General features: G+C 60.5%; 48 protein-coding genes and 1 other annotated feature (2 of these 49 only partly in view). Of the genes, 33 read left to right on the top strand and 15 right to left on the bottom strand.

The features are described from left to right. Positions 1 to 217, bottom strand: partial view of an ATP phosphoribosyltransferase gene (gene hisG / locus OKB87_RS01245; RefSeq protein WP_017408376.1) — the 5' portion only. Its footprint begins 680 nt before the window's first position; 217 of the gene's 897 nt are visible here — the first part of the coding sequence; its start codon is at positions 215 to 217; its stop codon lies off the left edge, out of view. Between the two features lie 24 nt (positions 218 to 241). After that, positions 242 to 370, bottom strand: a sequence feature (His leader region). A 186-nt stretch (positions 371 to 556) separates the two neighbouring features. Between hisG and OKB87_RS01240 the strand changes: the two genes are divergently transcribed. The 7 genes from OKB87_RS01240 to rnd all read left to right on the top strand — a co-directional run bounded on the left by OKB87_RS01240 (position 557) and on the right by rnd (position 8,175). Continuing rightward, positions 557 to 799 (top strand): hypothetical protein, encoded by a 243-nt coding sequence (locus OKB87_RS01240; RefSeq protein ID WP_011706055.1) that lies wholly within the window; start codon positions 557 to 559, stop codon positions 797 to 799. A gap of 67 nt (positions 800 to 866) precedes the next feature. Next, positions 867 to 2,789 carry an ATP-dependent DNA helicase gene (locus OKB87_RS01235; RefSeq protein ID WP_024945368.1) on the top strand — a complete coding sequence of 641 codons (1,923 nt, stop codon included), beginning with the start codon at positions 867 to 869 and terminating at the stop codon, positions 2,787 to 2,789. Positions 2,790 to 2,904: 115 nt separating this feature from the next. Beyond that, on the top strand, positions 2,905 to 3,606 hold the full coding sequence (gene tsaB / locus OKB87_RS01230; RefSeq protein ID WP_270826177.1) for a tRNA (adenosine(37)-N6)-threonylcarbamoyltransferase complex dimerization subunit type 1 TsaB: 702 nt from the start codon (positions 2,905 to 2,907) through the stop codon (positions 3,604 to 3,606). A gap of 94 nt (positions 3,607 to 3,700) precedes the next feature. Next, the gene (locus OKB87_RS01225; protein WP_016350775.1) at positions 3,701 to 4,216 is read left to right on the top strand and encodes a Slp family lipoprotein; all 516 of its coding nucleotides are present in this window, start codon (positions 3,701 to 3,703) and stop codon (positions 4,214 to 4,216) included. A gap of 8 nt (positions 4,217 to 4,224) precedes the next feature. After that, on the top strand, positions 4,225 to 5,091 hold the full coding sequence (locus OKB87_RS01220) for an alpha/beta fold hydrolase (RefSeq protein ID WP_270826176.1): 867 nt from the start codon (positions 4,225 to 4,227) through the stop codon (positions 5,089 to 5,091). 198 nt (positions 5,092 to 5,289) lie between these two features. Then, complete coding sequence (gene fadD / locus OKB87_RS01215) at positions 5,290 to 6,966, top strand: long-chain-fatty-acid--CoA ligase FadD (RefSeq protein ID WP_270826363.1); 1,677 nt, start codon at positions 5,290 to 5,292, stop codon at positions 6,964 to 6,966. A 96-nt stretch (positions 6,967 to 7,062) separates the two neighbouring features. Then, the gene (gene rnd / locus OKB87_RS01210; protein WP_270826175.1) at positions 7,063 to 8,175 is read left to right on the top strand and encodes a ribonuclease D; all 1,113 of its coding nucleotides are present in this window, start codon (positions 7,063 to 7,065) and stop codon (positions 8,173 to 8,175) included. A 47-nt stretch (positions 8,176 to 8,222) separates the two neighbouring features. Here the strand turns inward: rnd and OKB87_RS01205 are convergent, their stop codons facing one another. From OKB87_RS01205 to dusC, 3 genes are all read right to left on the bottom strand, one after another. Continuing rightward, on the bottom strand, positions 8,223 to 8,981 hold the full coding sequence (locus tag OKB87_RS01205; RefSeq protein WP_017408381.1) for a substrate-binding periplasmic protein: 759 nt from the start codon (positions 8,979 to 8,981) through the stop codon (positions 8,223 to 8,225). 94 nt (positions 8,982 to 9,075) lie between these two features. Next, positions 9,076 to 9,444, bottom strand: a complete 369-nt coding sequence (locus tag OKB87_RS01200; protein ID WP_011706064.1) for a TraR/DksA family transcriptional regulator — start codon at positions 9,442 to 9,444, stop codon at positions 9,076 to 9,078. 97 nt (positions 9,445 to 9,541) lie between these two features. Beyond that, positions 9,542 to 10,486 (bottom strand): tRNA dihydrouridine(16) synthase DusC, encoded by a 945-nt coding sequence (dusC, locus tag OKB87_RS01195; RefSeq protein WP_118881204.1) that lies wholly within the window; start codon positions 10,484 to 10,486, stop codon positions 9,542 to 9,544. A 178-nt stretch (positions 10,487 to 10,664) separates the two neighbouring features. Here dusC and OKB87_RS01190 point away from each other — a divergent pair, with 178 nt between their 5' ends. The 4 genes from OKB87_RS01190 (at position 10,665) to OKB87_RS01175 (ending at position 14,893) form a co-directional block, all read left to right on the top strand. Next, positions 10,665 to 11,042: a YbaN family protein gene (locus OKB87_RS01190; RefSeq protein ID WP_011706066.1), complete on the top strand. Its 378-nt coding sequence runs from the start codon at positions 10,665 to 10,667 to the stop codon at positions 11,040 to 11,042. 131 nt (positions 11,043 to 11,173) lie between these two features. Beyond that, positions 11,174 to 11,719: an adenine phosphoribosyltransferase gene (gene apt, locus OKB87_RS01185; protein ID WP_016350746.1), complete on the top strand. Its 546-nt coding sequence runs from the start codon at positions 11,174 to 11,176 to the stop codon at positions 11,717 to 11,719. A gap of 182 nt (positions 11,720 to 11,901) precedes the next feature. After that, the gene (gene dnaX, locus OKB87_RS01180; protein WP_270826174.1) at positions 11,902 to 14,448 is read left to right on the top strand and encodes a DNA polymerase III subunit gamma/tau; all 2,547 of its coding nucleotides are present in this window, start codon (positions 11,902 to 11,904) and stop codon (positions 14,446 to 14,448) included. A 115-nt stretch (positions 14,449 to 14,563) separates the two neighbouring features. Continuing rightward, positions 14,564 to 14,893 (top strand): YbaB/EbfC family nucleoid-associated protein, encoded by a 330-nt coding sequence (locus tag OKB87_RS01175; protein WP_011706069.1) that lies wholly within the window; start codon positions 14,564 to 14,566, stop codon positions 14,891 to 14,893. A 187-nt stretch (positions 14,894 to 15,080) separates the two neighbouring features. Here OKB87_RS01175 and OKB87_RS01170 read toward each other — a convergent pair whose 3' ends face one another. After that, entirely contained in the window at positions 15,081 to 16,766 is a 1,686-nt protein-coding gene (locus OKB87_RS01170) for an ArnT family glycosyltransferase (RefSeq protein ID WP_270826173.1), read from the bottom strand. Between the two features lie 1,040 nt (positions 16,767 to 17,806). Here OKB87_RS01170 and OKB87_RS01165 point away from each other — a divergent pair. The 7 genes from OKB87_RS01165 (at position 17,807) to OKB87_RS01135 (ending at position 29,204) form a co-directional block, all read left to right on the top strand. Further along, positions 17,807 to 18,877, top strand: a complete 1,071-nt coding sequence (locus OKB87_RS01165; protein WP_270826172.1) for a helix-turn-helix transcriptional regulator — start codon at positions 17,807 to 17,809, stop codon at positions 18,875 to 18,877. An 84-nt stretch (positions 18,878 to 18,961) separates the two neighbouring features. Beyond that, the gene (locus OKB87_RS01160) at positions 18,962 to 19,384 is read left to right on the top strand and encodes a CBS domain-containing protein (protein WP_252452151.1); all 423 of its coding nucleotides are present in this window, start codon (positions 18,962 to 18,964) and stop codon (positions 19,382 to 19,384) included. A gap of 219 nt (positions 19,385 to 19,603) precedes the next feature. Further along, positions 19,604 to 23,503, top strand: a complete 3,900-nt coding sequence (gene hrpA / locus OKB87_RS01155; RefSeq protein WP_270826171.1) for an ATP-dependent RNA helicase HrpA — start codon at positions 19,604 to 19,606, stop codon at positions 23,501 to 23,503. A 66-nt stretch (positions 23,504 to 23,569) separates the two neighbouring features. Further along, entirely contained in the window at positions 23,570 to 24,436 is an 867-nt protein-coding gene (locus OKB87_RS01150; protein WP_270826170.1) for a hypothetical protein, read from the top strand. A gap of 106 nt (positions 24,437 to 24,542) precedes the next feature. Further along, positions 24,543 to 24,830: a 50S ribosomal protein L25 gene (rplY, locus tag OKB87_RS01145; protein ID WP_024945378.1), complete on the top strand. Its 288-nt coding sequence runs from the start codon at positions 24,543 to 24,545 to the stop codon at positions 24,828 to 24,830. 205 nt (positions 24,831 to 25,035) lie between these two features. Further along, a complete protein-coding gene (locus tag OKB87_RS01140; protein WP_270826169.1) occupies positions 25,036 to 28,206 on the top strand; it encodes a hybrid sensor histidine kinase/response regulator in 3,171 nt (1,056 codons plus the stop codon). Then, entirely contained in the window at positions 28,203 to 29,204 is a 1,002-nt protein-coding gene (locus OKB87_RS01135) for a response regulator (RefSeq protein WP_270826168.1), read from the top strand. The genes OKB87_RS01140 and OKB87_RS01135 overlap by 4 nt, the downstream gene beginning before the upstream one ends. On the opposite strand, the gene OKB87_RS01130 is transcribed toward OKB87_RS01135, so the two are convergent. From OKB87_RS01130 to OKB87_RS01115, 4 genes are all read right to left on the bottom strand, one after another. Then, positions 29,194 to 29,838: an MBL fold metallo-hydrolase gene (locus tag OKB87_RS01130; protein ID WP_045526601.1), complete on the bottom strand. Its 645-nt coding sequence runs from the start codon at positions 29,836 to 29,838 to the stop codon at positions 29,194 to 29,196. The genes OKB87_RS01135 and OKB87_RS01130 overlap by 11 nt on opposite strands. A 27-nt stretch (positions 29,839 to 29,865) precedes the next feature. Continuing rightward, positions 29,866 to 30,966 carry a tRNA 2-selenouridine(34) synthase MnmH gene (mnmH, locus tag OKB87_RS01125; RefSeq protein WP_270826167.1) on the bottom strand — a complete coding sequence of 367 codons (1,101 nt, stop codon included), beginning with the start codon at positions 30,964 to 30,966 and terminating at the stop codon, positions 29,866 to 29,868. Further along, the gene (selD, locus tag OKB87_RS01120) at positions 30,963 to 32,000 is read right to left on the bottom strand and encodes a selenide, water dikinase SelD (protein WP_017408394.1); all 1,038 of its coding nucleotides are present in this window, start codon (positions 31,998 to 32,000) and stop codon (positions 30,963 to 30,965) included. Before selD ends, mnmH begins: the two co-directional genes overlap by 4 nt. A gap of 383 nt (positions 32,001 to 32,383) precedes the next feature. Continuing rightward, positions 32,384 to 33,568 carry an acyltransferase family protein gene (locus OKB87_RS01115; RefSeq protein WP_270826166.1) on the bottom strand — a complete coding sequence of 395 codons (1,185 nt, stop codon included), beginning with the start codon at positions 33,566 to 33,568 and terminating at the stop codon, positions 32,384 to 32,386. A gap of 260 nt (positions 33,569 to 33,828) precedes the next feature. Here OKB87_RS01115 and OKB87_RS01110 point away from each other — a divergent pair, with 260 nt between their 5' ends. Beyond that, positions 33,829 to 34,473, top strand: a complete 645-nt coding sequence (locus OKB87_RS01110) for a glutathione S-transferase family protein (RefSeq protein WP_270826165.1) — start codon at positions 33,829 to 33,831, stop codon at positions 34,471 to 34,473. Positions 34,474 to 34,956: 483 nt separating this feature from the next. On the opposite strand, the gene OKB87_RS01105 is transcribed toward OKB87_RS01110, so the two are convergent. Next, positions 34,957 to 36,150, bottom strand: coding sequence for a class I SAM-dependent methyltransferase (locus OKB87_RS01105; protein WP_029300865.1), 1,194 nt, complete (start codon positions 36,148 to 36,150; stop codon positions 34,957 to 34,959). Positions 36,151 to 36,255: 105 nt separating this feature from the next. Then, positions 36,256 to 37,686, bottom strand: coding sequence for a methyl-accepting chemotaxis protein (locus OKB87_RS01100; protein ID WP_270826164.1), 1,431 nt, complete (start codon positions 37,684 to 37,686; stop codon positions 36,256 to 36,258). Between the two features lie 85 nt (positions 37,687 to 37,771). Between OKB87_RS01100 and OKB87_RS01095 the strand changes: the two genes are divergently transcribed. Then, positions 37,772 to 38,044, top strand: a complete 273-nt coding sequence (locus OKB87_RS01095) for an acylphosphatase (RefSeq protein WP_016350729.1) — start codon at positions 37,772 to 37,774, stop codon at positions 38,042 to 38,044. Between the two features lie 84 nt (positions 38,045 to 38,128). Here the strand turns inward: OKB87_RS01095 and OKB87_RS01090 are convergent, their stop codons facing one another. Both OKB87_RS01090 and metG read right to left on the bottom strand, forming a co-directional pair. Continuing rightward, entirely contained in the window at positions 38,129 to 38,764 is a 636-nt protein-coding gene (locus OKB87_RS01090) for a glutathione S-transferase family protein (RefSeq protein ID WP_029303002.1), read from the bottom strand. A 205-nt stretch (positions 38,765 to 38,969) separates the two neighbouring features. Further along, a complete protein-coding gene (gene metG, locus OKB87_RS01085) occupies positions 38,970 to 41,003 on the bottom strand; it encodes a methionine--tRNA ligase (RefSeq protein ID WP_049049572.1) in 2,034 nt (677 codons plus the stop codon). A gap of 232 nt (positions 41,004 to 41,235) precedes the next feature. On the opposite strand from metG, the gene apbC reads away from it, so the two are divergent. From apbC to OKB87_RS01065, 4 genes are all read left to right on the top strand, one after another. Then, complete coding sequence (gene apbC, locus OKB87_RS01080) at positions 41,236 to 42,318, top strand: iron-sulfur cluster carrier protein ApbC (RefSeq protein WP_270826163.1); 1,083 nt, start codon at positions 41,236 to 41,238, stop codon at positions 42,316 to 42,318. Positions 42,319 to 42,427: 109 nt separating this feature from the next. Continuing rightward, a complete protein-coding gene (udk, locus tag OKB87_RS01075; protein WP_011706091.1) occupies positions 42,428 to 43,072 on the top strand; it encodes a uridine kinase in 645 nt (214 codons plus the stop codon). Positions 43,073 to 43,135: 63 nt separating this feature from the next. Further along, complete coding sequence (gene dcd / locus OKB87_RS01070) at positions 43,136 to 43,717, top strand: dCTP deaminase (RefSeq protein WP_270826162.1); 582 nt, start codon at positions 43,136 to 43,138, stop codon at positions 43,715 to 43,717. 407 nt (positions 43,718 to 44,124) lie between these two features. Continuing rightward, positions 44,125 to 45,594, top strand: a complete 1,470-nt coding sequence (locus tag OKB87_RS01065) for an inorganic phosphate transporter (protein WP_011706094.1) — start codon at positions 44,125 to 44,127, stop codon at positions 45,592 to 45,594. Between the two features lie 804 nt (positions 45,595 to 46,398). On the opposite strand, the gene rne is transcribed toward OKB87_RS01065, so the two are convergent. Next, positions 46,399 to 49,530 (bottom strand): ribonuclease E, encoded by a 3,132-nt coding sequence (gene rne, locus OKB87_RS01060; RefSeq protein ID WP_270826161.1) that lies wholly within the window; start codon positions 49,528 to 49,530, stop codon positions 46,399 to 46,401. A 411-nt stretch (positions 49,531 to 49,941) separates the two neighbouring features. Between rne and rluC the strand changes: the two genes are divergently transcribed. Next, a complete protein-coding gene (gene rluC / locus OKB87_RS01055) occupies positions 49,942 to 50,886 on the top strand; it encodes a 23S rRNA pseudouridine(955/2504/2580) synthase RluC (protein ID WP_201356046.1) in 945 nt (314 codons plus the stop codon). Next, a complete protein-coding gene (locus OKB87_RS01050; protein WP_270826160.1) occupies positions 50,886 to 51,533 on the top strand; it encodes an HAD family hydrolase in 648 nt (215 codons plus the stop codon). The genes rluC and OKB87_RS01050 overlap by 1 nt, the downstream gene beginning before the upstream one ends. A 77-nt stretch (positions 51,534 to 51,610) precedes the next feature. Here the strand turns inward: OKB87_RS01050 and OKB87_RS01045 are convergent, their stop codons facing one another. Continuing rightward, a complete protein-coding gene (locus OKB87_RS01045; RefSeq protein WP_270826159.1) occupies positions 51,611 to 52,192 on the bottom strand; it encodes a Maf family protein in 582 nt (193 codons plus the stop codon). Positions 52,193 to 52,377: 185 nt separating this feature from the next. Between OKB87_RS01045 and OKB87_RS01040 the strand changes: the two genes are divergently transcribed. The 7 genes from OKB87_RS01040 to OKB87_RS01010 all read left to right on the top strand — a co-directional run. Continuing rightward, positions 52,378 to 53,571: an MFS transporter gene (locus tag OKB87_RS01040; RefSeq protein ID WP_270826158.1), complete on the top strand. Its 1,194-nt coding sequence runs from the start codon at positions 52,378 to 52,380 to the stop codon at positions 53,569 to 53,571. 2 nt (positions 53,572 to 53,573) lie between these two features. Beyond that, on the top strand, positions 53,574 to 54,548 hold the full coding sequence (gene yidZ / locus OKB87_RS01035; protein WP_270826157.1) for an HTH-type transcriptional regulator YidZ: 975 nt from the start codon (positions 53,574 to 53,576) through the stop codon (positions 54,546 to 54,548). Between the two features lie 69 nt (positions 54,549 to 54,617). Next, the gene (locus OKB87_RS01030; protein ID WP_270826156.1) at positions 54,618 to 55,283 is read left to right on the top strand and encodes an START domain-containing protein; all 666 of its coding nucleotides are present in this window, start codon (positions 54,618 to 54,620) and stop codon (positions 55,281 to 55,283) included. Positions 55,284 to 55,531: 248 nt separating this feature from the next. Continuing rightward, a complete protein-coding gene (gene yceD, locus OKB87_RS01025; RefSeq protein ID WP_011706102.1) occupies positions 55,532 to 56,053 on the top strand; it encodes a 23S rRNA accumulation protein YceD in 522 nt (173 codons plus the stop codon). Between the two features lie 19 nt (positions 56,054 to 56,072). Beyond that, the gene (rpmF, locus tag OKB87_RS01020; protein WP_005300935.1) at positions 56,073 to 56,240 is read left to right on the top strand and encodes a 50S ribosomal protein L32; all 168 of its coding nucleotides are present in this window, start codon (positions 56,073 to 56,075) and stop codon (positions 56,238 to 56,240) included. A gap of 9 nt (positions 56,241 to 56,249) precedes the next feature. After that, on the top strand, positions 56,250 to 57,269 hold the full coding sequence (gene plsX, locus OKB87_RS01015; RefSeq protein ID WP_043119023.1) for a phosphate acyltransferase PlsX: 1,020 nt from the start codon (positions 56,250 to 56,252) through the stop codon (positions 57,267 to 57,269). Positions 57,270 to 57,276: 7 nt separating this feature from the next. After that, positions 57,277 to 57,671 carry the 5' end (the start) of a beta-ketoacyl-ACP synthase III gene (locus tag OKB87_RS01010; RefSeq protein ID WP_201886118.1) on the top strand. Its footprint extends 565 nt past the window's final position, so 395 of the gene's 960 nt are visible here — the first part of the coding sequence; its start codon is at positions 57,277 to 57,279; its stop codon lies off the right edge, out of view.

Genomic DNA, 57,671 nt, shown 5'->3' with positions numbered 1-57,671 from the left:
CACCGATGATGCCAAGGTCGACCACCCCTTCCATCACCAGCCCCGGGATGTCGTCATCGCGTACCCGCAGGATGTCGATGGGCATGTTCTCGACATGGGCGATGAGGCGCTGTTCGCGCAGGTTGATCTTGAGGCCGCAGCTCTTGAACAGGGCCTGGGAGTCCTGGCTCAGGCGACCGGATTTTTGCATGGCGATGCGCAGACGTTGTGTTTCCATTGCTCGATTTCCTTCTAGTCAAAAACGAAAAAGCCCTCGGAAGTCAGTGCTTCCGAGGGCTTATGAATCTTGCGGTCCTTTTGGAAGTCACCAGTTAAGTGTCTTCCAGCAGTCAACCTCCTGAAAGACTATTCGGGATGATGATGGTGGTGATGAGTCTTCAGGCTGATGAACTGCATGTAATTAATCCTTTACAAATAAGATGTCGTAGTTGACGCCCGATTTAAACTACCTGCCTTGACGGAAAAAGCAACCTGAAAATGTGATTTGGTCGATTAAAGTTGAGAAAACGGTTTTCTGGTCGATAACTAGACAAGGTGAGCCAGAGGAGGCGACATCATGCCCAGTCAGGACCTGTTATTCCCCATTCTGCCCCGGGCACCAGCCGCCCCGAGCAGTGACGACATCAAGCGGGAAGTGACCCAGATCAGCCAGAAGCATCAGCTGCGCAAGACCAGCACCGACAATGGTGACTCCCAGCAGCGCCAGCAGCCTTATCCATCGGCCAAGCGTGATCAGCCGGCACCTGAAGAGGACGATCACAAGCCGGATCCCGATCACCAGATCGATCTCTTCGTCTAGGCGCAGAATCAGTCCCGCTTTTGCCACACTTTTGGCATAATGCCCCCTTTTGCTGCGGGACGCCCTTTTGACCATCCAGACCCTGTTCAAGCCAGACGGCCCTCTGGCCAGCCATATCGACGGCTTCAAAGCCCGTGCCCCGCAACTGGAGATGGCCGAGGCGGTGGCGCGTGCCATCAAGGAGCATGGTCGCTTGCTGGTGGAGGCGGGCACCGGTACCGGCAAGACCTACGCCTACCTGGTGCCGGCGCTGGAATCCGGCAAACGGGTGGTGATCAGCACCGGCTCGAAGAACTTGCAGGAGCAACTTTTCTACCGGGATCTCCCCACCATCACGGGGGCGCTCTCCTATACCCCGCCGGTGGCCCTGCTCAAGGGGCGCAGCAACTATCTCTGCATCGAGCGGATGAACCGGCTGTTAAGCGAATCCCACCTGCAAAAACCGGAAGTACTCAATGATCTGGTCAAGGTGAAGTCCTGGTCCACCGCCACCGACAACGGCGATGTGGGGGATATTCCGGGGCTGCAGGAGAACGCCGAGATCCTCGCGCACGTCACCAGCACCAATGAAAACTGCCTCGGTCGCGACTGTCCCTATTACGACGACTGCCATCTGGTGGTGGCTCGCCGCCGTGCCATGGATGCCCAGGTGGTGGTGATCAACCACCACCTCTTCTTCGCCGACATGGCGGTCAAAGACACCGGATTTGGCGAGCTGGTGCCCGAAGCGCAGGTCTATGTGTTTGACGAAGCGCACCAGCTGCCCGAGATTGCCACCAACTACTTCGGCAAATCGGTGGGCAGCCGCACCATCCTGGATTTGGCGCAGGATATCCAGCTCGCCTATCGGGCCGAGGCCCACGACATGGCCCAGCTCGGCAAGGCGGCCGACCGGCTCGCCATCGCCAGCCAGGATCTGCGGCTCGCCTTCGGGGTGGACGGTGGGCGCGGCAATACCCGTGACATGCTGCGCCAGCCGCTCTGGGGCCAGGCGCTGGCCCGCCTCAACGATGCCCTCGGGCTCTGTTACGAGGTGCTGAAACTGGCGCTGGGGCGCGGCGAGCAGCTTGACCACTGTTTCGAGCGGATCAGTGAGCTGCGCACCCGCTTGGGAGAGGTGCTGGCCATCAACCAGACCGGTTTCTCCTACTGGTACGACTGCTCGCGGCTGCACTTTACCCTCAACCTGACCCCGCTGTCGGTGGCCGAGCGCTTTGGCGCCGAGGTGCTGCGCCCCGAGGTCGCCTGGGTGTTTACCTCGGCCACCCTGACGGTGGACATGCGCTTTGATCACTTCAAAGCCGAGCTGGGGCTGGCCGGCAGCGCCGAGCTTATTCTCGACAGCCCGTTCGACTATGGTGAGCAGGCGCGGCTGTGCGTGCCGCGCTTTCTGCCCGAGCCCAATGCCTTTGGCCGCGGCGAGCAGCTGGCCAATCTGATGATCCCGCTCATCAACAAGACGCCGGGGGGCTGTTTCTTTCTCTGTACCAGCCATCAGGTGATGCGCCAGGTGGCCGAGGTGCTGCGTCGGGAGATCGGCCGTACCGTGCTGCTGCAGGGGGAGGACAACAAGCAGCGACTGCTCAAGGAGTTCGTCGAGAATGGCCGCGCCGTGCTGGTGGCGACCAGCAGCTTCTGGGAGGGGATCGACGTGCGAGGGGCCGCGCTCTCCTGTGTTATCATCGACAAGCTGCCGTTCGCCAGTCCCGATGATCCGCAGCTTAAAGCGCGAGTGGATGACTGCAAGCTCAGGGGCGGCGATCCCTTCGCCGATATCCAGCTGCCCAAGGCGGTGATCGCCTTGAAACAGGGGGTGGGGCGGCTCATCCGTGATCGCGGTGATCATGGAGTACTGGTCATCTGTGATCCCCGCATGGTCAACAAGCCCTACGGCGCCACCTTCATCAAGAGTCTGCCCGCCATTCCACGAACCCGGGAGCTGGCGATGCTGGGGAATTTCTTCGAGCAGCAGGCGCTCGCCGGGCGGTGATCGTGTTTGGGCTGGCGCTGGCGCGACCGGGCAAACCTTGCAACATTTTGAAAAACTGCTGGCACTGTCTGCTTGCAGATTATGTAATTGACTGATTTTATAGAGATTGGAAAGCATGAACGAGTTGAAGATCCTGGCCGTTGATACCGCCACCGAAGCCTGCTCCGCCGCCTTGCTGGTGGGGGAGCAGGTGTTCTCCCGCTGGGAGGAGGCGCCGCGGGATCACACCCGCAAGATCCTGCCCATGGTTCAGGCTGTGTTGGACGACGCCGGGATAATCTTGGATGAGCTCGATGCCATCGCCTTTGGTCGTGGTCCCGGCTCCTTTACCGGGGTGCGCATTGGCATCGGTGTGGCGCAGGGCCTGGCCTTTGGGGCCGGCGTGCCGCTGATCGGCATCTCCACCCTGGCCGCCATGGCGCAAGGTGCCCATCGTCTGGATGGCGCCGAGCAGGTGCTGACCGCCATCGATGCGCGGATGAACGAGGTCTATTTCGGTCGCTATGAGCTGATCGATGGCCGCATGCAGCTGGTGGGCGACGAGGTGGTGAGCGATCCCGCGGCACTGGTTGACGTCCGTGGCAAGCTGGCGGGTCGAGTGACCTGCGTCGGCACCGGTTTCGAGACCTATGGTGAGACCCTCAAGGCCCTTGCCGACGAGCTGGTGGTCAGCCAGGTGCGTTTCCCGGCCGCAGAAGACATGCTGCCGCTGGCCCGCACCGCCTGGCTGGCGGGTGAAGCGGTAGCGGTCGAGCAGGCGACCCCGGTATATTTGCGTGACAAGGTGACCTGGAAAAAGCTGCCGGGTCGCGAATAAGGGCGGGAGTGGCAGGCATGTCGCTCACGCCGCTGGGAAAATGCCCCATTGCGGGTGGTTGACAGCCGGTTTCAGCCGGCCAGAGGAGCGTGACATGTTGAAGCGTGCAATGGTGATGGGGGCCGCAGGGCTCTTGCTCGGTGCCTGCAGCTCGGTTCCGAAAGAGCTGGCCTATGAGCCCGCCAACCAGCTGGTGGCCTACCAGCCGGCCCTTGCCGGCCTGGAGGGTAAACCGGCCCGCTGGAGCGGGGTCATCTCGGCGGTACACAACAAGGCGGATCAGAGCGTCATCGAGGTGGTCTATCTGCCGCTCAAGTCCAACGGGGTGCCGGAGCAGACCGAACAGAGCCCGGGCCGTTTTCTGGCCATCATGCAGGGCTTTGTCGACCCGACCCTCTATGCCAAGGGGCGCAGCCTGACGGTGCTCGGCACCATCGACAAGCCGCTCGACAGCCAGATAGGCGAGCACAAATACCGCTTCTCGGTGCTCAAGGTGACGGGCAGCAAGCTGTGGCCGCCGGTCAAGGAGGTAGAGGTTCGCTATGTGGATCCCTACTTCTACGACCCCTTCTATGATCCCTACTGGCCGAGACGGCCGCTGCGCCGCTAGGACCGGGAGTGAACAACGTGCTGCAGGAGCGCTTCCTGACCCTGGCCGATGGCCGCCGGGTGGCCTTGCTTGAGAGCCAGCCCGCGTCGGGTGAGCAGACCAGCAAACCCTTGCTGGTTGCGCTGCACGGTTGGCTCGACAACAGTGCGAGCTTTGTGCCCCTTGCCCCCTATCTGACCCACTTTCAGCTGGTCTGCATCGATCTGCCGGGGCACGGTCACTCGGATCACAAGAGCACGCCCTATGTCTTCGTCGACTGGCTGGACGATCTCTACCAGATCGCCCAGGCGGCGGGCTGGACGGCATTCACGCTGCTTGGCCACTCCCTCGGGGCCTTGATCGCCTCCGCCTATGCCGGGGTCTTCCCCGAGCAGGTGGAGCGACTCATCCTGCTGGAGGGGCTCGGGCCTCTCAGCCAGCCGGATGAAGCGGTGCCGGAGCAGCTGCGCCGCGCCATCCTGAATCGCAGTCGTACCCGCGAGCGAGCCTCCCAGGGCTTTGCGTCCATCGATGAAGCGGTGGCGGCGCGCTGCAAGGTGGCCGACATTGGCCCGAATTCGGCCCGCCTCATCTGCGAGCGACAGCTGGAAGGGCGGGCAGGGCGCTGGCACTGGCGCAGCGATCCTCGTTTGCGGGATCTCTCCCCCATGCGCATGAGCGAAGGGCAGGCCCAGGCGCTGATCCGGGCCATCCGCTGCCCGGTGCTGTTTATCGCCGGCGCAGAGGGTTTTGCTAGCCTGCAGGAACAGTGGCAACAGCGTCATGCCGCGTTTGCCCGCATAGAGCGGGTCGTTTTGGTGGGAAACCACCATTTTCATATGGAAAATTCGGCAGAGACCGCGGTTTGTATCGAAAAATTTTGTCAAATTCGGTAGAATCGACGGCTTTCAATAATTCCAGGTTTGTCTTCTCCCTCACATTTTTCCGTTGTTAATTTGCTGTTAATTGATGTTGCCCTATGTAAATATGGGCGGCATTAGAGTATGAGCTTAAAACAACTGCTTGAAATGGATGTGAACAGGGACGGAGGCAACACAGTGAGCGCACAGGTGCTAGTTATGCAGGAGAAGTTCGTGGAAAAAGTCTGGCTGAAGCGTTATCCAGAAGGGGTGCCCGCCGAGATCAATCCAGACCAATACAGCTCCCTGGTCGAAATGTTTGAAGAGTCGGTGAACGAATTCGCCGACCAGCCTGCCTTCGTCAACATGGGGCAGACCATTACCTACCGTCGCCTCGAAGAGCAGTCCCGCGCCTTTGCCGCCTACCTGCAAAACGAGCTCAATCTCAGTCAGGGTGACAGGGTCGCCGTGATGATGCCCAACCTGCTGCAGTACCCCATCGCGGTGTTCGGCATCCTGCGTGCCGGCATGATAGTGGTCAACGTCAACCCGCTCTACACCCCGCGCGAGCTGGAACATCAGCTCAAGGACTCCGGCGCCAAGGCCATCGTCATCGTCTCCAACTTTGCCCATACCCTGGAAAAAGTGGTCTACGACACCCCGGTCAAGCACGTGATCCTGACCCGCATGGGCGACAACCTGGGCCTGGCCAAGGGCACCCTGGTCAACTTTGTGGTGAAATACGTCAAGAAGCTTGTGCCCAAATACAATCTGCCCCACGCCAGCACCATGTGCCAAGCGCTGGCCAAAGGCCGCTATCTGCAGTACATCAAGCCCGAGATCAACAACGACGATCTGGCCTTCCTGCAGTACACCGGCGGTACCACCGGCCTCTCCAAGGGGGCCATGCTGACTCACCGCAATCTCATCGCCAACGTCGAGCAGTGCCTCGGGGTATACGGCCCCATGCTGGAACGGGGCAAGGAGTTCGTGGTCACCGCGCTGCCGCTCTACCACGTGTTTGCATTGACCGTGAACTGCCTGTTGTTCATGCGCATCGGCGGTTACAACCTGCTCATCAGCAACCCGCGCGACATCCCGGGCTTTGTCAAAGAGATCAGAAAGTATCCCTTTACCTGCATCACCGGGGTCAACACCCTGTTCAATGCGCTGGTCAACAATGGCGAGTTCCAGTCGATGGACTTCTCCCGTCTGAAGCTGACCATAGGTGGTGGCATGGCGGTGCAGCGGGCAGTGGCCGAACAGTGGAAAGGGCTGACCGATACGCCGCTGCTGGAAGGCTACGGCCTGACCGAGTGTTCGCCGCTGGTGAGTGTCTGCCCCTATGATCTGCTCGACTACAACGGCTCCATCGGCCTGCCGGTCTGCTCCACCGACATTCGTCTGGTGGATGATGCAGGCCAGGTGATCCACGAGCTTGGCAAACCCGGCGAGATGCAGGTGCGCGGCCCGCAGGTGATGAGCGGCTACTGGCAGCGGCCGGAAGCTACCGCCGAGGTGATGCAGGATGGCTGGCTCTGTACCGGCGACATCGCGGTGTGCGACGAGCAGGGCTTCTTCAAGATCGTCGATCGCAAGAAGGACATGATCCTGGTCTCCGGCTTCAACGTCTATCCAAACGAAATTGAAGACGTGGTGGCGCTGCACCCGAAAGTGCTGGAAGTGGCCGCCGTAGGTGTGCCGCACAAGGTCTCCGGCGAGCTGGTGAAGATCTTCGTGGTCAAGAAAGATGCAAAGCTGCAGGAAGACGAGATTATTGCTCACTGCCGCAAACATCTGACTGCCTATAAGGTACCGAAACTGGTAGAATTTCGTGACGAACTTCCCAAGACCAATGTGGGCAAGATCCTGCGCCGCGTGCTGCGCGACGAGGAGATTGCCAAGCAGTAACCGGCGTGGCGCTGCCAAGCAGCATGCCGTCGTTATGCAAAACCGTGGGTCAGCCCACGGTTTTTTCTTTTGGCCCTGATCAACGCGCAGGCACAGATGCACTATCAACTCATTTCACAGCAAGCCGAACTGGATCAGTATCTCGCCTCCCTGGCCGACGTTCCCCTGGCCATCGATACTGAATTCGTTCGCACCCGCACCTACTATCCCCAGCTGGGCCTGTTCCAGATCTATGACGGTGAGCATCTGGCACTGCTGGATCCGCTGGCCCTGGATCTCTCTTCCCTCTGGCAACGACTCGGCCGGGCAGGGCAGATCGCCATCTTGCACGCCTCCGGTGAAGATCTGGAGCTTATCCAGCATCAGGCGGGCCATCTGCCCAACCAGATGCACGACACCCAGCTGGCCGCCGCCTTCCTGGGTTACGGGGTATCGGTCGGTTTTGGCGCCCTGGTCAACGAGTTTCTCGCGGTGGAGCTGGAAAAGGATCAGGCCCGCACCGACTGGTTGGCACGCCCTCTGACTCCCCGTCAGCTTGAGTACGCAGCGGCCGACGTGTTTTATCTGTTGCCGCTCTACGAGAAAGTGATGGCCAAGCTGCATGAGAGTGGCAAGTTCGCCTGGTTCGAACAGGAGTGCCAGAACCACTCCGCCCGCAAGACCCAGACCAGCGATCCACGCCAGGCCTATCTCGACATCGTCAATGCCTGGCAACTGGGGCGCCGCGAGCTGGCTATCTTGCGTGAGCTGGCCGCCTGGCGTCAGCAGGAGGCAGTACGCCGGGATCTGGCCCTCAACTTCGTGGTCAAAGAGCTGCACCTGTTCAAGGTGGCGGAGCGCAGACCCACCTCGCTGCGCGATCTGAACGAGCTGGGGCTGGCCCCCATCGAGATCAAGATCCACGGCAAGCGGATGCTGGATATCGTGGCCGCAGCTCAGCAGAGCGATCCCGACAGCTGGCCCGAGCCCATTCGCCGGCTGGTGGACTACCCCCAGTACAAGGCCGAGCTCAAGCGCATCAAGGGGATGGTGGAAGAGAAGGCCAAGGCCAGCAACATTCCGCCCGAGCTGGTTGCCAGCAAGAAGATCATTCACCAGTACTTCACCTGGAGCTGGCGCATGAGCGACGAAGAGCGCGCCCGGGCCGACAAGCCGATGCTGCTGCAGGGCTGGCGCCATGAACTGGTTGGCCACTTGCTGGCACAGTGATCACAAGATTAAAAAAGGGGCCCTCGGGGCCCCTTTTTTTGCCGGTGTTACTGCAGCGGATAGCGGTAGCGAGCCAGGATCTGCCCGTACTCCGGGCTTTGCAGCAGGGTCCGGATCGCCTCATCAAGCCGTTGCAGCTGTTGTGGCGTGGTGGTGCGACGACTCAACATCAGGTGGACCGGGGTCTGCTGTATGTCGAGCAGGGTGGTCAGTTGATCGAGGGGGAGCCCGGCCAGATTGAGCTGCTGCAACCCCATGGGGTCCATGACAACCCCCTGGATCCGGCCAGCCAGCAGCAGTTTGATCAGCGGTTCCATTTTGAGCCTGACCAGCAGTCGCTGCTGCATCTGGGGTGACTGCATGAAGGTGCGAAAATCGGTGCCGTAATCAAAATCACGCAGCAGGCCGATGGTGAAGTCTGGCCGGGAGAGCAAGTCGGAGAGCTGGGTTATCTCCTGCCAGCGCCCCTTGTCCTGACGGCGGATAAGCAGCACGGTCTCTTCATTGCGATAGGGCAGGGTAAAGCGGGCATACAGGTCGCGCTCGGCAGTCTGGTTGGCGGACATGGTCAGTTGGATGGTGCCGAACTCCAGTTCGCGCAGCACACGGGCCCAGGGCATCTCGCTGTAGTTGGCGTGAAACCCAGCCCGGTTGAAGATGGCTTCCAGCAGGTCGATATCCAGCCCCTGCAGTTGCTGCTGTTCGTCGCGAAAGCTGAACGGGTGCCAGCTTGACCAGCCCACCAGCAACGACTCTTGCGCCCAGGCGGAGCAGCACAAACACCATAACAACAAGACTCTGTACACGGATATGTCCCTGTTCAGCGTGGTTGTTGTTGATTATTGAATAGAAATGTCGGGCTGACCAGCCCGCAGGAGAGGATGCACGGACGTGCATCCCTCAGAGTTCGTGGGCGTGGAATCCCTTGCGATAGCGGGCTTCGCAGCGCGGGCAGCGTTGCAGGGTCGGGTCCTGTTCCAGCTGTTCGATGGCCAGCGGCTCCTCGCAGTCGGAACAGAGGCCATAGAGGCCCAGATCCATCTGACAGAGGGCGGCATCGATGCGCTTGAGGCGAGCCACGCTCTGCTCCACCTTGGGCAGGTCGAGGCGGCTGGTCAGATCAACCAGTTGATCCCGCTCGCAGTGATCCACCTTCTCTGCCCACTCGTCACGCCGACAGGCTTTGAGCTGACCGATCAGCTCTTCTCTTACTTGCGCCCAGTCAGTCAGCAGGCGATCACGCCACACGGCCAACTGAGCTTGCGTCATTTCACACACACTAGCCCCCAACAGACGAATTACGAATCTGGGGCAGTATAGGGAAGCGACAGGATTATCAAGATGATATGCGTCAAGTAAAGGACGGTTAGATCACAGTTTTCGACGCCTGCAGCAAGGCATCCCGGATGGGATGGGTCTCCTTGAGTACCCGGATTTCCCCAAACAGCCGATCCGCCTCGGGATACTCCCGCTTGAGATAGCTGAACCACTGCTTGATCCGGCTGGGATAATAGTCGGCTTTTTCGCTGGCCAGATCTTGCTCGGTGTAGCTCACCATCAACTGCAGCACCTCGGCCCAGCTCATGTGGGCACAGCCGGTTTTCATCACGTTGGCCAGATTGGGCAGGGAGATGGCGCCGCGACCCACCATCAGGGTGTCGCAGCCGGAGACCTGAGCGCAGGCGAGGGCATCCGCATGATCCCAGATCTCGCCGTTGGCGGTGACGGGAATGGGCAGAGCACGGCGAATGGCGTCCACATACTCCCAGTGGGCCGGCGCCTTGTAGCCTTCGCGCTTGGTGCGGGCATGCACGGCCAGCTCGTTGGCGCCGCCTTGATGAACGGCCTGGGCGTTCTCCAGATAGAGCTCCTTGTCATCGTAGCCGAGGCGGATCTTGGCACTCACCGGCAGATGGGCAGGCACCGCCTCGCGCACCGCCTTGACGATGCGATAGATGGTCTCGGGCTCTTTGAGCAGCACGGCCCCCCCCTTGCTCTTGTTGACCGTGGGGGCGGGGCAGCCGAAGTTGAGATCGACGCCAGGGGAGCCGAGTTCGATGGCTCGCAGCGCGTTTTCGGCCAGCCACTCTGGGTGCTGGCCCAGCAGTTGTACCCGCACCGGGGTGCCGGCCCGGGTCTTGCCGTCCTGTTTGAGCTCGGGGCAGAGGCGATGGAACACCTTGGCCGGCAGCAGCTGATCGACCACCCGGATGAATTCGCTGACGCAGAGGTCGTAATCGTTGACGGAGGTGAGCACCTCCCGCATCAAGTGATCCAGCACCCCCTGCATGGGGGCCAAAATAACGCGCATAACCGGTTCCGAAGGGCAAACAGAGAAAAAAGAGCGCAGATTGTAGTGGTAATGGCCTGCGTTGTCAGCCATCTGCCCACTCGATGAGCCTAATCGGCAGCCGTCCCCGTGGGCCAGGCTGTCGGCTTTCGGGTCAACTCTGTTAGGCTAAGCAGAGCTGGATGGAAGAGGAGTGGCTATGAAACGTTGGTGTTTGATGGGGTTGGGCTGGCTGGCATTCGTGACCGGCATCATCGGCATCGTGCTGCCCCTGTTGCCGACCACGCCCTTCATGCTGCTGGCGGCGGCCCTGTTTGCCCGCTCGTCGCCTCGTTTTCACCGCTGGCTGCTGGCGCACCCCTGGTTCGGGCCGCCCATTGCCGACTGGCAGCAGTATCGCGGCATTCGCCGCCATGCGCGGCGGCGCGCCATCCTCTTCATTCTGCTCTCCTTCTCGGTGTCGCTGGCGGTGGTCCCCCTGCTGTGGGTCAGGCTGCTGCTCATTGCCATAATGGTGATCCTGCTCACCTGGTTAATGCGTCTGCCGGTGCTGGAGCCAGTTGCAATGGAGAAGTGAAGTCCCTAAGCTATTGCGGCAATAATGCTATGGAGTCGGCCTGTCATTTTTGCGTGACGGGCCTTTTTATTTCCCGCTGGCGGGAAGCTGAGAGAAACGACCATCTGCGTCGAAAAACAAACGGTCAAACCATGAATCCGGAAACCCTGAAATTTATCGAAGCGAGCATCAAGACCATTCCCGACTATCCGAAGCCGGGCATCCTGTTTCGCGACATCACCAGCCTGATCGAGAATGCCGATGCCTTCAAGGCCACCATTGATCTGCTGGCCAATCACTATCGTGATCAAGGGATCACCAAGATTGTCGGTACCGAAGCGCGCGGCTTCATCTTCGGCGCGCCGGTTGCCTACGCCATGGGTCTGGGCTTCGTGCCGGTTCGCAAGCCGGGCAAACTGCCCCGCGCCGTCATCGAAGAGTCCTATGCCCTCGAATACGGCACCGACACCCTGCAACTGCACACCGACGCCATCGTGCCCGGTGACAAGGTGCTGGTCGTGGACGATCTGCTGGCCACCGGCGGCACCGTCGATGCCACCGTCAAGCTCATTCGCCGCGCCGGCGGTGAAGTGGTTGATGCCGCCTTCATCATCTCCCTGCCGTCCCTCGGTGGTGATGCCCGCCTGACTGCCGCCGGCGTCAAGGTGGTTTCTCTGGTCGAACTGCCGGGCGAATAAGCCCTCAATCTGACCAAGCTGGCAGGTCTCGTCAGCCTTGCCTGCGTCCAGACCGGTGCCCGTACGGGCATCGGTTTGAAATTCAAGCGATCCCTCCCGCCCTGGCCGATAGCCGATACAGCCCGCCCCGCATTTGTGTTAGCATCCAGCCTCAATGCCTTGTCATCCCTGCATCGAGATCTATGAGCTATCAGGTTCTGGCGCGTAAATGGCGCCCCCATACGTTTGAACAAGTGGTAGGCCAGCATCATGTGCTGACCGCCTTGACCAACGCCCTGGATCAGGGACGGCTGCATCACGCCTATCTGCTGAGCGGCACCCGCGGGGTCGGCAAGACCACCATCGCCCGCATCCTGGCCAAGAGCCTCAACTGCGAGCAGGGGATCAGCAGCCACCCGTGCGGGGTGTGTGACACCTGCCGCGAGATCGATCAGGGCAACTTCGTCGACCTGCTGGAGATCGATGCGGCGTCGCGCACCAAGGTGGAAGATACCCGCGAGCTGCTCGACAACGTGCAGTACCGGCCGGCCCGTGGCCGCTTCAAGGTCTACCTCATCGATGAAGTGCACATGTTGTCGCGCCACAGCTTCAACGCGCTGCTGAAAACCCTGGAAGAGCCGCCCCCCTATGTGAAGTTCCTGCTGGCCACCACGGATCCGCAGAAGCTGCCGATCACCATCCTCTCGCGCTGCCTGCAGTTTCATCTGAAGAGTCTGGATCAGACCCAGATCGCCAAGCAGCTCGAATGGGTGCTGGATCAGGAGGGACAACCCTTTGAACCGCGCGCCCTGCTGGCGCTGGCCAAGGCGGCCGACGGCAGCATGCGCGATGCCCTGAGCCTGACCGATCAGGCGCTGGCTCACGGCAATGGCAGCGTGCGCCTAGATAGCGTGCTGGCCATGCTGGGCACGCTCGATCATCGCCATCTGCACCAGCTGTTGGAGGCGGTGCTGCGCCAGGATGCGCCGGCCACCATGGCCAAGATCACCGAAATTGCCACCCTGGGCCCCGATTTTGATCAGCTGCACGCCGAGCTGGAAGGGCTGCTCCATCGCATCGCCATGGCGCAGCTGCTGCCGGCCACCGTGCAGGAGCAGGGGGCGGACGCTGATGCCCTGCTGCAACTGGCCCAGGCCATGAGCCCGGAAGAGGTGCAGCTCTGTTATCAAATCGTGCTGGGCGGTCGTAAAGACTTGCCCTGGGCTCCCGATGGCCGCACCGCGCTGGAGATGACCTGCCTGCGGATGCTGGCCTTCTCGCCCCGGCGCGAAGTACTGCACCCCGCCAGTCTGACGGCGCTGTCCCCCGCCATGGGAGGGTTGGCGCCAGAGGCGAGGAGTGGCGCAGCGGCGCCGGGAAAGCCCCAGGGGGCTGAGCCGGCCCCGGCTGCCAGTGCAGCGCCACAGGCTTCGTCTGCGGTTGCAGCCACCGCGCCTGCCGCGACCATGGCCCCTGTGGCGATGGCTGAGCCAGCGGCTGTCGAGCCAGCTTTGGAGAGACAGGATAACGGCGCCGAGCTGGATCCGCTGTTTGCCGAGCAGAATGAGTTGCTGCGCGAGGCCGAGCAGATGGGTTACGAGGCGGTGACGTTGCCGGCCGCGTCCGGCAACCTGCCGGCAGAGCCGTCTGTGGCTCCCCCTTCAGTGCCTGTCATGGCCGAGCACGAATCAATCCCGCAGGCCGAGGTTGTGGCCGACGCAGAGGCTGTCCCCTCGATGGTCTCCAGCATGCAAAGCCTGCTTGGCAAGCGCAATCTGCTGCGCAGTCGCCTGCGCAGCGAACCGTCTGCGGCGACCACCTCTGTGCGCACAGAGCCAGCCAAACCGGTGGCTGCTGCCAGACCGGCAACTGCGATACAGCCAGCCGCCGCCACCCCATCCCCGGCGTTCGAACCGCAACCGGCGCGGGTTGATGGGCAAGGGCTGTCGTCTGCCCGGCCAGCTCCGCAGACGGGGTATGACGACTTGCCGCCGCTCGATGCCTATGAAGAGAGCGGCAACGACTACGAAGAGTATTTGAGCCAAGGTTTCAGCGATGCGTTCGCCAGCGCCCCTCTGCCGGAGCGGGCTGCCGAGGTTTTGTCGCCGGCGCCTGTCCCCGCGGCCGTGGCACGTCCTCAGTCAGACGATCTGCCGCCCTGGGATCTGGACGGTAGTGCACCTCGGCAGGCTACCGCAGCGCCTGTTGCGGCTCCCGTGACGGCCTTTCGCGAGGTCGTTGCCAGCGAGCCGGTGCCTGCGGCCTCGGTGATGGAGACCATTGACTGGGACGAGCTGGAGGGTGACAGCCAGCCGCAAGCGGGAGAAGTGGCGGCCAGATTGATCCCGTCCTCCCTGCTGAACAGCTGTGGCGATCCCTGGGCCGAGCTGATTGCCCGCACCGGTGTCGGTGGTCGACTGCGTCAGCTGGCCATCAACTCGGTCATGAGCCAGCAGGGGGACAAGGTACTGTTGACCCTCAAACCGGAGCAGCGCCATCTGATCAGCGACAGGGCGCGTGCCGATCTGGCCGAGATCATCGGCCCCGAGCTGGGGCAACCGGTGCAGGTGGAGGTCACGCTGGGCAACGTGCCCGAGCAGGAGACGCCGCTGGAGATAGAACATCGCCTCTATCTCGGGGTGCGTGAGCAGGTCACCCGGGATCTGGAGCAGGATCCCAACGTGCAATTTTTGCAGCAGCGATTTGGCGCCGTGCTTCACCACGACAGCATAGAGCCGCTGAGTCGCTGACAAACACCATGCCGGGCCAGGTGCCCGGTTGAAAAATGGTTTGGCTGTCCCCACTTAGGACGGGTAAACCCACGGCCCGGCGCTGGATGCCGGATTTCAAGATGAGAGACGACATATGTTTGGTAAAGGTGGAATGGGGAACCTGATGAAACAGGCCCAACAGATGCAAGAGCGCATGCAGAAGATGCAAGAGCAGCTTGCCCAGATGGAAGTGGTCGGTGAAGCTGGCGCTGGCATGGTCAAGGTCACCATGGCCGGCAGCCACAGCGTGCGCCGCATCGAGATCGACCCGAGCCTGATGGAAGATGACAAAGAGATGCTGGAAGATCTGGTGGCCGCTGCCGTCAACGATGCCGTGCGTCGCGTGGAAGAGCAGAACAAGAGCAAGATGGGCGAACTGACCGGCGGCATGCAACTGCCCCCCGGTTTCAAGATGCCGTTCTAAGCTCGGCCTGGCAGAACGCGCCGTACCGCATTTCTTGCGCATGACGGCGTGACCAGACGACACAGCGGATACAGAGATGTATCCGCTGTGTTTTTTTATCCGGTTTGCAAGGCGATAGCCGGTCTTGTTTGGTCGTCTGCTGGCGCGCAACTGTGAAGTGCTACCCCAGCCATGCAGGGAGGGATCATCAAGGGAGGCAGCGTCCCTTCACCCAATAGATGGCTCGGGCATCCTTGTCCACCCTGGGGTGGCCTGTCGCCAGCAGCCGGTAAGGTAGCCCTGCCAGCAACTGGGCCAGCTGAAAATGCGGATCATCCTGGTTGATGAGCAGGCTGGTATAGACGGGATCCCGGCAGGTCAAAATAGCATTGAGGCGGGCCTTGTCGACATTGGTTATTTGCCAGTTGCCATATACCGAAAATAATCCGCGTTCGGTTTCACCAAATTGCCAGCCGGCAATATTGGCGCGTTGTTCTATCGGTATTTTAAACAAGAAGTGTTGGGTGTCATCTTTCATATTCTTGGCGGCATCAATGGCGGGGTAAGCAAGAATAAACGTCAGCATAAACATAATACCGGCTGCGCTGGCCAGCAAGGTCGCGCCATGTATTTCGCGCCAGCGCCACAACTGTTCTACTGCAAAGATAAGCAATATGGCCGCAAATACATGCCGCCAGCCCAGCGTACTGATGACCCTGAGCACTTTATCCGGTATTTCCAGCGGCAACAGCGGCAGATAAAAGGGGGCCATCAGCAGCGCCAGTGCAAACAGGAACATGAACAAGGTCCAGCCACGGCCATAACCATTGAGCCAGCGAGGCCAGCAGACGCTCAGTTGCCCGATCATCAGGGCAAAGACCGGCATCAGTGGAAAGAGGTAAAGAGTCCGCTTGGTGGAGGCGATGCTGAGCAGCAGGGTACCCAGCGCCCAGCTCAGCAGAAACAGGCGGGAGGCGCTCCACTGCTTCTGCCTCAGGGTCTGCCAGCACCAGAGCAGCACCAGGGGCAGCCAGGGCAGGGTGTATTCGGCCAGCCCGCCAAGGTAAAAGAGGTATTCACCGGGCTTGATGTGACCGAGCTCGGCCGAGCTGCCCGTCAACCTGCCCACCTGATTTTGCCAGAACCACTGCTGCCAGAGCGACTCTCCCTCAGGATGCTGCCACAGGGCCAGCAGCCAGCCGGCGATGGGGGCGACAAACAGAAGGGTCATGCCGAGGTGCTGTATCACGAAGCGGCCTCCCTCCTGGTGTGCAAGTTGGCGTTTGAGTGCCGGCAGAAACAGCGCCAGCCAGCCGAAGAAGAGGGTGATGGGACCGATGGGGCCCTTGACCAGAAAGCAGAGGGAGAGCCCTAGCCCTGCACACCAGAGCATGTGCTGGCGATCCGCCAGATACCATTCGGCAAATGCCCACATGGTGAAGGCGACGAAAAAGGCGAGGCTGGTATCGACCCGGATCCAGTGGCTGTTCATGATGAAGCCCTCCATGGTGCCCAGGGCGATCATCGACCAGAGGGCGGCAGTGCTGGAGCCCAGTACCCGTCTGGCCAGCAGGCCGGTGAACAGCAGGGTTGCCATGGCCCACAGCGCCCCCACCAGACGCAGCGCCACCGTGACGCCGAGGTTGTCGTGGAGAAGGGCAAGAAAGGGAATGGTGAGGATGTAATAGAGGGGCGGTTTTTCGATGAAGCTGCTGCCGCCCAGCGTCGGGATGGCCAGTTCACGGCTGGTGAACATCTCCCAGGCGATGGCTGCCTCGCGAGGCTCGTCGGGGGTCCACAACTGGTGTCCAAACTGGCCTATCAGGGTGATGGCCAGCACCATCAGCAATAATCCGTACAGATGCGTATTCGGGGTTGTGCTAGTGGGCTGCATGAGGTCCTCTCGGCAGGCAAAGCTGCGCTTTGATAACGAACAGACTGACATCCGTGGTGTGAAAATCGGTCATGGTAATATCCATATTGATAAAGGCTCACCACACTAAAATATCGATGTTCAATCTAGTATCACATATTCTGATGGATGCTAATGAACAAGTTGTTACCAAATATTACTTAAGACGTTAACCATTATTGTGGTGAGATATTTTGTCTTGCTCTGCCATTTGTCAAATAAATACCTTTATTGGCTCATTGACACTTTTGGTTTGGTCATCGCTAAGATGCTTGACGAGCCATGGATAAACATGCCGGCCATATATTGATACCGCTGGCCGCTTCCATGTTTTTATTTTTCATATCAGCTGTCTGGATCTCGATATGCGCGGCTTCCTGATGGAAGATGAACCTGGTATCGAGGCAATAGCGAAGGTAGGTAGAGCAGATGCATTGCGTTGGGATCTTCGCTTGACTGGAGACGTCAACAGCAAGTGAGGTGATAGCGTCTTTTGGGTGTGCTCATTCTGCAGCCAGATCACCACCAGCTGAGCCACGTTGACCAAGACGATGAGGAGAATGCCGGCGACGAAGGTCGAGATAAAGCGCTTCGAGTTGCCGAGAGAACCTTGCTGGTTGCTCGCAGATCTTTGGACAAGTTGCAGCTGATGCATGCGAATCGTGGAGTGTGCAGTGCCAGCGGCAGGCCCAGAATAACTGGGGCAACGGCCCGGCTGGCGGGATGATTTTGTCGCTGCAGTGCAACTTGTCGCAACAAATGGCGTGAAGAGAGTGGTTTTGCGCGCAATCGACCGTTGGACTGGCCTGTTGCCTTGCTGCAGACAAACCCAACATAAACGACAAAAATCATATAAAACATTAACTTGGATTTAAGATTTTCGCTTTCGAAGACGCTTATGTCGTTTCATCATTACTATTTATGGATCAGTTATAAAACCTTTGTTCATTTGACTACTTTTCGCGTTTCTCATTGCAGAGTAAGATGCCACTTCAATAAAAATAAGAATTAGGAGTTCGGGTGTGAAGGCATTAGTAAAAGAAAGGGTATCGCCCTATATAAGCCAGTTATATGAGTGCGGTATTAATGATTCTGACATTAAGTTGGTGGTGGATCAGTTCCGCTCCGACGTGTCGGGCAGCTCGTCGCTGTTCCTGTTGCGCGATGATGACAAGAGCGACGGCATCAAGCTCTTCGCGAGCGGCTTGACTGAGGCCCAGCAGCAGTTCTACGTCCAGCACCATCGCCAGGATGTGTGGTTCAATCACTATCTGGACAAGGGCTGCCAGGGGATCGTCAGCGCCAACACGCTGTCCAACTCTGCGGGCCTGCTGGCCAGCTTCGGCGCCCAGTTTGCGGCCGGTGGTGTCTGCCGGGTGAAGGGGCGGGGGCTTAGTAGCCTGTGTACCTACCGGGCGGCCACCCAGGATGATTTCAGCGCCCAGGAAATTTCTTCCCTTGGCGAAGTGTATTCTGGTCTTGCGGCCTGGAGCCAACATTATTGGAACCTGCTGGCCCTGGAAACCCAGAACTATCAGCTGCAACAGCTGGTAAAAAACCACAATAAACCCAGCGCCATCGTGGATGACAAAGGGCATATTCATTATTCCAACGTGGCCTTCAATCGTATTGCCGACGAAAACGTGGAGTTACGGGCAGGCAATGGTATTTTCTCGCTGCAAAATAAGGAGCAGCAACGCCAGTTCAAAGAGATATTGAATGGCTTTGCCTATCTGCTGCCCGGTGCCAGCGCTTATATGTCCATTCCCCGTCAGCCCAATCTGCGACCGTTGCTGATCCAGTGCACCCTGATGAGTGGTCTCAACCGCTTCGAGCGGTATGTGGAAGTGGTGCTGCGGGATCCCGAGCACGCCTTCAACCCGGACATCGAAGCGCTGGCCAGCCTCTATCCGCTCACCATCGGCGAGAAAGAGTTGCTGGTGCTGATGAGCAAGGGCTACAGCAGCAACGACATCGCCGAGCTGCGCGGCGTCAAGGTGGAAACCGTGCGCTCGACCCTGAAAGGGGTCTTCAAGAAGACCGACTGCCACAGCCAGAACGAGCTCTTGCTGTTGCTGCAATCCATCTCCTGATCCATGCAAGCTATGCTTGGAGTGAGCCGGACATAGTGCCCGACTCGCGCCTCCCGGCCGGGAGGCAGGTTGGGGGAATGCACGATGGAATCACTCAAGGCAAAGGATTACATGCAGACTCGGCCCATCACCTTCAGCGCGGAGATGATGGTGCAGACGGCGGTGGAAAAATTTCTCAACAGCCGTCAGCTTGGTGGCCCCGTGGTGGATGGGCGGGGTCATCTGATTGGCTGGGTCTCCGAGCAGGACTGCATCGCCGTCATGTTGAAAGAGGCCTATCACTGCGAACAGGTGGCCCAGGTACGGGACGTGATGCGCAAGGAGGTGCTGGCCGTCGGCCCCGATACCAGCATCCTGGAGCTGGCCGAGATGATGATGGGGCAAAAACCCAAGATCTACCCGGTGGTGGAGGAGGGGCATCTGCTCGGGGTCATCAGCCGCCACGACGTGATGCAGGCCATCCACGCCCAGCTGGGAGCCTGCTTCGTGCGCAAGGCGCGGGCCTGAGCCCGATTGATGGAGGCACTGTTGTCATCCAAAGAGCAGGCATCTGGCCTGCTCTTTCTTATGGTGAGTCCGTCATGAAGGGCTTGCTACCCGGATAACGCCTCTTTCATCGCCCTTGCGGCCGCTTTAAGGCTTGCACCCTCCGGCCTCGCTCTTTAGGATCGCTCGAAGCTATCGATATGGCCCTATTGTCGGGCACTCTTTTAAGGAATTCGTACCTTGTCTCTCTCTATCGAGGCGCTGCGCCGCCGTCTCCCTGCCTGCATGAATCTCGACGCCCGCCGTCTCTCCAGCCGTCTGCACGGGGCCAAGAAGCTGCCCGAGGGCAAACAGGCCGCCGTACTCGAGACCATCGCTGCCGATCTGGATGCGGCACAGGCGCGCTACCAATCCCGTTTGGCGGGCGTACCCAAGGTCACCTATCCGGACAACCTGCCGGTCAGCCAGAAGCAGGCGGAGATCGCCAAGGCGATCAGTGAGCATCAGGTGGTGATCATCGCCGGTGAAACCGGCTCGGGCAAAACCACCCAGATCCCCAAGATTTGTCTGGCGCTGGGGCGCGGAGTGAAGGGCTTTATCGGCCACACCCAGCCGCGCCGTCTGGCGGCTCGTACCGTGGCGGCTCGTATTGCCGAAGAGATGGAGTCCGAACTCGGCCACTACGTGGGTTACAAGGTGCGCTTTACCGATCAGGTTAGCGAGCAGACCCACATCAAGCTGATGACCGACGGTATCCTGCTGGCGGAGATCCAGAACGACCGGATGCTGACTCAGTACGACACCATCATCATTGATGAGGCCCACGAGCGCAGCCTCAACATCGACTTCATTCTGGGCTATCTCAAGCAGTTGCTGCCAAGGCGCCCCGATCTCAAGGTGATCATCACCTCGGCCACCATTGACCCCCAGCGTTTCTCACGCCATTTCAACAAGGCGCCGGTGATCGAAGTGTCAGGTCGCACCTATCCGGTGGAGGTGCGCTACCGTCCGCTCACCAGTGATAAAAGTGAAGGGCTGGAGGAGCGCGACGAGCTGCAGGGGATCTTCGATGCGGTGGAAGAGCTGGCCCGCGAAGGGCTGGGGGACATCCTCATCTTTATGAATGGCGAGCGGGAGATCCGCGATACCGCCGATGCCCTGCGCAAGCTCAATCTGCGCGATACCGAGGTGCTGCCGCTCTACGCCCGCCTCTCCAACGCCGAGCAGAACAAGGTGTTCCAGCAACACGCCGGGCGGCGCATCGTGCTCGCCACCAACGTGGCGGAAACCTCGCTCACGGTACCCGGTATCCGGTATGTGATCGATCCGGGCACCGCCCGCATCAGCCGCTACTCCTGGCGCACCAAGGTGCAGCGCCTGCCCATCGAGCCGGTTTCCCAGGCCAGCGCCAACCAGCGTAAAGGTCGCTGCGGTCGGGTGGCGGACGGTATCTGTATCCGCCTCTACTCCGAGGAGGATTTCAACGGTCGTCCGGCTTTTACCGACCCCGAGATCCTGCGCACCAACCTGGCATCCGTCATCCTGCAGATGCTGGCGCTCGGCCTTGGCAACATGGAGGCGTTCCCATTCGTCGAGCCACCCGAGTCGCGCCATATCAAGGATGGTCTGACTCTCTTGAAAGAGCTGGAGGCGGTGCGCGAGCTGCCCGCCACCGGCGATCGCGAAGCGAAACTGCAGCTGACCGAGACCGGTCGCCAGCTCTCGCGCATCCCCCTTGATCCGCGTTTGGCGAAGATGGTGATCAGCGCAGCGCAGACCGGCTGTCTGAGCGAGGTGATGGTGATCACCGCGGCTCTCAGCATTCAGGATCCTCGCGAGCGGCCCATGGAGAAGAAGCAGGCCGCCGACGAGCAGCACAGACGTTTTGAGGACAAGGATTCCGACTTCCTCGCTTTCGTTAACCTCTGGAACTACCTGAAAGAGCAGCAGGATGCCCTTGGCAGCAACCCGTTCCGCCGCATGTGCCAGAAGGAGTTTCTCTCCTACCTGCGGGTGCGCGAGTGGCAGGACATTCACTTCCAACTGCGCCAGACGGTGAAAGAGCTGGGTTTTAAAGCCAACCATGAACGGGCGGATTTCAAGACGGTGCACTGTGCCCTGCTGACCGGCCTCTTGAGCCACATCGGCAACAAGGATCTGGAAAAGCCCGAATTCCTCGGGGCCCGCAATGGCCGCTTCCACCTGTTCCCGGCCTCGGGTCTGTTCAAGAAGCCACCCAAGTGGGTGATGGCCGCCGAGCTGGTGGAGACCTCGCGCCTCTACGCTCGCATCAACGCCAAGATTGAACCCGAGTGGGTGGAGCCACTGGCGGGTCATCTCATCAAGCTGCACCACAGCGACCCCCACTGGTCGAAGAAAAACGGCGCCGTGATGGCCAAGGAGAAGGTGACGCTTTATGGCCTGACGCTGGTCAATGAGCGCACCATCAACTTCAGCCGTATCGACCCGGCGCTGTGCCGTGAGCTGTTTATCCGCCGCGCCCTGGTGGAGGGGGATTTCGAGACCCGTCACCGCTTCTTCAGCGACAACCGCAAGCTCTTGGCCGAGGTGGAGGCGCTGGAGCACAAGTCCCGTCGGCGCGACATCCTGGTGGATGACGAGGACTTGTTCCGATTCTACGATGCCCGCTTGCCGGAGGAGGTGATATCAAGCCGCCACTTCGACAAGTGGTGGAAAGAGGCGCAAAAGCAGGACGCCGAGCTGCTCAACTTCGAGAAAGAGATGCTGATGAAGGGGGATGCGGCCCACATCAGCGATCTCGACTACCCCAACTTCTGGCAGCAGGGGCGCCTCAAGCTCAAGCTGACCTATCAGTTCGAGCCGGGGGAGGCGGCGGATGGCGTGACCCTGCATATTCCGCTGCCGCTCCTGAATCAGGTGGAGGTAAAGGGGTTCGAGTGGCTGATCCCGGGTCTGCGTCATGAGCTGCTGGTGGCCCTCATCAAGTCGATGCCAAAGCCGATGCGCAAGAACTTCGTGCCGGCGCCCAACTATGCCGATGCACTGCTCGCCAGTATCAACCCCGAGCAGGGGCCGTTGCTGGACGAGATGGAACGCCAGCTGCGCCGCATGACCGGCGTGACCGTGCCCCGTGAATCCTGGGACTGGTCTGCGGTGCCCGATCACCTGAAACTCACCTTCCGAGTGGTGGATGACAAGCACAAGAAGGTGGCGGAAGGTAAAGATCTGGAGGCACTCAAAGAGTCGCTGCGCGGCAAGGTGCAGGAGACCCTGTCACAAGTGGCGGACGATGACATCGAGCAGTCCGGTCTTACCCTGTGGAGCTTTGGCGAGCTGCCGCAAGAGTACAGTCAGAAGCGGGGCGGGTTTGAGGTGAAAGCCTATCCGGCGTTAGTGGATCAGAAGGATTCGGTCGCCATCCAGCTGGTGGAGAGCCCGGTGGTGCAGCAGCAGCTGATGTGGGCCGGACAGCGCCGGCTGGTACTGCTCAACGTGCCATCGCCCATCAAATACCTGCAGGAGAAGTTGCCCAACAAGGCCAAGCTGGGGCTCTATTTCAACCCGTTTGGCAAGGTGGCCGAGCTTATCGATGACTGCATCGCCTGCGGCTGTGACAAGCTGATTGAGCAGCACGGCGGCATGGCGTGGGACGAGGCCGGTTTCGAGGCGCTCAAGGAGTATGTCCGCGCCGAGCTCAACGATGCGGTGGTAGAGGTGGCCAAGCAGGTGGAAGCCGTGCTGACGCTGTCCCATGAGATCAAGAAACGGCTCAAGGGCAAGATGCAGCTCGACACAGCCTTTGCCATGTCCGACATCCAGCAGCAGCTCGGCAACCTCATCCACAAGGGCTTTGTCACCGAGACCGGCTGGCAGCGGCTGCCTGACTTGCTGCGCTACCTGCGGGCCATCGAGCGGCGCCTAGAGAAGCTCGCCATCGATCCCAACCGGGATCGGGTCTACATGCTCAAGGTGCACAGCGTGGAGTCGGAGTACAAGGCGCTGCTCGCCAAGATCCCCAAATCCCAGCTTATTCCCACCGAAGTGGCCAATATTCGCTGGATGATCGAGGAGCTGCGGGTGTCGTTTTTTGCCCAGAATCTGGGCACCCCCTATCCGATCTCCGATAAACGGGTGCTGAACGCTATCGCTCAGTGCTAATCTGCTGTAAAGGAGAGGGGCCGGTGCCGTGTTGCCGGCCGGTTGGACGCTGACGGAGGAGCAAGGATGCTTGGAATCTGGTTAGGGATGGCGATGGTCAGCATCAGTGGCTATCAACCCATTGCCGAGCAAACCTGGGTGCAACTGAACCCGGAATACTACCCGCTGCAACGCACCCCGCCCGCCATGTTCGTGGCCTGGCGGGGCAATCAATTTCCCACCCTGGAACTCAAGAAGAAGAAGGGGCGCTGGCAGGTGCTGTTTCCGGCCAGGCTGGTGCCACCGTTCGATCTGTTCGAAGGGGAGGCCGAGCTTTCCAAGGCCTATCTGGCCAGGTTAAGGCGCATTGACGAGGCGGCCTACGGACTGGCACCCGTTGCGGCTCCCCCTTACCAGCATCATCAGCAGCAAGAGGTGGCCACCCTTGGCGTGCCCTTTATGGCCGAGTTTGCCGCGCCGCAACGACCAGGTCAGCCCCGTAGCAATAGTACAGAGGATGCCGAGCCCCTGCTGGCCGTTCTCAATTTGCGAGCAGCGGACTGGCAAGCGCCTGCGACACTGCTTGCTCAAGCAGGTGAGGCGCAGGATCCCGCGCTGGTTTCACTAGCAAGCGAGCCGACCGGCAGTACCCTCACGCTGGCGGCGCCAGCGGCGGGCGGTAAACGGGTATGTCATCAGGTCGCGGCGGGGGAGACGCTCTGGCGCATCGCCGCCATGCTGGCCCAGAGCGGAACCGTGACGGGGGCGGCGGGAGATACCTACAGCTATCTGCTGGCCATCGTCGATGACAATCGGGCGCTGATGGGCAACGGCATTCGGGTGAAGGCCGGAGACACCCTGTATTGTCCGGCGCCGCAGACCCTGGCCCGCTTCGATGCCCTGAGCCCGGCCCAGCGGCAGCAGCGCTTTGCCCGGTTGGAGCAGGGGCGTTAAGGTCTCTTGTCACTGTTCGGGGCCCGTGATAGTATGCGCCCTCGTTTTGCGAGGTGCTGACCGGTCGCAGTCAACACCATACATTCATCCATATGAGATAAACATTATGTCTTTCGTATTCCAAGCTGAAGTCCGTTCTGACCTGGGGAAAGGTGCGAGCCGCCGCCTGCGTCATGCTGACCAAGTTCCTGCCATCGTTTACGGTGCAGGCAAAGAAGCCCAGTCCATCACCGTTGACCACAAGAAATTCATCCTGGCCCAAGAAAAGCCGGAATTCTACGAGTCTGTACTGACTCTGGTTATCAACGGCGAAGAAGTTAACGTGAAAGTGAAGGCTATCCAGCGTCACCCGGTACGTTACAAGCTGGTTCACCTGGACTTCGTTCGCGTTTAATCGACAACGAACGTTCCAGTAAAGAGGCCACCCAATTGGGTGGCCTCTTTGTTTTTACAGGATTTTTCCCCGATAAAAATAAAATACTCAAATAGTACTGTTAGTCTTTACTTGTAGGCATGATTGACAGCAGCACACCAACTGTGATGCTCTGGCATCTATAAAGTATTCGAACAAGTCCAAATACGGGGTAATGTTGACCGTGATGAAGGGAATCATACGGGGATATTTCCTGCTGTTCACACCCATTCTGGTACTGGTTTTGGTGGGTGGGTATCTGCTGGGTGACGCACTGATCGAGCGCGAACTCTACCGTGTACGCAGCGATGAGAGCACCTTCCTGTCGCTCGCCAGCGGTCGTCTCGACGACGAACTGGCGGTGCCGCTGCGCCATGTGCGCAGCATGTCTGAAGAGCCCATCCTGCTCGAGGCGGCGGGTCGCAACGAGCGTGACAACATTGCCGCCCAGTTTACCGTGCTGATGAACCGCAATCCTGACTATGCCCAGGTACGCTGGCTGGCGCCCGATGGCATGGAGTTGGTGCGCTTCAATCGTCAGGACCGGCATCTGCAGCGTGTGCCCGATGACCAGCTGCAAAACAAAAAGGATCGCTACTATTTCCGCGATGCTATGGCGCTGCCCTGGGAGCGGATTTACGTCTCGCCGCTTGATCTCAATGTCGAGCAGGGGGTGATCGATCGCCCCTTCAATCCCATGATCCGTATTGCCAAACGCCTGCGCCTGGGGGATCGCGATCTGGGCTTGCTGCTCATCAACGTGCAGGCCGGCCGTATGCTCAAGGTATTTGCCAACAGCAGTGGCAGGGCCGCCGATCACACCATGCTGCTCAATCAGGATGGCTATTGGCTGCGCAGCCCGGATCCGGCACAGGAGTGGGGCTTCATGCTCGAGCGTCCGGACCTCACCTTGAAGCAGTTTTCTCCCCAGGCCTGGCAGGCATTCTTGGGGGCTTCGAGCGGCCAGGTTGAACTCGCCGACGGTCTGTGGAGCTGGACCACGCTGTACCCGGCACTGAATCACGATCAGCTGGCCTGGAAGGCTGCCTCCATGGTGCCACGCAGCGAGCTGCTGGCCATTCGCACTCATATCTGGGGGATCATCTCGGCCACTTGCGCCATCTTGCTGTTGTTGTTCGGCGCCGCAGTGGCCTCGCTGGTGCTCAGCCGGCATCGGGAGCAGCTGGCGCAGCAGGAGGCGGCCAGACTGGCGCGGGTCAAAGGGGATTTCATCGCCAACATGAGCCACGAGATCCGCACCCCCATGAACGCCATCATGGGGTTGGCTTACCTGCTCGAACAGGGGGGGCTCGACGATGGCCAGCGCGCCCTGGTACGCAAGATCCATCAGGCCGGGCAGGCTCTGCTCGGGATCATCAATGACATCCTCGATTTTTCCAAGATTGAATCGGGCCGGCTCGAGCTCGAGCAGGTGCCATTCAGCCTGGAAGAGGTGCTCGATCATGTGGCAGCCATCATGTCCACCTGCGTTGGCAACAAGCACCTCGAGCTGGTGGTGAGCAGCGCCCCCGAGCAGGCCGCCCACCTGGTTGGGGACGCCCTGCGCCTCGAGCAGATATTGCTCAACTTGACCGGCAACGCCATCAAGTTCACCGAGCGCGGGGAGGTGGAGGTCAAGGTCGAGCTGGAAGCCGAGCAAGACGGCATGGCCACCTTGCTGTTTCGGGTGCGTGACACCGGGATCGGCATTCCGCCCGAGCAGCAGGCCAACATCTTCAATGCCTTCTCCCAGGCCGACTCCTCCACCAGCCGCCGTTTTGGAGGAACCGGGCTCGGCCTGACCATCAGTCGCCGTCTGGTGAACCTGATGGGGGGCGACATCGGCGTCATCAGCGAACTGGGCAAGGGGAGCGAGTTCTGGTTCCGCGTCCGGCTGGAGCAGGTAGAGCGGCCCGAGGCTTTCCACGAGCGGCTGCAGCACGTTTCGTTGCTTATCGCCGACGACAACCAGGTGACCCGCGACACCCTGTCGATGACGGTGGGCTCCCTCGGCTGGCAGTCACGGGTGGTGGAGTCGGGCGAACAGGCCTTGCACCATCTGCTGCGGCAGGGGGAGCGTTTCGATGTGATCCTGCTCGACTGGATCATGCCGGGCATGGACGGTCTCGAGACCTGCGTGGCCATTCGCCAAGCCTTCGAGCAGCAGGATCGTTCGCCCATCATCATCATGGCAACGGCCTATTCCCAGGAAGAGTTGATGCGCCGCCCCGGCTCAGAGCAGGTGGATCTGGTGCTGCACAAGCCGGTCACCGGCTCCAGCCTCTACAACGCGGTGGCGCGCCTCATTCATGAGAAGCGCGAGCATGTGGATCTGCTGGAGAGCGGCCAGCGCCGTCTGCGCCTGCCTGGCGTTCACATACTGCTGGTCGATGACAGCGACATCAACCTGGAGGTGGCAACCCGCCTGTTGCAGCGGGAGGGGGCCGAGGTGATCACCTCCATCGACGGGGAGCGGGCCCTGGCCTGTCTTGCCAACCCGACGCAGCGTATCGATCTGGTGCTCATGGACGTGCAGATGCCGGTGATGGATGGCTACGAGGCGACCCGTCGCCTGCGTCAGCTGCCGGGACACAAGGAGACGCCTGTGCTGGCACTCACCGCCGGGGTGTTCAAGGATCAACGCGAGGCGGCGCTGGCCTGTGGCATGAACGATTTCATCGCCAAGCCGCTCGATGTGGAGCAGCTCATTGCGACCCTGCTGCGTTACCTGCCCGACAGCGTGGTGCCGCTCACGATCAACGACGCGCCACCTGCCGTGGAGCCGGTAGCCGGCATCGATATCGATACCGGGCTTCGCAACTGGGGCGAGGCCTCCGTCTATCTCAAATACCTGCGCCGATTCCGTGATGACTACATGACGGTCGGTACCGTGCTGCCGGACTACATCGCCCAGCACGAGACTGATGCAGCCGCGAGCCTGACACACAAGCTCAAGGGGGTGGCGGGCAGCCTGTCGCTCACCGATGTGGCGCGCATCAGCGCAGAACTGAATGAGGCCATCGAGCAGGGGGGAGACACCAGTCAGCTGATAGCTCCGTTCCTGGAGGCACTGGAACGGGCGCAGCAGGCCATCGACCTCTATGCCGGACGCGAGCCGGGGGCTGTCAGCTCCCCGCTGGCGCAGGGCGAGGCGCAGGAGGTGTGCCTGCACGCCCTGCGTGAGGCACTTGTAAGCGAGGATCTGGAACTGATTGAACCGGCGCTGGGCCAGGCCAAGAGTTACTTGCCTGCTGAGCTGGTGAGCGAGATCGGTGCGGCCCTGGAGCTGTTCGACATCCAGCTCGCGACCTGCAAGCTGGAGGGGTATCTGGATAATCGGGAGACACCTGGATCATGAATCGACCGCGAGTGTTGATCATCGACGACGAGCCGAGCAACCTCGGGCTGTTGCGGCAAATCCTCAAGGAGGAGTACAGCCTCTTTTTTGCCAAAGGCGGCGAGGAGGGGCTGGCCGCTGTGGCGCGCCACGAACCCGCCCTGATCCTGCTTGACGTGCGCATGCCTGACATGGACGGCTACGAGGTGTGCCGCCGGCTCAAGGCCGATCCGGCCCACGCCGGGATCCCGGTGCTGTTCATCACGGCGAGCGACAACCCGGACAGCGAGAGCCAGGGGTTCGAGGCGGGCGGGGTGGATTACATTTACAAGCCGGTCTGCCCAAGCACGGTACGCGCCCGGGTGCGCACTCACCTCTCGCTGGTGCGCCTCGATCAGCTCGAGCGCAGCTACCGTACCGCCATCGTGATGCTGAGCGAGGCGGGTCACTACAACGACACCGACACCGGGGTACATATCTGGCGCATGGCCGCCTATGCCCGAGCCCTGGCCGACGCGGCAGGCTGGAGTGCAGATCAGTCTGAGTTGCTGGAGCTGGCGGCCCCCATGCACGACATGGGCAAGATTGGGATCCCCGATCACATCCTCAAGAAGCCCGGCCCCCTCACCGAGGAGGAGTGGGCCATCATGCGCACCCATCCGCGCATCGGTTACGAAATCTTGAAGCGCTCAGACGGGCTCATCTTTCGCATGGCGGCAGAGATTGCCCTGCATCACCACGAGAAGTGGGATGGCTCGGGTTACCCCGCAGGAGAAACCGGCGAAGGTATCCCCGAGGCGTCGCGGATCGTGGCCATCGCCGATGTGTTTGACGCTTTGAGCGTGCGTCGCCCTTACAAGGAGCCTTGGCCTTTGGAGCAGGTGCTGGCGACGATGCGTGACGGTGCTGGCCAGCACTTCGATCCCCGGCTGCTCGCCTGTTTTCTCGAGATCATGCCGGAGATCTTGCGCCTCAAGGCCCAGTGGGACAACCGCGAGGAGCGGGGGATCACCAGATAGGTTGGGTCAGGTAGGGATTGCTTGCCTGCTCGCGGCCGAACGTCGAGCTGGGACCGTGGCCGGGGATGAAGACGATGTCATCGCCAAGGGGCAGCAGGGTCTCGGTGATCGACTTGATGAGCGTCCCGTGATCGCCACGGGGAAAGTCAGTCCGACCTATGCTGCCGGCAAACAGCACGTCACCCACCCAGGCAAGCCGCTCGGTTTGAGAGAGCAGCACCACATGACCCGGGGTGTGGCCTGGGCAAAAGTACACCTCCAGCTCGCATTGACCCACCTTTACCTTGTCGCCTTGCTCAAGCCAGTGATCCGGCGTGAACGCGGGGGTATGGGCGAAGCCGAACATCTGGCTCTGCTGGGGCAGCATGTCGAGCCAGAACGCATCCTCTTTGTGGGGGCCGGTGATGGCCACCCCGGTTTTCTCCCGCAACTCGGCAGCGGCACCCACGTGATCCAGATGACCGTGAGTCAGCAGGATATGGGTCAGGGTCAGCCCGCGTTTGGCGATGGCGGCCAGCAGCTTGTCCGCTTCGCCGCCCGGATCGATGAGGGCGGCCTGATGGGTCTCGTCACACCAGACAAGGGAGCAGTTCTGGGCAAACTGGGTGACCGGGATCACCTCGAATTTCAACATATGGGGTCCTCTTGATGGGCCGCTGATTCAGGCGCGCTGCTTGACAAAGAAGTCGAGGCAAGCCTGCTTGTCACCCTGGAAGATGATGCGTTCGCGCTTGTTGCCAAGCTGGTAAAGGTACATGGGATCGTAATAGCGGGTCAGCAACAGGGTGATCCAGGCCAGGTGCAGCGAGGTATCACCGCTACTGGCTTGCTCGGCGAGCGCGCTCTGCATCAGGGCATCCAGCTCACGATGAGCCTGATCGCCGAGCCGGCGCTTGAGTCTGGCCAGTGCATCGGTGAGGTAGGCGGCAAACAGCGGCCAGCCCTCTTCGGCGCCAAACATCGCCTGATAGCGCAGCCAGAGGTCGTGCACATAGTCCTGGCGGATCTGTTCGGCGCGCTCTTCTTGCGGCACTTCGACCACCACCAGTGGCGCCTGGCTCATGGCATCGAACAGTGGATTGGGCAGGCAGCAGCGACCGATGAGGCGGCTCTCGTCTTCCACCACGAACGCCTGCTCGCCCTGATGGCGGCGCTTGAGCAGCTCGATGGCCAGATTGTTTTCAAAGTTGATGTTGCTGGGCTGGCCACCGGGCAGCTGGCCAAACGACGACCCCCTGTGATGGGCATGGCCTTCCAGATCCAGCGCCTGGGCCACCTCGGCCAGCATGTGGGTCTTGCCGGAACCGGTCATGCCGGTCAGCACGGTCCACTGGCACTCTGCCGCCGCCCCATCGAGCGTGTCGATGAGGAAGCGGCGCAGATCCTTGTAGCCGCCAGCTATCCGCGGGCGGGTGACCCCAGCTTCATGCAGCCACTGCTGCACCGTTTGTGAGCGTAGGCCGCCGCGAAAGCAGTAGAGCACGGCATCCGGCTGCCGGCGCAGCTGGGCCAGCCAGCCCTCGAGGCGTTCGGCGCGCACGGCGCCACCGACCAGTTGATGGCCCAGTGCAATGGCGGCCGCCTGCCCCTGCTGCTTGAAGCAGGTACCGACCTGGGCCCGCTCATCATCCGTCATCAATGGCAGATTGGTCGAGCAGGGGAAGGCCCCCTCCTTGAACTCGATGGGGGCGCGCAGGTCGATGAGCGGAACGTCATCCAGAAAGATTCGGGCGTAATCCGTGGCCAGTGGCAGTGCACTCATTGGACAACCTCGATGAACTGGTTGCTGGTGCGGGCCTGCAGCTGGCCGATGGGGGAGAGGGTCAGCCCTGCCTGTGCGGCAATGGCGAGGAGCTCGGCTTCACTTTCTTTACCGACGGCTACCAGCAAGCCGCCGCTGGTCTGCGGGTCGCACAGGATGTTGCGGGTGCGATCATCCATGGCGTCCAGCTTGTCACCATAGGAGTCGAAGTTGCGCAGGGTACCGCCCGGTACGCAGCCCTCGCTCAGGTAGTAATCCACCTCGTCCAGCAGCGGCAGCGCCTTGAAGTCGAGGCGGGCGCTGACGCCGGAACCTTCGCACATCTCCAGCAGATGGCCGGCCAGACCAAAGCCGGTCACGTCTGTCATGGCGTGTACGCCGGGCAGCTCGGCAAAGCGCTGGCCAATCTTGTTGAGGGTGCACATGGCGTTGGGGGCCAGCTGCTCGTGTTCTGGTTTGAGTTTGCCCTTCTTCTGGGCGGTGGTGAGGATGCCGATGCCGAGGGGTTTGGTCAGATAGAGGGTGTCACCCACCTTGGCGGTGTCGTTCTGCTTGATGGCATTGAGCGGCACGATACCGGTCACCGCGAGGCCGAAGATGGGCTCGGGGGCATCGATGCTGTGGCCACCGGCCAGAGAAATACCTGCTTCGTGGCACACCTGACGGCCGCCGTCGATCACCTGCTGGGCTACTTCCGGCGCCAGGGTGTTGATGGGCCAGCCGAGGATAGCGATGGCGACGATGGGTTTGCCGCCCATGGCGTAGATGTCGCTGATGGCGTTGGTGGCGGCGATGCGGCCGAAGGTGAAGGGATCATCGACGATGGGCATGAAGAAGTCGGTGGTGGAGACGATACCCTGACCGTTGCCGATATCGACCACGGCTGCGTCATCCTTGCTGCTGTTGCCGACCACCAGCGTCGGATCGTCAAAGCCCGGGATCTGGCTCTTGAGAATGGTGTCGAGCACCTTGGGAGAGATTTTGCAGCCGCAGCCAGCGCCGTGGCTGTATTGGGTCAGACGAATGGAAGACATACTTTCCCCTTGTGTGTGCAAACTTGCGTGTACAAATAAGTGCAGCGGCTCTGTGGAGCCGTCAAATGTGCGCGTATGCGCGCGAAATTCGGGTGGCCTTGGCTGGCGTTGAGCGCAGCGATGTCAGGCAGCCGTGCAAGGCAGTCTGGCAGGACGGGGGAGGAGAGGCGACAGATGCGCCGGCGCAGCCCCGCCAAGGGCCACAGGACGGGCCATTATGCCACAAATGGCCGCTCTGGTTCGAACTGGAATTCACACAAAGCGCAGGGAATTGGCGGGTTTAGAGGAAAGGGTCAGCCTTCGCCATGACGCTGACAAGGCTCTCCCCCGCATAGCCCCGAAGGCGAGCCGTGCTGCCATCGGGGCCATCTTTGGTGGGGAACTTAGCCGGCTTGCTCCATCACCGGCTGGCGAGTCTTGCCGAGCCGGCGCAGGCGCCGTTGCAGCGGCCGCTCCAGCAGGGTGTAGCTCAGCGCCGAGAGCCCGATCAGCACCGCCAGCATCAACAACGTGGCCAACACACCCAGCAGCGGGTTGGTCTGGGCATACCACCACGCGGTGAGCCCTGGCGCGAGATAGTGGACAAGCTCGCAGCCGGTGAGCAGCACCAGCGCGTGCAGCAGGTAGATGGAGTAGGAGAGATCCCCCAGCCAGTTGGTGATGCGGTTATCCAGGAGGCGCAGCAGCGGGCTCTGGCGATCGCCCTGGCAGGCGGCAATCCAGATCAGCAACACGTAAGCGCTGATCAGCAGCAGGGTCAGCTGCGGCGTCATAGTGAACTGCATCAGCGCGAAGGGGAGCAGAAAGGCGAGCAGCAGCGGCAGATCTTGCTGCATCATGGGCCACTGGCGGGCGGCCTTCACCTTCGGCAGCAGCCAGAGGCCGAGCACGAATTCACTCACCCCGCGCCCGATGGCCAGTGCCCCGCTGGTGACATCCAGGGTACCCCGGCTGTGCACGATAAAGGCCAGCACCGTCAGGGCCAGCAAGGGGGCGAGGTTGCTCCAGCGGCTGCGGGTGACGGCGAGCGGGATGAGCAGCGGAAACAGCAGATAGCTAATCCACTCTACGCTCAGCGACCAGGCGGCGAAGTTCCAGGTCAATCCGTGATCGGTCACCACCTGCAGCAGCAACAGGCTGCTTGGCAACGCCTCGGCCGGGGTAAAGGGCGAGCCAAAAGGAGGCATCCCTTCCCACTCCCACATCTTGAACAGGGGGCCGGCGTAGAAGCCAATCCCATGGTGGGCCTTGTAGAGCTCCCAGCCAACCAGCAGTAGCAGAGTCACCAGATAGAGGGGATAAACCCGGGTCAGCCGCAGCCAGAGGAAGCGGCCATAACTTATGGTGCGGGGCGAGCGGGCGAAGGCTTCCCCGTAGACATGGGCCAGCACTAGCCCGCTCAAAATAAAGAACAGATCGACCCAGAGGTAGCCGTTCTCGATGAGTTGGGTGTGGCCGGCGATCGACTCCATCCACTGGGGAAAGAGCAGCAAGCGGGCGTGGAACAGCACCACCATCAGGGCAGCGATGCCCCGCAGCGGCGTCAACAGCGGCAATGATTGATTCATGACGGGATCCTTGATGATGTTCAGCTTGGCCTGACATCGATTTTTGTTGTGATGCCGCTCATCAACCCTGATGAGCCGGCTGCCCCGGCTTGGCGGCCACAGGCGGGATCACCTTACCTAAAAGAGAGCCATACGGGTGTGATTGTCGTCATGAATGCGCATTTATCATCCAAAAACCAGCAAGGGATCCGCGCTGCAGCGAAGGTGAAGAGGGGATCTAGACTAGGGAAGTCATCCATCAGCGTGCAAGGATTGTCCCGATGAAACTCTATGCCCATCCTTTCTCATCCTACAGCCAGAAGGTGTTGATCGCCCTCTACGAGAATGCCACCCCGTTCGAGTACCGGAATCTCGAAGAGCCGGCGGTCAATGCCGAACTTGCCGCCCTCTGGCCACTCAAGCGCTTCCCGGTGCTGCTGGATGACGGTCGCTGCATTCTCGAGAGCAGCACCATCGTCGCCCATCTGCAGGCGCACCACCCGGGCCCCGTCTGCCTGATCCCGCCTGGCGATGCGGGTCTGGAGGTGCATATGCTGGATCGCGTCTTCGATAACTATGTGATGACGCCGATGCAAAAAGTGGTGCTGGATGCGCTGCGCCCGGTCGCGGATCGCGACCGTTATGGCGTAGCGGAGGCCCGCGAGCTGCTCGATCAGATTTACCCCTGGCTCGATCAGCGGCTCGAAGGACGCCACTGGATTGCCGGCGCAGACTTCACGCTGGCCGATTGCGCCGCCGCCCCCTCGCTCTTCTACGCCGACTGGGCCCACCAGATCCCCGCTGGATATGGCCGTCTGCGTGCCTATCGCGCCCGTCTGCTCAATCATCCCTCCATCGTGCGGGTGGTGGAGGAGGCCAGGCCATTTCGACACTACTTCCCGCTGGGCGCGCCGGCGCGTGATTGAGCGGGATGATTTGTGGCGGACGGAATATTGCCGCCCCGGGCAATGTGCGAGGCGGACAGGGGCATGGCGGGGTCAATTGCAGGGGAAAAACAGCAATATTCATTCAGGTGAGTGAGTATGCGTTTATGGCCGATGTTTCCCCCGAGGAATTTTTAATGTTGATGCGTAATATTTCATGTTTTTGCATAAAGAAAATGCCGAATAGTCCCTGCCGGTGGGCTGTGTATGCCATGTCTGGGTCAAAGAGAGATGAGAATCGGGCTAACGATGCGGCAATTCCAGATTGAGGATGGCTGTCGTCAGTTGAAGAGGAGAGACAGGAGCACCCATCGCTGCTGGTGGCAAAGTCGGGGGCGGTTATCTCTTTGGCGGCTGCATAAAAAAAGCCCGCTTTGATCGCGGGCTTTTTGATGGCTTGCCGGACCCAGCCCTGGCTTGGAGCTGGAACCGGGGACAAGGGGGGGCAGCGCTGGTCTGCTCGGCTTAGCGGGCGCGCACCACCAGTCCTTTGAGGTAGAAGCCTTCCGGATAGGCGGTACCGATGGGGTGATCGGAGGCCTGGGACAAGAGCTCCAGGATCTGAGCGTCGCGGCCGGCATCGAGCGCCGCATCGGCAACGATCTTCTGGAACAGGCTTTGCTCCATCAGACCGGAGCAGGAGTAGGTCAAGAGCACGCCACCCGGTGCCAGCAGCTGGAACGCCAGCATGTTGATGTCCTTGTAGCCGCGACAGGCGCCCAGCAGCTGGGCCTTGCTCTCGGCAAACTTGGGCGGATCCAGCACGATGACATCGAACTTCTCGCCCTTCTCGCGGTATTCACGCAGCAGCTTGAACACGTCGTGACGAACGAACTGGGTGTTGCTGGTATCCAGCCCGTTCAGTTCGGCGTTCTGGCGGGCGATATCCAGTGCATTCTGGGAGAGATCGACGTTGACCACTTCCTTGGCGCCGCCCTTGAGGGCGTAGACGCCAAAACCACCGGTGTAGCAGAAGCAGTTGAGCACCCGCTTGCCTTCGGTGTATTTGGCGGCAGCCTGGCGGTTGTCCCGTTGATCCAGATAGAAACCGGTCTTGTGGCCGTTGCGAATGTCCACCAGGATCTTGACGCCGCCATTCTCCTCGATCACCACCGGCTCGGTCGGGGTCTCGCCATAGATGACGCCGGTGCGTTCCTTCAGCCCTTCCTTCTTGCGTACCGCCACGTCGGAGCGCTCATAGATGCTGCACTCGGGGTAGAGGGTACGCAGCGCTTGGGTGATCAACTCGCGCTGGAACTCGGCGCCGGCGGAGAGAATTTGGCACACCAGAAAATCGGCGTAGCGGTCGATGGTCAGACCCGGCAGGCCGTCGGATTCGGCGGCGCAGAGGCGATAGCCGGTGAGCCCCTGACGCTTGATGAGCCCGTCGCGGGACTCCTGGGCGTATTTGAGGCGACGGATGAAGAAGTCGAGATCGACGGTTTCATCTTTGTCGAAGGTCCAGACCCGGGCGCGGATCTGGGAGCTGCCGGACCAGGCACCGCGGGCGAGCCACTTGCCATCCTGGGTGTAGATCTCGACGGTATCGCCATCGATGGGGTTGCCCTGTACCCGCTCGATCCCCTTGGAGAAGATCCAGGGGTGGCGACGCAGCAGGGATTTTTCGCGGCCTTTGACGAGATAGATGGAAGCGCTCATGGGGGTTGCCAGATGGTCAAAAGAAAAGGGGCCACATTCTATGTGGCCCGCTGGCAAAACTCAAACAACCTTGGCAGATAGCGTCAGGCTCTGGGAGCTTGCTAATCAGATTTTTAGCCCCTTCAGCGCCTGTGCAAGCTCGGTGGCAGTGGCCTTGAGGCCGGCGGTGCCGGCCACCGAGGCGCTGGCGGACTCTTCCACCTGGCCCGCTTCGTGGCGCACCTGATCCAGGTTGCGGGTGATCTCCTCGGCCACCGAACTCTGCTGCTCGCTGGAGGTGGCGATCTGGGTGCTCATCTCCAGCACCGCATCGCTGTGGTTGCTGAGCTTGTCGATGTCGAGCCCCACTTCGCTGATCAAGTCCTGGCTGCTGGCGGCGCGACCGACCGTTTTCTCCATGATGTCGTTCAGCGCGCCGGTGCCGGCCTGCAGCTCTTCGATCATCTGCTGGATCTCCACCGTGGCCTGCTGGGTGCGGCTGGCGAGGGTGCGTACCTCGTCGGCCACCACCGCGAAGCCGCGGCCCTGCTCGCCGGCGCGGGCCGCCTCGATGGCGGCATTGAGGGCCAGCAGGTTGGTCTGCTGGGAGATGGCATTGATGACGTTGACCACTTCGTTGATGCGATTGGCATTGTGGGTCAGCCGTTCCACCGCGCCGGAGGCGTTGCCGATCTCGTCGGCCAGGGTACGGATGGCGGCAATGGTGCGAGATACCCGGGCGGCGCCGTTGGCCGCTTCTTCGCTCGACTGACGGGTCTGCTGCAGGGTGTCGTTGGCGTTGCGGGCCACTTCACGGATGGCGGCAGACATCTGCTCCATGGCGGCGGCCAGGGAGTCCATGTGCTGGCGCTGGGAGCGGGCCATGCTCTCACCCTCGCTGGCGTGATCGCGAAACTCGTCGGCGGCCAGGGTGAGCGCCTCGGCGGACTCTTCTACCAGTTGCACTATCTTGTGTTGGCGGTCGGTGAATCTGTCGATGCTGCCCGCCAGAATGGAGAACTCGTCCCGTACCGGGAAGAAGTTGAGGCGGAAGGTGAGATCGCCATCCGCCACGGTCTGCAATGCCTTGTTGGTGGAGTAGAGCGCACCGGAGACAAAGGTCATCAGGTAGTGGGTGACCAGCGCCAGCAGGGCAGCCAGCACGGCGATGATGGTGAGCGTGGTGCCCTGACCATCCCACATGGAGTAGCGGGAGGCATCCAGGGTGCCGGTGACGATCCCGGCCTGACCGGCGCTGGCACCGTATCGATAGATGTCGCCCTGCCGGGTTAACCCTGTGCTGCCGGTCGGACTCAAGGTGAGCTCGGCCGGCAGGGTGAGACCGGCGTGCTGGCTTGAGAGCTGGGCGCTGAGTTCGACCCGCTGCTTGAGCTGATCCAGGCGCAGCTGCATCTGTTGCTGGTGACCGTCGGCCAGCAGATACCAGCTGAGAAAGGCGATGAACAGCAGCGGGCACCAGAAGGTGATGAGAAATTTTTCGCTGATCGTGAGGTGAATGAGATAACGGTCAACCCACCGAAACTTTACTTCTTTCATAATGGTATTGCGTCCTGCAAGGGGATGAGAGTGTCGCGCTCATTATCGCCTTGGGGGGAAATTTCTTAAGGGGAAGGTGTGAGAAATGGGAGAGCAATCGTTTGTCGTGCGAGTGTGGGGCCTGGTTCAGGGGGTGGGGTTTCGTTACTTCACCCGGGAGCGGGCGCTGCAACTGGGGCTGCGGGGCCACGCCTACAACCTGGAAGATGGCTCGGTGGAGATCCTCATCTGCGGGCCGGAGCAGAGCGTGCAAATGATGCTGGGCTGGCTGGAGCGCGGGCCGCGTACCGCCGAGGTGACCCGGATGGAGTATGAAGCGGCGCCACCACCCAAGGGGAGCGGCTTTCATACCAATTGAGCGCCTTGCCACGCCAATGACGCCGAACAGCCATGAAAAATGGGAGCCATACAGGCTCCCGTTTGCATTGATGGCACTCTTGAGTCAGCCAGCCTGGGCGGCATCGGCGATGGCCTGGGTCTTGGCCAGCACCGCCTGCAGAGCGGGGCGTTTGGCCAGACGATCCCGATAGGCCGCCAGCTTGGGGGGAATGGTCTGCTCGAAGCGGGTGGCCCACATCAGGGTATGAGCCAGCAGCAGATCGGCGATGGTGATTTGCTCACCCAGCAGGTAACCCTGCTCGGGCACCCAGGATTCGGCGATGGCCGCCGCCTTGTCGAACTCCCACTTGGCAGTGGGGAAGATGGCCGGCAGGCGCTGGGCTTCGGGCAGGGCGAAGCGGTGCTTGCCGATGGTCCACAGCGGCTGTTCCAGCTCGCAGGTGATGAAACTGACCCACTGGGCGTGCAGCGCCGAGGCCTGGGTCCCTCTGGCTGGCAGCCAGTTCGGGCCATACACCTCGGCCAGGTACTGCATGATGGCGGCGGATTCGGTCAGCACGAACTCCCCGTCCTTGAGCACCGGCATCTTGCCGCTTGGGTTGAGGGTCAGAAACCAGTCGCTGCGGTTCTCGCCCTTGGCGAAGTCGAGAAACTGGAACTGCCACGCCACGTCCAGCTCTTCCAGTAACCAGGATACGCGCAGGGCCCGGCTGACGGGGGTGCCATATAAGGTGATCATGCTTGCTCCTTGCCTGATGAAAGGGGCCATGGGCCCGAAGTGAATCGCCAGTCTAGGCAAATTACCCAGGTGCAACAAGCACCGAAAGGGTGAAGCGCACACCACCCAGGGCGTTCAGTGGGGAGAGGAGAGAGGGAAGGGGGCGAAGAGGACAAATAAAAGGGAGGCCGCAGGCCTCCCTCGTTGCTTGATGACCGGGCAGCGCTTACTTGACGCGCATGCCGGGCTGAGCGCCGTCCTGCGGCTCCAGGATCCAGAGATCCTTGCCGCCCGGGCCTGCCGCCAGCACCATGCCTTCAGACATGCCGAAGCGCATCTTGCGCGGGGCCAGGTTGGCCACCATCACGGTCAGCTTGCCTTCCAGATCTTCCGGGTTGTAGGCGGACTTGATGCCGGCAAACACCTGACGGGTCTCACCGCCGATATCCAGCTGCAGCTTGAGCAGTTTGTCCGCTTCCGGTACCGCTTCGGCCTTCTTGATCAGCGCTACCCGCAGGTCAATCTTGGCAAAGTCGTCGTAGCTGATGGTCTCGCTGATGGGATCGTCTACCAGCGGGCCGCTCGCTTTCGGTGCCTGCTCTTTGGCCAGATCTTCCTTGGAGGCATCGATCATGGCTTCGATTTTGGCCGGTTCGATGCGGGAGAACAGCGCCTTGAACGGGGCCAGCTGATGGTTGGTTAGTGGCTGGGCGACACCGTCCCAGCTGAGGGTTTCCCCCAGGAAGGCTTCGGCGCGCTCGGCCAGCAGCGGCATCACCGGCTTCAAGTAGGCCATCAGCACCCGGAACAGGTTGATGCCGACGGAGCAGACCGCCTGCAGCTCGGCGTCAGCGCCTTCCTGCTTGGCGATGACCCAGGGAGCCTTGTCATCCACGTAGCGGTTGGCCTTGTCGGCCAGCGCCATGATCTCGCGGATGGCGCGGCTGAACTCGCGGCTCTCGTAGGCCTCGGCGATGGCTGTGCGGGCGTTGGCGAACTCGGCGTAGAGCTCGGGTTCAGCGCAGGTGGCGGCCAGCTTGCCGTCGAAACGCTTGGCGATGAAACCGGCGTTGCGGGAGGCGAGGTTGACCAGCTTGTTGACCACGTCGGCGTTGACACGGGCGACGAAGTCATCGAGGTTCAAGTCCAGATCGTCGATGCGGCTGTTGAGCTTGGCGGCGTAGTAGTAACGCAGGCACTCCGGATCCAGGTGATTGAGATAGGTGGAAGCCTTGATGAAGGTGCCCTTGGACTTGGACATCTTGGCGCCGTTGACGGTCACGTAGCCGTGCACATTGACCTTGGTCGGCTTGCGGAAACCGGCGCCTTCCAGCATGGACGGCCAGAACAGGCAGTGGAAGTAGGCGATGTCCTTGCCGATGAAGTGATAGAGCTCGGCCTCGGAGTCCGCTTTCCAGTAGCTGTCGAAATCGATGTCGCCGCGCTTGTTGCACAGGTTCTTGAACGACGCCATGTAGCCAATGGGCGCATCCAGCCAGACGTAGAAGTACTTGCCCGGGGCGCCGGGAATTTCGAACCCGAAGTAGGGGGCATCACGGGTGATGTCCCACTGCTGCAGGCCGCTTTCGAACCACTCCTGCATCTTGTTGGCCATCTCTTCCTGGATGGCGCCGGAGCCGCGCACCCACTCTGCCAGCCATTTTTCAAACTGCGGCAGGTCGAAGAAGAAGTGCTCGGAGTCCTTCATCACCGGGGTGGCGCCGGAGACGGCGGATTTCGGATCAATCAGCTCGGTCGGGCTGTAGGTCGCGCCGCAGCTGTCACAGTTGTCGCCATACTGCTCCGGGGACTTGCACTTGGGGCAGGTGCCCTTGACGAAGCGATCCGGCAGGAACATGGACTTTTCCGGATCGAACAGCTGGGAGATGGTGCGGCTCTTGATCTTGCCGCCGGCCTGCAGACGGCCGTAGATCAGCTCCGCCAGCTCGCGGTTCTCGTCGCTGTGGGTGGAGTGATAGTTGTCAAAACTGATGTTGAACCCGGCGAAGTCGGCCTGGTGCTCCTTGGAGACGGCCGCAATCATCTCTTCCGGGGTGATCCCCAGCTGTTGGGCCTTGAGCATGATCGGGGTGCCGTGGGCATCGTCGGCACAGACAAAGTGCACCTGGTGACCGCGCATTCGCTGATAACGAACCCAGATATCGGCCTGGATGTGTTCCAGCATGTGGCCAAGATGGATGGAGCCATTGGCATAGGGAAGGGCGCAGGTTACCAGCATTGTACGAGGATCAGTTGCCATATAGTCGTTCTTGATGTGCTTGTTGGGATGATAGAGTGCCGTGCATGTTACCCGAATTGGGGGTAGCCTGCCTAGGGTTGTGGCTCGTCCGCCCTGCCGGCGCACGCTGGTCGACCAGCAGGCAAGCCACTGATTTGTGTGCGGTAACCGTTCACCTCAGTGTGTTGAACGATACCGATGTCTGGAATGCAATCGTTTCACCTCAAGATAAAGACAAGATAATGAGGAGTTAATGGTGATTGATTCAGTAAAACAGATCCTCGCCGAATTTAAGCCAACTGGCTGGGGCAAGGATCTGGTGGCTGCCGGCTTCGTGCGCAGCATCGACAAACAGGGCTCGACGCTGACCATCAAGCTGGTGCTGCCCTTTGCAGGCCACTCCCTGTTTGAGCAGATCAAGCAGGAGTTCGATGCTCGTCTGCGCAGCGCCACCGGCGCCACCCGTATCGACTGGGTAGGCGAAATCGAGGTCGCCAGCCTGCCACGAGCGCAAGGATTGGCGGCGGTGCAGGGCATTCGCAACATCATCGTGGTCGCCTCCGGCAAGGGCGGGGTGGGCAAGTCCACCACTGCGGTCAACCTGGCGCTGGCGCTGCAAAAAGAGGGGGCGCGGGTCGCCATTCTGGATGCGGACATCTATGGCCCCTCCATTCCGACCATGACCGGGACCTTGAAGGAGCGCCCCGTCAGCCATGACGGCAAGCTGATGGAGCCGGTGATGGCTTGCGGCCTCAAGAGCAACAGCATCGGTTATCTGGTGGCCGAGCAGGATGCCACCATCTGGCGTGGCCCCATGGCGAGCAAGGCGCTGGCCCAGATCCTCCACGAGACCCGCTGGGGCGAAGTGGACTATCTGGTGGTGGACATGCCGCCGGGTACCGGCGACATCCAGCTGACCCTGGCCCAGCAGGTGCCGACCACGGCGGCGGTGATCGTCACCACCCCGCAAGACGTGGCGCTGGCAGATGCCCGCAAGGGACTGGCCATGTTCAACAAGGTCAGCGTGCCGGTGCTCGGCATCATCGAGAACATGAGTTACCACGTCTGCAGCGCCTGCGGTCATCATGAGCCGCTGTTCGGTACCGGTGGTGGCCAGAAGATGGCGGAACAGTATCAGGTGGCGCTGCTTGGCCAGTTGCCGCTGCACATCGACATCCGCCAGCACATGGACGATGGTTGTCCGACCGTGTTTGGCGCCCCGGCCGGGGAGCTGGCAGAGGCCTATCTGAAACTGGCTCGTCGGGTGGGGGCTGAGCTCTATTTCAGCGGTAAACCGATTGCGACCCCCCTCTATGCCATGGCGCTGGATGAATAATCGGCGGTCGACCGCCTGGGGTGGATTTGAGGGTGGGCATGGCTCACCCTTTTTTATATAATGGATCGGTTTAAACCATCCCCACTGCTCTTCTCTTTAGGTATTTTCAATGTCTGATACTCAACATTCGTGTGTGATCATCGGTATTGCTGGTGCATCCGCTTCCGGCAAGAGTCTTATAGCCCAAACCATCTATGAAGAGCTGGTGGCCGAGCTGGGAGCCGGTCAGATTGGCGTGATCACCGAAGATTGCTACTACCGCGATCAGACCCACCTGACCATGGAAGAGCGGGTCAAAACTAACTATGACCATCCCAACGCGCTGGATCACGACCTGCTGGTCCAGCACCTGAGCCAGCTGGTGCAAGGTGATGCGGTCAATATTCCCCAATACTCCTATACCGAACATACCCGCATGAGTGAAGTGACCCCGTTCGCACCGCGCCGGGTGATCATTCTGGAAGGGATCCTGCTGCTCACCGACAGTCGCTTGCGGGATCTGATGGATGCCTCCATCTTCATGGATACGCCGCTCGACATCTGCCTGCTGCGCCGTCTGGTGCGTGACGTGCAGGAGCGTGGCCGGACCATGGATTCTGTGCTCAAGCAGTACCAGAAGACGGTACGCCCCATGTTCCTGCAGTTTATCGAGCCTTCCAAGCAGTACGCGGACGTGATCGTCCCCCGTGGTGGCAAGAACCGCATCGCCATCGACATGCTCAAGGCGCGTATTCGCCACATGTTGATTGGTTGAGAGATATCAAGCCGGGTGATGCCCGGCTTTTTTAAATGAACAATTTGTCAGGAGAGTCGCCCAATGCGTCTTTGTGATACCGATATCGAACTTCATCTGGATGAAGGCAAGATCGTCATTGAGCCCAGACCCGGTATTGAACGGATCAGCGGCGTCAGCGTCGACGTGCTGCTGGGCAACGAGTTTCGGGTGTTTCGCGATCATACCGCCCCCTATATCGATCTGAGCGGCCCCAGCAGCGAAATGGCCGACGCCATCGATCGGGTGATGAGCGATGAAATCCATGTGCCGGATGGCGAAGCCTTCTATTTGCACCCGGGCCAGCTGGCCCTGGCAGTGACCTATGAATCGGTCACCCTGCCGGCCGACATCGTGGGCTGGCTGGATGGTCGCTCGTCCCTGGCCCGCCTCGGGCTGATGGTGCACGTGACCGCGCACCGCATCGATCCGGGCTGGTCCGGTCGCATCGTGCTGGAGTTCTACAACGGCGGCAAGCTGCCGCTGGCGCTGCGCCCCAAGATGAAGATCGGTGCGCTGAACTTCGAGATGCTCTCCGGTGTGGCGGCGCGTCCCTACAACAAACGGGAAAACGCTAAGTACAAGAGCCAGCAGGGCGCAGTTGCCAGCCGCATCAATCAGGACTGAGATCGGATCGACAGTCGAGCCGTCGGCAATGTGTTAAAAGAGGGCGCCGGTGGCGCCCTTCTCCATTTGCTTCGGCAGATTGATGTGGCGAAGAGGGCAGGGCGAGGGAATGATCTTGCCTGCCATTTGTACAAATAGGGCGATACGGTCGGTCGAAAATTGACGGAGCCTAAGTCGGTGAGAGTGGTTTTTGCGGCATACGGATGATGAATTGTTCCCGTTTGGGAACTGTTTTTGTCAGGCAAGGTCTGTTTAATTAATCAAGGACAAGCCGCATGGTGACTGGCTCTAAGCTATTTGCAGACGGAATGCTCTTTTTTTTTCTTACTGAAATATTTCAACAACGGGTATGGCGTTACCAGCCTTCTGGCATAATCCGCCGCAACTCATAAACAGGTTCGTTTTTTATGTTTGAAATGTTTAGTGGTTTGGGTTTGTGGTGGTCAATCGGTTTGGTATTGGCCGTTTTTTTTGTGTTGGCCTATGAATTCATCAACGGCTTTCACGATACCGCCAACGCGGTAGCAACGGTTATCTATACCAAGGCGATGCCGGCACACATGGCAGTAGTGGCCTCCGGTCTGTTCAACTTTGCTGGGGTCATGATGGGTGGTCTGGGGGTGGCTTATGCCATTGTCCACCTGCTGCCCATCGATCTGCTGCTGGGGATGGACTCCACTCAGGGTCTGATCATGGTGTTCTCCCTGCTGTTTTCCGCCATTGTGTGGAATCTGGGTACCTGGTTCTTCGGGATCCCGGCGTCCAGCTCACACACGCTGATCGGCTCCATTCTGGGGGTTGGTGGCGCCTATGCCTGGATCAGCCATCAACCGCTGCAGGAAGGCATCAACGTCGCGAAAGCCATCGACATCATGCTTTCCCTCATCATCTCTCCCACCGTCGGTTTCATCATCGCCGCATTGCTGCTGTTCGCCATGAAACGCGTCTGGCAGGGCAGCAAGATCCACAAGACCCCGGAAGAGCGTCTGCTGGTGGATGGCAAGAAGCATCCGCCGTTCTGGGCGCGTCTCACTCTGGTGGCGTCCGCCATGGGCGTGAGCTTTGTGCACGGTTCCAACGATGGCCAGAAGGGCATTGGTCTGGTGATGCTGGTGCTGATCTGCATGGCTCCTGCCTATTTCGCACTGGACATGAACAGCCGCTCCTATGACCTGGATCGCACCCAGGATGCCAATCAGCGTATCATGGAGATCTATCAGCGCAACCATGAGCAGGTTTCCAAGGTAGTGAACTTCAGTGTGCCTGCCCAGGCCCAGGAAGAGTTGATGACCCACTGTGCTGCCGATGGTGCCCTGCAGGCCATGGCCACGCTGGACAATCGTCTTGCCCAGGTGCGGACCTATGAAGAGATGGACCTGACCGACCGCCGTGAAGTGCGCCGTCTGTTGCTGTGCATCGACGATACCGCTCGCAAGGTGTCCAAGCTGCCGCTGCCGGCCAAAGAGCTGACTGACCTTGCCAAATGGCGCAAGGATCTGACGGCCACTGCCGAATATGCTCCGACCTGGGTCATCGTCTCCATCGCGCTGGCGCTGGGCTGTGGCACCATGGTGGGCTGGCGTCGTATCGTCTACACCGTAGGCGAGAAGATTGGCTCCTCCGGCATGACCTATAGCCAGGGGATCGCCGCCCAGATCACCGCTGCCGCTTCCATCGGCGTGGCCAGTCTGACCGGGATGCCGGTGTCGACCACCCACATCCTCTCCTCTGCGGTAGCGGGGACCATGGTGGCCAACAAGTCGGGCCTGCAGAGCCAGACCATCAAGACCATCTTGATGGCCTGGGTGCTGACCCTGCCGCTGACCATGTTGCTCTCGGGTGGTCTGTTCCTGATCAGCCATCATCTGTTCAGCTGATAGAGATACCAAAAGCGTGTTGAGAAAGGGCCCTTGTGGCCCTTTTTTCATGGCTTCAAAAACATATGTGTGATGCCTGGATCCCGCCAGCCAGGTTTCCAATTTGAGCATCCTTTATATGCCATCAAGCTAATTATTCCATTTAATCAATTTGTTCTCTCACCTACTAAGCTCATCCCCACCCATCAACAGGCATTCAAGATAGGAGGGCTGGCAGATTGAGCGTCTTTTGCGGTATACCCCTTGGATAGAGTACAGCGATAACCATGGAGCTGCTCGGCTGAGGTCGGCGCCTGCTATTTCATGGCACATGACGGCCTAAATTAGCAGATGGGATTACTTGTGTTGACGGCAGTGGAGGAGGGGTCTTTACCTACACCGCTTGGCGGTACGTCTAAATTGCCGAGAGGATGGAAGGTCGAATGGTCAGCCGATGCCGGTTGATAGATGCATACGCACACCAAGCTGACTTCGAGATGGGTTGCAGGCTTGGCCATGCAGTCCATGCGCATCAATGTCGTCAAGGATGTATACACACCACGCGATATTTGTATAGCCCAGCCCGCCTAAACCAAGAACCATACAGTCGCAGCAGCAGTAAGACAAAACAAGGAGTGTGGATTGAGCCGCAGCGAGCCAATGGCTGTGGTTATTCAATATGATGGGAGAGACTTGGTACTAAGTACCAGAGGGCAAGTTGTGACGCAGTAAAGGGACGGGTAACCGAGACGAGCTGACGGTGCTATGCCGCACATAAAAAAGAGCCACACAATGTGTGGCTCTTTTTGTCAGACTAGCGAGTCATCAAGGACGACCGGCCGGGCTGGTTGCAACGTTGACGGCAGCGGTGCTGCCGCCATGGCGACCTGAGCTTGCCACTTCACTGCGCACCAGCGGCGCATGATCAACCGGCTCACGTACCGGCAGGGCCGGGGCAGCAGCCGGTGTAGCCATCGGTGCAGAGGCCTTGCGGGCACCGGCCAGCAGGCCACCACCACGTTTGACTTGCTTGGCCACAGGGGCTGCTACGGCAGCGGCTACCGGAGCCTCGTCAGCGATGACAGGTTCAGCGACCGCAGCTGGCTGTTCAACCACCAGAGGGGCAACCTCGGCTACAACCACTGCCGGAGCCGCTTCTTCAACTGCTGGAGCAGCAGGTGCCGCTTCAACCACGGCAGTTTCAATGGCCGGAGCCTCGACCGCAACGGCTTCCGCAATGACCGGGGCAGCAACTTCTGCAACCACTGGCTCGTTGACAACCGCTACCTGGGCTTCTTCAGCAACTACCGCTTCGGTTACCACTGGCTCTGCAGCCACGACTTCAGCCTGCTCGTGAGCCTCGGCCACAACGGCTTCAGGCACGACATGCTCGGTCAGCGCAGCAGAGGCCTGCAGGGCGGCGGCAACCGCTTCAGCACTGGGGATGGTGATGACAGGGACTGCCGGCTCTTCCACTTTCACCTGGGCGGCATCTGCCTGGGCAGCTGCAGTCAGGGTAGGGGTAGTGCCTTCGGCAGACTGCTCTTCATCTTCACGCTGGCTGCGGGCATCTTCATTGATGCGCTTGCGACGTTGGCCTTCGATACGCTGATTGCGCGGCGTACGGCGGGAACGACGCTGGCCTTCGGCCTGCTCATCGTGCTGCTCTACTGCGTCGGAGGCCTCTTCGGCAACAACCGGAGCATCGGCGGGCAGGGCGGCAACGTCGCTGGCCGGGACATCGACCCGGATCTGCTTGCGCAGTTGACGGCGTTCGCGACGCTCAGCCACTTTCTGCTCTTTTTCCAGACGCGGCTCGTCGTTGACCATGGTGGTATCGACGGTTTCTACCGCGTCAACGACCACTTCGGCGCGAGGTTCACGCGGAGCACGGGGTTCACGAGCAGGGCGCGGGGTGCGGGGTTCGCGTTCCTGACGCGGCTCACGAGCCTCGCGAGGTTCACGTTCCATGCGCTGTTCACGCACTTCGCCACGAGCTTCACGCTCCTGGCGCGGCTCACGCTCTTTGCGGGGACGACGGTTGCGGCTTTCACCGCCTTCACGGTTGGCACCCGCTTCCCGCTTCTCTGCGGTATCGGCAGGGCTGCGGTTACCACGGTTGTCATCACGACGACCACGCTGACCACGGCTGCGGGTTTCATCGCGTTGATGACGATGACCTTCATCCTTGCGTGCTTCGCGCTGGGCTGCCGGTTTGTCGGCAGGGGCCTTCACGTCGGCAGGGGCGGTGTCGGAACCGAACAAGCCGGAAATGGCCTTGAACAGTTTGCCAAACAGACCGGCTTCGGGCGCGGCCGGTGCAGCAGGTGCCACGACCGGGGCCGGCGCGGCGGGGGCCGGCTGGGGCGCCTGGACAAAACCTTGCAACAGCGGTTGTTCGCGCTCGATCACCTGAGCCTGCTTCGGCTGGTAGACCGGCTTGGCAATCTCGGTTTTCAGCTCGTAGCTGGCCGCTTCCGGGATCTCGTTCTGACGGATGCGGGTCACTTCGTAGTGCGGGGTTTCCAGGTGCTGGTTCGGAATGATGTAGACACGCACATCATTGCGCTGTTCCAGGCTGGCGATGGAGGCACGTTTCTCGTTGAGCAGATAGGCAGCAACGTCGACCGGTACCTGACCGTGAACCTGCTCGGTGTTGTCCTTCATGGCCTCTTCTTCGATGAGACGCAGGATGGACAGCGCCAGTGATTCGTTGTCACGGATCACCCCCTGACCCTGGCAACGAGGGCAGATATGGCTGCTGGACTCGTTGAGGGAGGGGCGCAGACGCTGGCGAGACATCTCCAGCAGACCGAAACGGGAGATCCGGCCCAGCTGGATGCGAGCACGGTCCTGATGCACCGCTTCACGCAGACGGTTTTCCACTTCGCGCTGATGACGAACCGGGGTCATGTCGATGAAGTCGATGACGATCAGGCCACCCAGGTCGCGCAGACGCAATTGACGGGCAATTTCGTCGGCCGCTTCCAGGTTGGTTTGCAGCGCAGTCTCTTCGATATCGCCGCCCTTGGTGGCGCGGGAGGAGTTGATATCGATGGAGGTCAACGCTTCGGTCGGATCGATGACGATGCTGCCGCCGGAGGGCAGACGCACTTCACGCTGGAAGGCCGACTCGATCTGGCTCTCGATCTGGAAGTGGTTGAACAGGGCAACTTCACCCTTGTACAGCTTCACGCGATTGAGGAAATCGGGACGAACCAGCTCGATATGCGCCTTGGCACGCTCGAAGATGACCGGGTTGTCGATCAGGATCTCGCCGACATCGCGACGCAGGTAGTCACGGATGGCACGCACGATGACGTTGCTTTCCTGATGGATCAGCACCGGCGCGGAGCGGCTCTGTGACGCCTTGTGGATGGAATCCCAGTGGTTGAGCAGAACGTTCAGATCCCATTCCAGCTCTTCCGGAGATTTACCCACACCGGCGGTACGCACGATGAGGCCCATGCCGTCCGGCACGGTCAGGCCGCTCAGGGCTTCTTTCAGTTCAGTCCGTTCATCACCTTCGATACGGCGGGAGATACCACCGGCGCGAGGATTGTTCGGCATCAGTACCAGGTAGCTGCCGGCCAGACTGATAAAGGTGGTGAGGGCTGCACCCTTGGTGCCACGCTCTTCCTTGTCGATCTGGACGATCACTTCCTGGCCTTCGCGGACCACTTCTTTGATGTTGGGACGACCCTGATAGGAGTAACCGGAGGGGAAGTAATTGCGGGCGATTTCCTTTAACGGCAGGAAACCATGGCGCTCGGCGCCATAGTCGACAAAAGCAGCTTCAAGACTGGGTTCTACGCGGGTGATCTTGCCCTTGTAAATGTTCGCTTTTTTCTGCTCGTGTCCCGGACTTTCAATATCCAGATCGTAGAGCTGTTGTCCGTCAACCAGCGCTACGCGCAACTCTTCTTCCTGAGTCGCGTTGATTAGCATTCTTTTCATTGAGTTCTCGTTATTTTGTCATTTTGATTTCCTCCACAGGATCCTGCCGGCGCCGGCCTCGGGTCTTCAGCATACTGGGGCAACCTCCCGGTTGGGGTATGCATGAGGCGCAAACTAAGGGCACTCTGGTCCAGCCTTCTCGAGAAGGCATGAAAAGGATACCGGTGTGGAGACAAATTAGCGGTTCTGTTTGCGTTCTCCATGCGCTGTACCTCGCACCCGGGAACCGTCATGTTCTTGTATACACGGTGTTTCGGGATTGGGTGGCATAAATTTTGGCCACTTAGTACAAGGCTTGAACACAATGACAAAACCTTGTTTATTATCCCATTTAAACCACTTTTATAGCAAGGCGCCATTTTTCAACAAAGCATGCAGCCAAGGGCCGCCGGCAGTGTTAAAATCCGCGCCATGACACAGATACATCAACAAGTGCAGCTGCTCACCATCGAAGCTGAGCATGAAGGGCAGCGCATCGACAATTTTCTCAAGACTCAGCTAAAGGGCGTCCCCAAGAGCCTGATCTATCGCATCCTTCGCAAAGGGGAAGTGCGCGTCAACAAAAAGCGCATCAAACCGGAATACAAACTCTGCACTGGCGACGAGGTACGGGTCCCCCCCGTGCGGGTTGCCGAAAAGAACGAACTGCCCTCGGCCAATCTTGGCAGCATCCAGCGTCTGGAGAGCCAGATCCTGTTTGAAGATGACGCCATGATAGTGCTGAACAAGCCGTCCGGCATGGCGGTACACGGCGGCAGCGGCCTTAGCTTTGGCGTGATTGAAGGGCTGCGCGCCCTGCGCCCGGAAGCCCGTTTCCTCGAACTGGTGCATCGGCTCGATCGCGACACCTCCGGCGTACTGCTGGTTGCCAAGAAGCGCAGCGCCCTGCGCAGCCTGCATGAGCAGCTGCGGGTCAAGACCATGCGCAAGCAGTACCTGGCGCTGGTGCGTGGCCAGTGGCAGCCTCACGTCAAGGTGGTCAATGCACCGCTGCGTAAAAATGACCTGCAATCCGGCGAGCGGGTAGTGCGGGTCAGCAGCGATGGCAAGCCCTCGGAAACGCGTTTCCGGATTGCCCGTCAGTTTGCCGAGGCCACCCTGGTGGAGTGCAGCCCGATCACCGGTCGTACCCATCAGATCCGGGTGCATACCCAGCATGCGGGTCACCCCATCGCCTGTGATGACAAGTATGGAGAAGCCGCATTTGACGATAAAATGCGCAGTCAGGGGCTGAAACGACTGTTTTTGCATGCCTGGAAGCTGAGCTTCATCCATCCGGCCGATGGTCGCGAGATGCAGGTGGAAGCACCGCTGGCCCCCGAACTCGACGACTTCCTGAACAAGTTGGCCCGCTGATGCAGACCATCCGGCTCGCCATCTTCGACTGGGACGGTACCCTGATGGACTCGGTGGGCCGGATTGTTGCCTGTGTGGCGCACGCGGCGGGCGACTGTGGTGAGCCCGTGCCCACCGCCGTCGAGACGCACCAGATCATCGGTCTCAGTCTGGAGGTCGGTATCCCCCGGCTGTTTTCCCTGGAGCAGGGGAGTGAACGAGCCAACGCCCTGATCGCCCGTTATCGCCACCATTACGTGCATGACAGCACACCCAGCCCGTTGTTTGCCGGTACAAGGGAGCTGTTGCAGCATTGGCATGAACAAGGCGTGGCCCTGGCGGTCGCCACCGGCAAGTCCCGGAGTGGATTGGACAGGGTACTGGATGAAACCGGGTTGCGGCCGCTCTTTGTTGCCACGCGCGGGGCGGACGAGGCCAACTCAAAGCCCGATCCCCTGATGCTGACGCAAATTCTGGATGAGCTGGGCATTGCCCCGCACCAGGCGGTGATGATCGGCGATTCCATCCACGACATGGCGATGGCCGAGGCGCTGGCCATGCCGCGGATCGGGGTGAGCTGGGGCGTGCACGACCGTGCGCGCTTGCTGGCCCACCATCCGCTGGCGGTGGTCGATACCATGGCGGAGCTCCAGCGGTTGCTGGATTAGCCTTGCGATATGACAGATGAATAAACGAAAAACGGGAGCCAAGGCTCCCGTTTTTCGTGGCTGGCATGCCGCTCCCATCAGGGCAGGGCAATACCGTGGCGGGCCAGCAGCTCGATCAGGCCGATCAGCGGCAGGCCGATCAGCGCATTGGGATCGCGGCCTTCCAAGGCCTTGAACAGCACGATCCCCATGCCTTCACACTTGAAGCTGCCGGCACAGTCGAGGGGCTGTTCAGCTTCTACATAGCGGCGAATGGCCGCCTCACCCAGCTGGCGAAAGTGAACGGTGAAGGGTTCTATCAGCTGTTCGGCGCGGCCAGACGCGGTGTCCAGCACGCACAGGCCGGTATAAAAGGTGACGCTGCGCCCCTGGGCCGCCATCAGCTGGGCCACCGCTCGCTCGACCGTTCCCGGCTTGCCCAGGATCCGGCCATCGCAGACGCACACCTGATCCGAGCCGATGATCAGCCCCTGATCATGCTGGTCGGCGATGGCACGGGCCTTGGCATGGGCCAGCCGTGCCACCAGCGTCTGTGCATCTTCACCGGGCAGCACGGATTCATCGACATTTGGCGCGGCGCACTCAAAGGGGAGGCCCAGCTTTTCCAGCAGGGCTTTGCGGTAACGGGAGGTGGAAGCGAGGATCAGGGGACGCGACATGGCAATCAGGTATCCAGGTTCAGAAACGGGCAGGCGTGGATGGTATCGCCCCCGTGCGGCGAGGGCAAATGTCGCTGCCATTCTCTTTTCCAGCATGTCGAGATTGGAAAACACCGCTATCGGCTTATTCATCCGGCCTGACGTTATAGTGCTCCGTCGATGCTACCCATTCGCTGAGGAGTCCCATGGGCCGTTACATGCTCTGCTGTTTTTTGATGATCACGCTCTACCCGGTGGGGATCGATCTCTATCTGGTGGCGTTGCCCAACATAGGTGCCAGCCTTCAGGCCAGCGAGGCTCAACTGCACACCGCGTTTTCCCTCTATCTACTCGGCATGGCCGCGACCGTCCCGCTGGCCGGCCTGCTGGCGGATCGCCACGGCCGCAGGCCGGTGATCCTGAGCGGGGCCGGCTTGTTTATGCTGGCGTCGCTACTGGCCGGCAGCGCCGACGACACTGCGCAGTTTCTGCTGGCACGGGTGGGTCAGGGGGCAGGGGCCGGCGCGCTCTACATCATGACCTTTACCGTGCTGCGAGACGTGTTGCCACCGGCCCGGCTGGCGGCCGTGCTGTCGGCCATCAATGGGGTCATCTGCGTGATCCCCGTGCTGGCGCCGCTGCTCGGCTATCTCATCCTGACCGGCTTTCCATGGCCTGCCATCTTTCAGGCCATGGCGCTGCTCGGCGGTGTGGTGCTGCTGATCAACCTGCTGGGGCTGAAAGAGAGCCTGCCGGCGCACCCTGAGCCATCCTCGCGTGCGTCAGCAGCCCGCTTTGCCTTCTTGCGAGCGCCGCAGTTCCTCTGGATGTGTGGGTTGAGCAGTGCCGGCATGACCTGCATTCTGACCTATGTCAGCACTTCGCCGATGATCCTGATGACCCAGAGGGGGCTGGCAACCGTAGAGTATGCCCGCATCATGATGATCATGGCGATGATCAGCATGATTACCTCCTTCCTTGCCCCCTGGTTGCTGCGCCGGCTCCACAAGCACAGCCTGCTCGCACTGGCCCACGGTGGGTTGGGGTTGGCGCTGCTGCTGATCCTGGCCTCTCATCTTGAGAGCTCCTGGGGCCTGTGGCTGCTGCTGGCGGGCTTTGCCTTCATCTGCATCGGTTTTTCCGCGAGCTTCGGCATCGCCATGGGCGAGGCGCTGGCCAGTTGCCGTCATCAGATAGCGCTCGCCAGCGCCACCCTCTGTCTTGCCCAGATAACCGTGAGCGCCGGCTATATCTGGCTGATGGGGTGGCTTGGCTTTACCCCCAGCACGCTGCTTGCCTGTGCCCTGTTCGGCGCCGTGTTACTCTATCTGCTCTTTCGCGCCCTGGGACCGGCCTTCGATAGCCCCGCCCACGGCGCCCCGGTCATGGAGAATCCCTGAGCATGCGTCCCTTGATCGACCTCGATCTCAATTTGTTGGTGGTATTTCGGCTGTTGCTGCAAGAGCGCAGTGTCACCAAGGCTGCCAAGAAACTCAATGTCACGGCGCCTACCGTCAGCAAGGCGCTGGCGCGGCTGCGCGACTGGTTCGACGACCCGCTGTTCCTTCGCACTCAGCGGGGGTTGGAGCCCACCAATCTGTCGCTCACCCTGGAGGAAGAGCTCAAGGAGTGGTTCCAGCTATCGGGCAACATCGCCTCTCTCTGCGGCAATGCCATTCCGGCGGGGACCGCGTTCAGGCTGGTGCTGGAATCGCCCTTTTACATCAGCTTTCTCAATGATCTGCCTATGGTGATTTATGAAACCTATCGCAAATCGACCATCCGGATCATGAACTGGGACCATCACTCCCTCAACGACATCATCAATGGCGATGCCGATCTCGGCTTCTGTGCGAGGGAAACCCACCCCAGCTCGCTGGCCAGGGTCAATCGGCTGCCCTATTACATCGATCACGAGGTGTTGTTCGAAGACAGGCCCATGGTGTTTTTGCGCAAGGATCATCCGCTGCTGGCCCGCACCTGGAACCTCGACAACTTTCTCGCCTATCCCCATGTCAGCGTGGTGTGGGAGGCGAGCGATGCCTGGGCGCTCGACAGCCTGCTGGATGATGAGGGGCTCAGCCGGCAGGTGCCGATCCGGGTCTCCAGCTTCGAGCAGGCGCTGCATATCGCAGCCCAGTCTGACCACGAACTGATCGCGGTGGTGCCCTCCTATTGCGCCAGCTATGCCCGCCAGCACCATGACAATCTGATCTCCTTGCCGCTGCCGCTGGATGAAGCCCTCTACCGGCAACTCGACATCGCCTTCATCCTGCTCTGGCACAAGCGCAACAACCACAACACCAAGGTGCTGTGGCTGCGCGACGGGATCAAACGGCTCTACCACCAGCATATCGGGACCGCTGGCGCAGGTTAACCCTGACCTCTACCTCGCAGGGCCAGAAAAACGGCTATAAGCATAGGAATGGGCAAGGCGGGGTCATGGATGATGAGAGTCGGGATATGGCTGTTATGGTTGCTCTGTATGCCGGCCTGGGCACAGGGCTGGCACCTGCAGGCGGGGGAGGCGGGCATACTGCTGTGGAGCCGGGCTCATCCTCCCGGCGCCTTTCTGGCTTTGCGCCTGGAGATGAACGTGGCCGCTCCGCCCTCGGCGCTGCTGGCCGTACTGCGTGATACCGCCCGCCATCAGGAGTGGTTGCCTCAGAGCCTGGAGGTAAGAGTACTGGCCAAGCCGGCACCCGATGAAGATCTGGTCTATACCCGGCTCTCTGCGCCCTGGCCGGTACAGGAGCGGGAGCTTATCACCCACTCCCGCCTGCAACGCCTGCCAAATTGTGCTCTGGTGCTGACGGTATGGGCCGCCCCTGATGCTCTGCCGCCTTATCCCGGTCGGGTGCGGATCCGCACCAGTGAAGGACGCTGGGAGGCGGTGCCGCAACTCAACGGCACCACCCTGATACGCCTCGAAACCTATACCAACCCGGGTGACAACCTGCCTGGCTGGCTCATCAACCCCATCGCAGCCCAGGCCGCGCTGGACAGTTTTCGGGCCATCCGCCGTCTGATGGAGGCCATCCCGCCCGAACCTTGCCCTTGCGCCCGCATGCGGCAGGGGCGTCAGGTTGGGCTGTGCGGCAGCCATCCATGAACCCCGTTGGAGCAGGGGAGTGGTTGAGCCACCTGCGCCGTGAAATGCTGCTGTCAAGGAGTGAGCCGGATCCCCGCCGTCAACGCAAATGCGGCCAGGATCCGGTGTCGGATCCGTTGGTTTATGGCATAATCAGCCACCGGTGAGCGCAAGTTCCGCCATGTGCGGGGGTTGTGAGGTTAAAATCATCGGCGGTAAGGACTTTTTCCTTTGACTATCAGTTGTTGGACCTATAATATTCGCGCCCTATGCAAAAGGTGAAGTTGCCCGTAAAGGTTGATCCAGTCCGTAGTGCCTCGAAGCTGCTCGATTATGTCGGGATAGTGGAAAAGTCGCAGATGCCCAGGCTGGAGGAATCAACCGCAGGCTTGCAGAGTGATATCGATGTATCGCTGCACTTTGGCAAAGATGTCCAGAAGTTGACCGTTATGAAAGGCACTGCCCATGCCAAGGTTGACCTGGTTTGCCAGCGTTGTGGAGAAACATTCGAGCATCTCTGTGAAGCTGAATTTATCTACACTCCGCTGTTCGAGAGAACAAACGAGGAAGAACTGCCGGAAGCTTATGAGCCCATTGAGTTGGACGAAAACGGCGAGATGGATCTTCATCAAATCCTGGAGGATGAACTCATCCTCTCGTTGCCGCAGGTGGCCATGCATCCCATGGATGCTTGCCCGCGCGGTAACATGGAGATGACCTGGGGTGAAATCGAACCTGCTGATGAGCGGCCGAATCCCTTTGCAGTTCTTGAAGAGCTTAAACGTAAGTGAATTTAGGAGTTAGCCTACAATGGCCGTACAACAGAACCGTAAAACCCGTGCCAAGCGTGGCATGCGTCGTTCCCACGATGCGCTGACCACCGCTGCCCTGACTGTTGATCAGACCAGTGGCGAAATCCATCGTCGTCACCACGTGACTGCCGATGGTTTCTACCGCGGTAAAAAGGTAATCGCTTAAGGATTGCCTTTGTCTACGCAAACTGTCGCGCTAGACATCATGGGGGGAGATATTGGCCCCTCGGAAACAGTGCCTGCCGCCGTGCAGGCACTGTCTCTTTTACCCCAGTTAAAACTGATCCTGGTCGGTGACCAACACCAGACCACTCCTCTTTTGCAGCAACATGGCTTGCTGAATCATCCCCGCGTTCGTTTCGTGCATGCATCCCAGGTGGTTGGCATGGGCGACAAACCGATCGTGGCGCTGCGCACCCTGAAAGACTCCTCCATGCGGGTCGTCCTCAATCTGGTGAAAGCTGGCGAGGCCGATGCCTGCGTCAGCGCCGGCAATACCGGTGCGCTGATGGCCATGGCCAAGTGCGTGCTCAAATCCCTGCCCGGGGTCGACCGACCCGCCCTCATCAAGGCGTTGCCTACCCTTTCCGGCAAACGTACCGTGATGCTGGATCTTGGCGCCAACGTCAGCTGCGATGCCGACACCCTGCTGCAATTTGCGGTGATGGGCGCCGTGGTGGCTGAAAAGGTGGAGGGCATTGCCACTCCCAGGGTGGCCCTGCTCAACGTGGGGGAGGAGGAGATCAAGGGCAACGATCTGGTACGCCATAGTGCTGAGCTGCTGCGCCAGTGCCAGGCGCTCAACTTCGTCGGTTTTGTCGAAGGGGACCGGATCTTCAGCGGCGAGTACGACGTGATCGTCTGCGACGGTTTTGTCGGCAACGTGGCCCTCAAGACGGCGGAAGGGGTCGTGCGGATGATGGCCCAACTGGCCGGATATCCCCGCAAAAAACGCAGTTTTCTTGGTCGTATCGCCGGATTTATGTTCAAACGGCGTTTTTCTTACCTGAACCCCGACCAGTATAACGGTGCAAGTCTGTTAGGATTGCGCGGCATTGTGGTAAAAAGCCACGGGCGGGCCGAACGGCGCGCCCTGTGTAACGCGATCCTGCTGGCCGCGCAAGAGGCCAAGCATCAACTTCCATTGCAAATAGCAGATCGCCTTGAATCTGTCTTTTCCGACAGGGATCTATAAGAACTCTATGCATAGCAAAATTTTGGGTACTGGCAGTTATCTGCCGAACTCGGTACGTACCAATGCCGATCTCGAACAGATGGTGGAAACCAGCGACGAGTGGATTGTGGAGCGTACCGGGATCCGTGAACGTCGCATTGCCGGTGCCGATGAAACCGTCGCCACCCTGTCTCACCAGGCCGCTCTGCGCGCCCTGGACGCGGCGGGCCTGACCGCCGCCGATCTCGACATGATAGTGTTGGCCACCACCAGTGCCGAGAACGCCTTCCCGGCCGCCGCCTGTGAATTGCAGGGCCTGCTCGGGGTGCAAGGGATCCCGGCCTTTGATGTGGCCGCCGCCTGCGCCGGCTTTACCTACGCGCTCTCCATCGCCGATCAGTTCGTCAAATCCGGTGCCGCCCG

Source organism: Aeromonas sp. Y318-1, assembly GCF_027706125.1.
Taxonomy (GTDB): Bacteria; Pseudomonadota; Gammaproteobacteria; order Enterobacterales; family Aeromonadaceae; genus Aeromonas; species Aeromonas hydrophila.
The sequence above is the reverse complement of the archived record's forward strand: the minus strand, read 5'-3'. Positions and strand labels throughout refer to the sequence as shown.

What these genes read in the sequence shown, in the direction of transcription:
- dcd (WP_270826162.1), top strand. Translation starts at nt 43,136, where the DNA reads ATGCGTCTTTGTGATACCGATATCGAACTTCATCTGGATGAAGGCAAG.
- OKB87_RS01130 (WP_045526601.1), bottom strand. Translation starts at nt 29,838, where the DNA reads ATGTTGAAATTCGAGGTGATCCCGGTCACCCAGTTTGCCCAGAACTGC.
- OKB87_RS01240 (WP_011706055.1), top strand. Translation starts at nt 557, where the DNA reads ATGCCCAGTCAGGACCTGTTATTCCCCATTCTGCCCCGGGCACCAGCC.
- yceD (WP_011706102.1), top strand. Translation starts at nt 55,532, where the DNA reads ATGCAAAAGGTGAAGTTGCCCGTAAAGGTTGATCCAGTCCGTAGTGCC.
- OKB87_RS01140 (WP_270826169.1), top strand. Translation starts at nt 25,036, where the DNA reads ATGAAGGGAATCATACGGGGATATTTCCTGCTGTTCACACCCATTCTG.
- OKB87_RS01045 (WP_270826159.1), bottom strand. Translation starts at nt 52,192, where the DNA reads ATGTCGCGTCCCCTGATCCTCGCTTCCACCTCCCGTTACCGCAAAGCC.
- udk (WP_011706091.1), top strand. Translation starts at nt 42,428, where the DNA reads ATGTCTGATACTCAACATTCGTGTGTGATCATCGGTATTGCTGGTGCA.
- OKB87_RS01065 (WP_011706094.1), top strand. Translation starts at nt 44,125, where the DNA reads ATGTTTGAAATGTTTAGTGGTTTGGGTTTGTGGTGGTCAATCGGTTTG.
- rnd (WP_270826175.1), top strand. Translation starts at nt 7,063, where the DNA reads ATGCACTATCAACTCATTTCACAGCAAGCCGAACTGGATCAGTATCTC.
- OKB87_RS01135 (WP_270826168.1), top strand. Translation starts at nt 28,203, where the DNA reads ATGAATCGACCGCGAGTGTTGATCATCGACGACGAGCCGAGCAACCTC.
- dnaX (WP_270826174.1), top strand. Translation starts at nt 11,902, where the DNA reads ATGAGCTATCAGGTTCTGGCGCGTAAATGGCGCCCCCATACGTTTGAA.
- apbC (WP_270826163.1), top strand. Translation starts at nt 41,236, where the DNA reads ATGGTGATTGATTCAGTAAAACAGATCCTCGCCGAATTTAAGCCAACT.
- rluC (WP_201356046.1), top strand. Translation starts at nt 49,942, where the DNA reads ATGACACAGATACATCAACAAGTGCAGCTGCTCACCATCGAAGCTGAG.
- rpmF (WP_005300935.1), top strand. Translation starts at nt 56,073, where the DNA reads ATGGCCGTACAACAGAACCGTAAAACCCGTGCCAAGCGTGGCATGCGT.
- dusC (WP_118881204.1), bottom strand. Translation starts at nt 10,486, where the DNA reads ATGCGCGTTATTTTGGCCCCCATGCAGGGGGTGCTGGATCACTTGATG.
- yidZ (WP_270826157.1), top strand. Translation starts at nt 53,574, where the DNA reads ATGCGTCCCTTGATCGACCTCGATCTCAATTTGTTGGTGGTATTTCGG.
- apt (WP_016350746.1), top strand. Translation starts at nt 11,174, where the DNA reads ATGAATCCGGAAACCCTGAAATTTATCGAAGCGAGCATCAAGACCATT.
- rplY (WP_024945378.1), top strand. Translation starts at nt 24,543, where the DNA reads ATGTCTTTCGTATTCCAAGCTGAAGTCCGTTCTGACCTGGGGAAAGGT.
- OKB87_RS01110 (WP_270826165.1), top strand. Translation starts at nt 33,829, where the DNA reads ATGAAACTCTATGCCCATCCTTTCTCATCCTACAGCCAGAAGGTGTTG.
- OKB87_RS01225 (WP_016350775.1), top strand. Translation starts at nt 3,701, where the DNA reads ATGTTGAAGCGTGCAATGGTGATGGGGGCCGCAGGGCTCTTGCTCGGT.
- OKB87_RS01040 (WP_270826158.1), top strand. Translation starts at nt 52,378, where the DNA reads ATGGGCCGTTACATGCTCTGCTGTTTTTTGATGATCACGCTCTACCCG.
- OKB87_RS01115 (WP_270826166.1), bottom strand. Translation starts at nt 33,568, where the DNA reads ATGAATCAATCATTGCCGCTGTTGACGCCGCTGCGGGGCATCGCTGCC.
- OKB87_RS01175 (WP_011706069.1), top strand. Translation starts at nt 14,564, where the DNA reads ATGTTTGGTAAAGGTGGAATGGGGAACCTGATGAAACAGGCCCAACAG.
- OKB87_RS01190 (WP_011706066.1), top strand. Translation starts at nt 10,665, where the DNA reads ATGAAACGTTGGTGTTTGATGGGGTTGGGCTGGCTGGCATTCGTGACC.
- OKB87_RS01090 (WP_029303002.1), bottom strand. Translation starts at nt 38,764, where the DNA reads ATGATCACCTTATATGGCACCCCCGTCAGCCGGGCCCTGCGCGTATCC.
- OKB87_RS01100 (WP_270826164.1), bottom strand. Translation starts at nt 37,686, where the DNA reads ATGAAAGAAGTAAAGTTTCGGTGGGTTGACCGTTATCTCATTCACCTC.
- OKB87_RS01105 (WP_029300865.1), bottom strand. Translation starts at nt 36,150, where the DNA reads ATGAGCGCTTCCATCTATCTCGTCAAAGGCCGCGAAAAATCCCTGCTG.
- rne (WP_270826161.1), bottom strand. Translation starts at nt 49,530, where the DNA reads ATGAAAAGAATGCTAATCAACGCGACTCAGGAAGAAGAGTTGCGCGTA.
- OKB87_RS01095 (WP_016350729.1), top strand. Translation starts at nt 37,772, where the DNA reads ATGGGAGAGCAATCGTTTGTCGTGCGAGTGTGGGGCCTGGTTCAGGGG.
- mnmH (WP_270826167.1), bottom strand. Translation starts at nt 30,966, where the DNA reads ATGAGTGCACTGCCACTGGCCACGGATTACGCCCGAATCTTTCTGGAT.
- OKB87_RS01200 (WP_011706064.1), bottom strand. Translation starts at nt 9,444, where the DNA reads ATGACGCAAGCTCAGTTGGCCGTGTGGCGTGATCGCCTGCTGACTGAC.
- metG (WP_049049572.1), bottom strand. Translation starts at nt 41,003, where the DNA reads ATGGCAACTGATCCTCGTACAATGCTGGTAACCTGCGCCCTTCCCTAT.
- OKB87_RS01160 (WP_252452151.1), top strand. Translation starts at nt 18,962, where the DNA reads ATGGAATCACTCAAGGCAAAGGATTACATGCAGACTCGGCCCATCACC.
- OKB87_RS01050 (WP_270826160.1), top strand. Translation starts at nt 50,886, where the DNA reads ATGCAGACCATCCGGCTCGCCATCTTCGACTGGGACGGTACCCTGATG.
- OKB87_RS01170 (WP_270826173.1), bottom strand. Translation starts at nt 16,766, where the DNA reads ATGCAGCCCACTAGCACAACCCCGAATACGCATCTGTACGGATTATTG.
- selD (WP_017408394.1), bottom strand. Translation starts at nt 32,000, where the DNA reads ATGTCTTCCATTCGTCTGACCCAATACAGCCACGGCGCTGGCTGCGGC.
- OKB87_RS01150 (WP_270826170.1), top strand. Translation starts at nt 23,570, where the DNA reads ATGCTTGGAATCTGGTTAGGGATGGCGATGGTCAGCATCAGTGGCTAT.
- OKB87_RS01030 (WP_270826156.1), top strand. Translation starts at nt 54,618, where the DNA reads ATGATGAGAGTCGGGATATGGCTGTTATGGTTGCTCTGTATGCCGGCC.
- tsaB (WP_270826177.1), top strand. Translation starts at nt 2,905, where the DNA reads ATGAACGAGTTGAAGATCCTGGCCGTTGATACCGCCACCGAAGCCTGC.